This window comes from Thermoanaerobacter sp. YS13, assembly GCF_000806225.2.
Classification (GTDB): domain Bacteria; phylum Bacillota; class Thermoanaerobacteria; order Thermoanaerobacterales; family Thermoanaerobacteraceae; genus Thermoanaerobacter; species Thermoanaerobacter uzonensis.
In genome coordinates this window covers 230,686-288,356 of record NZ_JOOI01000002.1, presented here as the reverse complement: position 1 = coordinate 288,356, position 57,671 = coordinate 230,686, and the positions used below count along the sequence as shown (strand labels likewise).

Below are 57,671 nucleotides of genomic sequence, written 5' to 3'. Positions count from 1 at the left end.
CCCTTCTTGGGTTATAAAGAGGTTTGAAAGTACGGAAGTAGGTGTAAATGTCCTTGCTTCTTTAATGGGTGTTGGCTTTATTGTTGGTTTGGATGTGGCACTTTACATGTTGGCTGGTAGTGTTCTTGCTTGGTTGGGGTTAATACCTCTTATAAAATTCTTTGGTGCAGGACTTACTACCCCAGTATACCCTGCTGCGGACCTTATTAAAGATATGTCTGCAGGTGCAATATGGAGTAAATATGTTCGATATATAGGTGCAGGTGGCGTTTTAGCAGGAGGGTTTATAAGTTTAATAAAAGCTCTTCCTACTATTATAAAAGCTTTTAGAGAATCAATAGTAGGAATAGGGATGAAAGGTAAAGAGGTTAAAAGGACAGATATTGATGTTTCCTTAATGTGGGTAATATTTGGAGCAGCCTTTGTATTTTTTGTAGCGTGGTTAACACCTTCTCTTGGTGTTACTGCATTAGGAAGTTTGTTAGCAATATTGTTTGCCTTCTTCTTTGCAGTTGTATCAGCAAGAATTACAGGGCTGGTGGGAGTTTCTAACAATCCTGTATCTGGTATGACAATAGCTACATTACTCATTGTAACATCTGTTTTGAAGATTATTGGGGTTGTCGGAAACGAAGGGATGGTAATAGCTATTACCATTGGGGGTATAGTATGTGTTGCTTCTGCTATAGCTGGAGCAAATGCACAATCTCTGAAGACCACTTTTATTATAGGTGGAACTCCCAAATATATTGAAATATTTACCTATGTTGGTATAATAGCTGCATCAGTATTTGCTGGATTAGTTTTAATACTTTTAAATAATGCTTACGGCTTTGGCTCTAAAGATATTCCAGCACCTCAAGCTACTATTATGTCAATGGTTGTAAAAGGCATTATGACAGGTGACCTACCGTGGACCTTTATAATAGCGGGTGTTTTTATGGGAATAATGGCGGAGATGATGCACGTTCCCGTCCTTCCATTTGCACTGGGGCTTTATTTGCCTTTTGAATTAAGTGCCGCTATTGCAGTTGGTGGTATAATAAGATGGATAGTTGATCAACGTTACAGGAAAAATGAAAAATTACAAAAAGAAAAAGTGGAAAAAGGTATTCTCATTGCCTCAGGGCTTGTTGCTGGAGATGCCTTAATGGGACTTATTATTGCTGCTTTTGTGGCTTTAAAGATAAATATAGGTTTTGCTTCTGATTGGATTACAAATACCTCATCCTTTGCACCATGGTTTTCATTAATAATGTTCTTATTAGTTGGATTGTTCTTATATTTATACACTTGTAAGAATGATAAAGAAGAGGCTTAAAAAATCAACACTCCCATCTAAAGTTGGGAGTGTTGATTGTAAAGGGTGGAAGAGATGAAAAGCAAAAGTAAAAAGAACGACAATTTCTTGCTTTATGTACCTCATCGTAGTGATAAAGTAGAATGGGAAAATAGAAAAGGAAAAGTTGTGTTTATATTTCATCATGACAGATTGATTGAAAAAGCAGTGAGACTTTTTGTTAAAAGGCCAGAGACCAGTACTTTAGAGTTAGATGAAATAGGAAGTGCTGTATGGAATTTAATAGATGGTGAGAGGAATGTTTATGAAATAGGGCAAAAGCTAAAAGAAAAATTTGGAGATAAAGCTGAGCCTCTTTATGAAAGGTTGATAATGTTTGTAAGATATCTTAACAGAAGAGGGTGGATATATTTTTCAAAGAGGGGACATTCTAAATAAAAAGAGCATGTTGTTTACTTAAAAATTTTTATGATTTCTATTTTTTGTTGAAGGATTTTTAGTATTTTTGTAGAATTAATATATTGAAAAGGTTTTGGCAAAAGATTGATAAAGGGGAGATAGAATATGAAAATTGGTGTTCCCAAAGAGGTAAAAACTGCAGAGGCTCGTGTGGCTATTACTCCTGCGGGAGTAGAGGCATTTGTCAAAAATGGTCATGAAGTATACATTGAAAAAGATGCAGGAATAGGAAGTGGCATAACAGATGATGAATATGTAAAAGCTGGCGCTAAAATACTTTCTACTGCAAAAGAAGTATTTGATGTAGCAGATATGATAATGAAAGTAAAAGAACCACAGCCAAGCGAATACGACTATTTCAAAGAAGGACAGCTTCTTTTTACTTATCTTCATTTAGCACCTGATAAACAACAAACACAAGCCTTGTTAAAGAAAAAAGTAGTAGGAATTGCTTATGAAACAGTACAATTAGATAATGGAGCTCTTCCTCTTTTGACTCCCATGAGCGAAGTAGCTGGAAGGATGTCGGTGACAATAGGAGCTTATCTTCTCACCAACATAAATGAAGGAAGAGGAATTGTAATGGGAGGAGTCCCAGGAGTAGAGCCAGCAGAAGTAGTAATAATAGGTGGAGGAACAGTAGGTACAAATGCAGCAAAGGTAGCTATGGGGATGGGAGCAAGAGTTACAATATTGGATGTAAATCCAGCAAGACTTGCTTATCTTGATGATATATTTAGCGGACGAGTTACAACTTTGATGTCAAATAGTTTTAATATTGCTCAGAGTGTAAAAAAAGCTGACTTGTTGATAGGAGCAGTTTTGATACCTGGAGCAAAGGCACCAAAGCTTGTGACAGAGGAAATGGTAAAGACAATGAAAAAAGGGGCAGTAATAGTTGATGTTGCAATAGACCAAGGTGGTTGTATAGAGACCTGTGATAGAACAACTTCCCACAAAGATCCATACTTTATAAAACATGGAGTAGTACATTATTCCGTGCCAAACATTCCGGGGGCAGTGCCAAGGACTTCTACTTTTGCCTTAACTAATGTAACTTTGCCCTATGCCTTGGAGATAGCAAATAAAGGATATAAGAAAGCTTTACTTGAGAATAAAGCGCTGCTGAAAGGACTCAATGTCTACAAAGGAATGGTAACCTATAAACCTGTTGCAGAAGCGCAAGGTGTAGAGTATGTTGATCCTGTTGAAGCTTTAGATAAAGAGTAAAATTTTCTAAATGAAAATATCTACCTCTCACAAAGAAATTTGTGGGAGGTTTTTTGTTGTTTACTAAAAAATCTCATGTTATAATTTTTGTAAAGTTAAAATCTCAATAGGCGGTGGAAAAATGTCTGAAACTTTATTATATAAAAATTACAATCCGCGTTTAAGAAGAAAAAACGAAAACAGAATTTTTGGTAAAGAAAATATTGGAGGGAAAGCTTCAGGACTTTGTTTTGCAGAAGAAGTATTAGAAAAATATAACGATGTTTTTAAACAGAGTGTAAAAATACCTGAAAGTTTTTTTATAGCTACTGATTATTATCAAATGTTTTTAGATTATAATAATTTGAATGATATAACGGAAGATACTCCTTATGAGGAAGTAGAAATGAGATTTAGAGAAGCTAAATTTCCCCCAGAATATATAAAAGTACTGATAGAGATTTTAAATAAAATGTATTATCCTTTAGCTGTAAGGTCTTCCTCTTTACTAGAAGATAATGCAAAATATTCTTTCGCTGGTAAGTATTATACCACTTTTATTCCTAACAAAGGTACAGATAGAGAAAGGCTTAAACAATTAGAAAAAGCTATCAAAGAGATTTATGTAAGCGTATATGGCCCAGATGCCGTCGCATATAGGAGAAAACATGCTCCTGATCAAAAAGAATTAATGGGGGTAATTGTGCAACAACTAATAGGAGCCCAAAAGGGAGTATATTTTTATCCAGAGGTTTCTGGAGTAGGCTTCTCTCGAAACTACAGGCGGTGGACTGACAGAATTAAAATAGAAGATGGGGTTGTGAGATTAGTTTTTGGCTTAGGGACAAAGTGTACAGGTAGAGGATATGCGAGAATTTTTTCTCTTACTAATTTGAGACTAAGGCCCGAAGGAAATAATCCAAAAGAAATAGCCAAAAATTCCCAGGAAGCTTTTGATGTGCTAAATTTAATTACAGGGGAAGTTGAGACCTACAACATAAATGAAGCACCGCAATTTTTAACATATCACGATAAAATAGGTGATATTGCCCAAATATACTCAAAAAGAGAAAATGCTATTTTTGATATCAATGTACTGAATAACAGCAATGATGTTTTAAACAAATATATTTTTACTTTCGAAAACTTTCCGAGGAGACACAGAGGATTTTTTAACATAATCTCTAATTTGTTTAAATATTTTGAGGAAGAAATGGGAATGGCAGTTGACATTGAATTCACTTATGACTTAAAAAAAGGCGAATTTTATCTTCTCCAAACACGACCATTGAGCTCTTATGAGAGTTTCAGGAAGGTCCACATTCCTAAAGATATTGAAAAAAAATGTGTCTTGTTGAAAGGGGATAGAATGCTTACAAACGGCATCTTGAAAAACGTAAAATATATAGTATACGTAGACCATGAAGTTTATAGCCAATATAAAGATAAACACGAAATTGCAAGAATAATAGGAAGACTCAATAAAAGTATAGGAGATAGATACATTCTTGTAGGTCCGGGAAGATGGGGTTCCTCTAATCCCTATTTAGGGGTACCTGTTATATACAACGAAATATCTAATGCTGCTATGATTGTAGAAATTGGAATAAAAAATGGCGATTTTATGCCAGAGCTTTCTTATGGAACTCACTTTTTTGCTGATTTAGATATTGATAACATTTTATACATGCCGGTGTTTGATGGTTATGAAAATAATATTTTCAATGAAGAATGGTTTAAAAGGGGGACATATATTGACACGGCTGTCAAAATATTCGAAGGACGATTTGATGCTTATTTAGATGGAGACAAAATGATAGGGTATGTTATTTCTCATGAAAAATGAGTCGATTTATGTATAAAAATAACAAAAAATGAGACTTAAGTCCTATTTAAAGTACCAAAATAATGTAATATAATTTAAACTGTAAGAATGATTCCCCTTTTCCCCATAAAATTTAATATATTCTGCACCCCCAACCCAATGTAGGCTGCTTTAAAGCAGCTGTTTTTTTTGTTTTTGCTAAAGTTTAGCCTTTAAAATGCCGATAAATAAGATTGGAATAGTGTTTTGAGAATTGTTTCACATAGAACATTTTACCATTTATTCATAAATCTGAGAGGAGCATGTCGAATGAAGAGATTTTTGTCATTGGTTATTGCTGTAAGCATGATATTGTCACTTTTCCCGGGAAATATGTCGAAAGCATATGGAGCATATTCTCCAAATATAACATCGGTAGCTTCTTTGAGATTAGATGGGACAATGGCATCTCCTGCTAAAGGTCCTGTTGACCAATACACTGACATAAAAATTACAGGAAGCGGTTTTGTTACATACGACACAAATGGCAATGTAGTCTCTTCTGTCAGTGCAGTTTACATTGATTCACCCATAGATTCCAATAAGCTCACAATACTAAGTGCAAATGAAAATACAATTTATGCAAAAGTTCCCCCAGCGTCTAAAATTGGTCTTAGCCCAGATACTCCTTATACTATAATAGTTCAGCGAAGTGACGGACAGAGTGCAGCTATATTTAATGGCTTTACATATATAAATAACCCATATATTTCAAAAGTAGCTCTTGATAACTTTATTACACTTGTCAAAGATTCCAATGGCAATATTATAAGCAGAACTACAAAGTCATATATAAGAATGGAAGGAAGTTATTTAAATGACATAGGATTAGCTCAGATCAACGGAGAAACAGCTTCAGTTGTTTCGCAAAGCGGTTCTGTGCTTATTACGACTATTCCTCAAAACATTAACATAGACCCTACAACTTTATACACTGTAAATGTCACAAATATATACCGTGGGCGTTCTAATACAGTGCAAACGAATATTTATGCTGTAAATCAAGACATAACAGGATTATCTCAGTATACTGTCATTGTAGGAGATACAATTACTATATATGGTCATGGTTTTTCCACTCTTGGTAGCGGATTTAAAGTGTATGTAGGAGCGAATCTTGTAAATTCTTCAGATGTAAATATAGTAAGCGATACTGAAATGACTGTAAAGGTTCCTGCTCCTAAAGATACGACACTTGAGTATCAAAATATTGATATTGTCGCAGCTGACGGTTCTACTGCTACTTTAGTTGATGCTTTAAAAATAATACCTACACCTGCTGTAATTACCATAGATAATATTACTCCAAATGCAGGTTCTGTATCAGGAGGAACAAAAGTTATAATTGTAGGACAAAATTTGAGAGAAGATTTAATAGTAAAATTCGGTGGGGTTGTAGCAAAAAGTGTACAAAGCATCACTTTGCCTGGTCTTACAGCAAATCAGCGTGCTATACAAGTTACTACGCCTCCTTACAGTAAGTCCGGTCCTGTGGATGTGAGTTTAGTTGACCCTATTACAGGGTATACTGTAACCAAACAAAATGGATTTTTCTACCTTGCTGTTGAAGATACTATGGTAGTTGTTGATATGAATCCCGACCACGGATATGAAAACGGAAACACAGATGTAACACTATGGGGATTTAATTTTCAAAGAAGCGATGACCCGTCCATTTACACTGCTAATTCTGACAACACAGAGATAACTTATACCAATACAAATTACACTTACAAAGACCCTGCAACAGGAAATTTAGTGGTAGGTTCCAGAGAAAGAAAACTTTATGTCACTTTTGGCGGTAACAAAGCCCAGATAAAAAGCATATTCAATCCTGGAACAGGACAACAAACTTTGAATGTGTTGTCTCCTAGTGTGACACTTAATCCCCCTGGACAAGATATGCCAGTAGATGTGGTTGTTACAGTGGAAACGACTATAAAAGATGTTAATGGAAATGTAGTTATGCAGTACTCTGAACAGAGCTCTCCACCTACAAAATTTACTTACAATCCATTGCCTTCAAATCCCCAAATTTTAAGCATATCACCTGGTTCGGGAAGCCGTGCCGGTGGAGATACAGTGATTATTCAGGGATTTGATATAAGGCCTGGTGTACAAGTATACTTTGGGGATAAATTAGCCACTGTTAAAGATTTAACAACTGGTGGAGACAATAAGTCAGTGCTTACAGTTATTTCGCCACCATCTACTGCTTTGGGTTATGTAGACGTAAAAGTTGTAAATAAGGATGCGGATGCCAATAGAGGCTTTGCAATTTACCCAAAAGGCTATTATTACTATACTGCTCCTTCTATAAGCAATATTTTTACAAATTTTGGTTCAAAATATGGTGGTAACTTTATTACAATAACAGGTAGTGATTTTTATGTAGGGCAGACAGTCATAGATGGGGTGTATATGGCTAAATATCCTGATGTAAGAATTGGAAATATTCAATTAAAAGTAATTTCTGTTGAAGACAAAGATGGCAATATAATAGATGGAAAGAAACTTAACATAGGTATAAAGATTAAAGCTATAGTACCTGAAACACAAGTACCTTATACAGTTGGATGGCAAGACGTGACAATTCAAAATTACGATGGCATAAATGGTACTGTAGGCGGAAGTGTGACTTTGCAAAATGCTTTTGAGATAAAAGATACTCAAAAGAATCCGACTATTACCTCCGTTGACCCTAGTAAAGGTCCTACAAAAGGTGGCACACCTATCAAAATCATGGGAAGCAACTTTGAAAAGGGAAGCATAGTTACAATAGATGGAGTACAGGCAACCGTCACAAAAGTCTTAGGTGGCAATACTGAAATAGATGCGACTACGCCACCGGGGACATTGGGCAAAAAAATTGTTCAAGTTGTAAATCCTTCTGACGGCGGTACAGCGACATTAGTAGATGGATTTGAATATCTTTTGATTGAAACAAAGCCCCAGATAACTAAAGTTGTTCCTAATTACGGTGGCAAAGGGACACTTGTGTACATTTTTGGAAGCGACTTTTCACTGAAAGTTGGGGATAGCGAAGGAGCAAAAGCTTATATAGGAGATACTGTTCTTGAAGATGTGTATGTAATAAATGACACAACAATTACAGGAATAATACCCGACATGAAGTATTCTGGTCTTTACGATATAAAAGTTGTAAATCCTGATACTGCTCAAGCTGTGGCTCCCGAAAAGTTCCATTTCCTTGTACCAGAAAGTAATCCAATAATAACTTCTGTATACCCAAACTTTGGTACAGTAAAGGGTGGCACTTCTATCTTGATTGAAGGTAGCGATTTTAGAAGGGGGGCAGAGGTATTTATAGGAGGCAACAAAGCAACAAATGTAAGCGTAAGTCCTGATGGAAAGACGATAACCGCTACTACTCCTCCAGGAGCTCCAGGTAAAACTTATGTAACTGTTGTAAACTATGATGGCGGTAATTACACTTATGGACTTCATGAAGGGGAAAGCGGGTTTACATATGTTGTGCCCAACAGCCAGCCTGTTATTACAAAGATAGAACCTAATAGTGGCTCTACTTATGGAGGACAAGAAGTGACCATATATGGTCAAGACTTCAGAATTTCCAAAGACGAAAATGGAAATATACTAAAAGATGAAAACGGCAATCCAATAGGTCCTGAAGTATATTTTGGAAATGTCAAAGCGGAGAAGGTCACTTATATTGATTATGGAACTTTAAAAGTCATTACACCTCCTAACACCCCTGGAAAAGTGAGAGTAACTGTTGTAAACTATGATGCAGGGCTTGGGTACCTTGACAATGGATATACCTATATTCAATCAAAACCTCAGATTAAAGAAGTTATACCTCCAAAGTTTGATAAGGCTGGAGGGACTTATGGTATTATCATAGGAAGTGATTTTGCAGTTTCTGTCTATGATAACGGCAAATTGATAACAGTGGGTTCTTCTGTTTATATTGATGGAGCTTTAGTGCAGGATGTAAAAGTTATAGACAGTACAATGATAAAATTTACTGCTCCTCCAGTGGACAAAATAGGCATGAAGGAATTAAAGGTGGTAAATCCAGATGGAGGAACTGCTGTATTTAAAATAGAGTATGTATCTCCAAACTCACATCCTTTGATAACCTCTATAACTCCCAATAAAGGCAGTATTAATGGGGGCACTTATGTAACTATCAAAGGACAAGACTTTAGAGAAAAAGTTAAAGTGTATTTCGATGCCTATGAAGCGAAAGTAGTTGCGAATACCTCTGATACTATTACTGTAATCACTCCTGCTGCAGATCCGCAGAAAGACTTAGACCGTCTTGTGGATGTGATGGTGTTTAATGTTGATGACGGAGGAAGTTATACTTTAAAGGAAGCGTTTATGTATATTGCTACAGAGTCCAATCCGAAGATAACTTCTATTACTCCTAATACAGGGTCTACAAAAGGAGGAGAAACAGTAACCATAACAGGTGATGACTTTAGACAGGGTGCAAGAGTGTTTTTTGGAGATGCAGAAGCTTATAATGTAATTGTTAAAAATTACAGCACAATCGTTGTGACAACCCCAGGGCATGCAGAGGGAAAAGTAGATGTAATCGTAAGAAATCCCGATTATGCGAATGCTGTTTTACCTCAAGGTTTTACCTATGTGCAAACTGTACCGGATAGTCCGGTAGGCTTTTGGGCTGAATCAATAGCCGGTAACGACCATGCATTGTATTTACATTGGTCAGAGGCAAAAGGAGCAAAATACTATGAAATCTATGGTAAGACAGCTAATTCGGCAGATTACAAATTCATCGCTGCAACAGATAAATTGGAATATTACGTGACAAATCTTTCGCCAAATACTACTTACTCTTTTATTATGAGAGCTGTAAATGATTTGGGCCCCAGTGATTTTGTGTACACTTATGCTACTACTGATACTTCTTCTAACAGCAAATATGATGCTTCTGTGACAGGAGTAGAAAATGATACTACTTATGCGACAGCAAATGGTTCTCTGGTCATGACATTAGGAGATGATGTTTTAAATTCAGCTATTTACAAAATTAATTTGACAGGTTACCAATATAAAAATGTAAGCAAATGGGTTATAAATATACCGTCTAAATATAAAAGTAAAACTTCTACTATATGGATTATAATGCCTGGATTTAATATAAAATTTACCCTTAATAGTCTCTACCTCTCAGGAGATTATGACAGAATAACAATAAATAAGTTATCGGATAAAACTTATGACGAAATATCAAGAAATATGTCAAAAGGCTATAAGATATTATCTGACATTTATGACATAAGTTATGAAAAAATTGACGGCGATAGGACAAGTAGTTATCCATATTTTTACAATAAAGTAAGTGTAACGTTAAATGTTGACAAAAATAGACTTGGCAATAGAAATATAAATTTTTCAAAACTTTTATATATAACTTCATCGATCAGCACTAGTACAGATACTGGGTTTACAGTAGTAAGGACTGGTATATCAAACATGATAGTGGACAATGCATTGAATAATATATCAGGTGATATATCTTATCCAGGCAGGTTAGCTGTTATTTATTGAGGAGTGAGAAGGTTGAAAAAGATATTTACAATTTTACTTACAATAATTCTCTTTATTTCGAATAGTATTTATGTTTATGCTTCAGCTTCTTCTGTATATTATGGTACAGAGAATGCGCAAAGCATTTATTACAGTATGTCCTTCAAAGATATAAAAAATAGCTTTGCTAAAAATGATATAATGAAAATGGCAGCTCTTTCGGTTATTAGAGGTGGAGGAAATCAAAAATTTTATCCTAAAAGCTATTTAAAAAGAGAAGAGGCAATTGCATATCTTATAAGACTAATGGGACTGGAAGAGCAAGTACAGAAGATGCCTATATCCTCCTCTACTGCAGTAGGAGGGAGTAACCCTTCTACTGCTAATTCTAATCAGATTGGGCAAAATAATGCTTCTTCTCAATCAGGTCCCAAAGTAGATTCCTGGGCACAGGGAATAATTGATGTGGCGGTGAAAAATAATCTTTTAAGTAAACAGGATATGACTTTGGATTTTACAGCAAATGCTACAAGAGAAGAGGTTGCCTATTGGATAGCAAAAGGATTGAACCTCACCCCAATTTATGGGAAGGATTTACAAAAAGTTTATGCCTTTTCTGATGCTAAAAGTTTCAATGCCGATTATATGCCATATATTGAAGCAGTTTTAAAAAGTGGAATAATGACAGGTTACGATAATAATAAATTTGGACCTAAAAACAGCATAAGCCGAGAAGAGATAGCATCAGTTTTGAATAGAGCTTTTAACTTGGGATATAAACTAATGGGCTATTCAATACTAAATGCTACAGTGCAGGATATACTTTACGAAAAGGATCCTGGGGAAAATAGTGTAAAGAAAGCTTTTGTTCTTCTCAATAATAAAGGGCAAAATGAGTATATTGTGGTTCAAGGAACTTATTCCTCAAAAGGAATAGTTCATAATTCAGATTTTTTGACTATTAGCAGTGGTGTTCCTTCTTTTTCTGATTCTATTGAAAAAGGGGATAATGTGAATTTTTATCTAAGCGGTCAAAATGTGATATTTGCTGAAAAAGAACCTGTAATTCAGAGTACTTTGTACGGAGAGATAAAAGACATATCTGCTTCTAATATAACACTTACATCTGAATCAGGATTTGAGTATGTATTTTCTTACAACCCTAATACAAAAATCTATATAAATGATTATCCTGCTTCTATAAAAGATTTACGATATGGTCAAATAGCTACAGTATACCTTAATGGTAATACTGCCTATGTTATAAATGTTGAATATGAGGACTTAGGAGCTGGGAAAATCGATACAGGTTCGAGGCAAGTAACGGGAAGCATAATAGCTATAGAGAAACAAGATAATGGCATAAATATTAAATTAGACAATGGACAATTTTACTCTATTGCTTATGATGTACCTGTTATAAAAGATGGAAATATTGTGTCTTTGTCTTCAATAAAAGAGGGAGACTATGTAAATTTGTATTTTGATGACCCTTATACAAATGCACCCATCAAGGTGTTAGTAGAAAATGGATATCACAAAGTTTACTATATCATAAGAGGAAATCTCGGAAGTTTACTGGCTTCTAACAATTCTATTTCAATAAACAATGTGGAGAAGTATTATCAAGGTACGTGGCAAAGGGCAAATAATTTTGCTTATTATTCTTTAGATGGTACTAAAATATATTACAATGGCTTTGAAATTAGCAAAGAAGACCTTAAAAATTATAGAGGGAATCAAATTTATGCTGCAGTTGAGAATCACTTTGGGACAAATTCGATTACCTTTATATGCATAACTCCAAATTTTACAATGAATTACAGTGGCATTGCAAATTTTGACACTCAATCGATGATTCTTACATTAAATGATGGGAGAAAAGTAACTGTAAATGACAGCACAATTATTATAAAAAATGGAATGAAAGTGCCCTATTTATCACTTACGGGTCAAAAACAAGTTTATGTGTCTTTTTCTCAAAGTGATAGAGGTTTGTACGCTAATTTTATATCAATAATTGATAACATATATCCAGATTACTATTATGCAAAAGGTTTTATAAACGGTGCAACATCAAATTCTATCACTGTTGGCAATTACTTATATACAACTTGGTCATATCAAGCATATGGTTATTATACTATACAAAATAATCAATGGAGTATTGTAGGAGGCACAAAAACTTTCTATGTGGGAGATAAAACTTATATAGTTGACAATAGAGATAAAGATTCAAAAGTCATACTATATACAGACCTTTTAGATGTAAAATACGGGAAATCTAAATATGATTCTGCCCATGTATATGTAGTTTCTGACGGTGACAATGCTATTGCGATAAACATTATGAATTCCACGGGGCAAGAAAGAGTGTCTACTGCTGATGTTGCATTTATTGACGGTACCAAGTTGACTCTAAATAATGTAAATGACTGGAATGAATTAAATGGGGTTTGGAATTTGAATACCTCTCTTGACACAATAGATGTGTCAAAAGCAGTAATAGTTAAAAATGGACAGGCAGTAAATATAAGTTCTATAAATCCGGGAGATTCACTTTATATTATAAGGAATGGATCATTTGCTGTTATTGTAACGGTGAAGTAAGAAAAACATTGGGGGAATTGCAATGAAAAAAATTATAGGGTTATTTATAATATTCACTCTTTTGATTCCTTTTCCTATTCAGGTTTTTGCCAATGATGCAGGTTTTGAAGGTGGTATTGCCAATGAGCAAGAATACAAAGAAGTTGTATTTATAACGGGACAACCTATTATATTTAGTGGTGTTCTTAAAATTAATCAATCTGTAAGAGGTGATACTACTACAACAACCTATAGGTATGACCTTGCTGCCGATTCAGGAGACAAACTCACGCGTTCCCTTACTTTTGTTACCCAAGAAACAAAGAAACCTGAATACAACCAAGTGATTAGTCAGACTACTCTTAAAACATATACTGAAAACATAAAAATAGGGGGAAATACTTACACTTTAGATAGAAATAATGGATATATATACTCGGGTTCTGAAGTAAAAAGCATAAACCCTGGTGTAACTTACTATGCTGGTAACTATTCAGGCGTAAAATTATACAGGGTCAATGGTAATAAAGGGACTGTAAAAGTGACTATAGATGATAAAACAGTAGGATTTATTCATAAATACGGAAGTGCTGACACACATCAAATAAATTATTTAATCGAAAGCACAATGGGGTCAAATGGAGAAGTAAAAAAATGGGTTGGAGAGGCTCATGTAACTGTATCTTTTACTGATAAATCCAGTATTGAATATGAGGAAAATGACCCTCAATATATAAGTTTTAGGGGTGGATATCTTTTAAGGCGAAATAGCGGTGACATGATGGATTACTCTTATAACCTCCCAAAACTAGATGATAACGGCGATGAAATAGGAAGAAACATAGGAAGTGGAAGTTTGAAACTTGATGGCGTGCCATTCGAAGATAGATTGGTGGTTCCGCAGGTTAAAGACATAAACGGAACATGGGGAAAAGAGGATATTAAAAAATTGATGAGTATGGAAGTATTTCCCAATGACTCAGAATACTTTGGTCCTAAATTTCCCATATTGCGCTCAGACTTTACTGTTGCAGTATCAAAAGCAATTGGCTTAAAACCTTATGAACCGCCCAAAACTACACTTTATTCAGCAAGAAACAAAAATGTTATAGAAATTTCACCTTTTATTGATATATCTACTACTGATCCGAATTATGGATATATAAAAGCGGCTAGTGATACAGGGCTTATCTCAGGCACTGCTCCAAATCAATTTAGTCCTTCTAAATCTCTTACTCGTGCTCAAGCAGCAGTGATATTTATAAGAGCTTTGGGGCTTGAGAACCTTGCTCCTTTAGGGAATTTTAATACCGGTTTTTTAGATGACTACGCCATACCATTGTGGGCAAAAAGAAGTATTTATGTAGCACGAGAGATAGGACTTCTATCAGGTGATGAATACGGCCGGTTTAACCCTGATAGCTATGTAACTAGAGAAGAAGCTGCTTCAATGATATCGAGGATGATAAACTTTATGATGAACGACCTTACTTTTGATTATGTAATGAGGATATTAAATTATCATAATTAAGATAAGGGAGAAATCCCTTTTTTTGTAGACAGAGGTAGGAGTGACAAGAAGGCTTAATTAGATAGAATAAATGCGTATATAAAAACATATATTTTATTGAGTACGTTAAGTTTCGGAGGTAGAAGATGAAATATGCCTTTTATGGAATTTTCTTTATATTTTTTAGTTTAATAATTTTACCTTCTATAATAGTTTTTGGGTTTAATTCTCACAAAACTTCCTCAACATCTTTAAGTGAGGTCAAACTTATTGATGGAGGAAAGCTAGTAAAATTAGATAATTTAGGTAATACAAATTTGTACCATACAGTGAATGTCTTTATAACAAATCAAAACAAAATCAGGAAAATGGATTTAGAAGAGTATGTAAAAGGAGTAGTTGCTGCAGAAATGCCTGCAGAATTTGAAATGGAAGCTTTAAAGGCCCAAGCTGTTGCAGCGAGGACTTATGCGCTCTCAAAAGAAATAGCTTTGGGAGGTAGGGGTTGTGAATTGCATCCAGGGGCTGATGTGTGTACTGATTCGGAACATTGCCAAGCATGGCAATCTGAGGATGAGTTGAGGCAAAAGTGGGGAGGAAATTTTGATAAATACTATGCTAAAATATCTCAAGCAGTAGAAGATACAAAAGGGCTTGTATTAGTTTACGATGATGCTTTAATTGTGCCAGCTTATCATGCTATAAGTGGAGGAAAAACAGAAAATTCTGAGGAGGTATGGCATAGCAAAATTCCCTATTTAAGAAGTGTTGTTTCTCCTGGAGAAGAAGTAGCATCAAAATACAAAACTACTGTTGTGGTATCAAAAGAGGAATTTATAAATAAATTAAAACAAAAAGAGCCTTCTTTGAAGTTGAATAGTAGCAATATTTTAAATCAAGTAAAAGATGTAGAAAAAACACAAGCTGGGCACGTTAAAACGTTGAAAATAGGGAATATAACCTTTAGCGGAGAAGAAATAAGGGAGGTATTTAATCTAAACTCTACAAATTTTAGCTTTGAGGCACAAGGAAATAACATTGTAATAACTGTCATAGGCTATGGTCACGGAGTGGGAATGAGTCAATATGGAGCAAATGCATTGGCAAAACAGGGTAAAAAATTTGATGAAATATTGAAATACTATTATACAGGAGTAGAAATAGTAAAAATCGAAAATTTATTAAAAATACAGCACTGATAAAGTGCTGTATTTTTTGTATAAATAATTAAGTTAGTGGTTAAAATACCATTTGGAGGTGAAAAATGTGAGAATAAACAGGGAAAATTTAATAAGATTTTTTGATAGAAGGGGTTTTTACATAGTATTATTTTTATCTATAGTAGTGATAGCTGCTACATCAATATATGTTACTAATAATAATTTAAAAAAATTAGAAGAACTCAGAAAAGCACAGCAAGAAGAAATTAATTCGGCTATTGAAAGTGATTGGGGTTATAAAAGAGAACTAGCGCAAGCTCAGGGAAAAAAAGAACAGCAAAATAATTCTACAACTGTTATCAGTCAACAAGAAGAAAGTAACATATCTGACAAAAAAGAAAATCTTCAACCAGTAACAAAAAATAGTGACGAAGTTAAAAGTTCAGGGAAAAATGATAGTTTAACAAACAATAAAATAACAACTGCTATGGCAACTAATACGTCTACTATAAAAAAGGATAATAATTTATCTTCTGCGAAATTAGTTTTACTGAAACCTATAAATGGAGACATAATATTAGAATTTGCCAAAGATAAGCTTGTATTTTCAAAGACTCTTCAAGAATGGACAACTCATAAAGGTGTAGATATTGGATCAAACTTAGGAGAACCTGTATTGTCAGCTATGGATGGAATTGTGACAAAAGTATACAAAGATCCAAAATTAGGGAATACTGTTGTTATAAAAAATGGAAAATGGGAAACGCGGTATGCAAATTTAGACGATGAGATTTTAGTAAAGGAACAAGAAAAAATAGCAAGAGGACAGCAAATAGGGAAAATAGGAGCATCGGCAAAGTTTGAAGTTGGAGAAGGCCCCCACTTACATTTTGAACTTTTAGAAAATGGAGTACCTGTTGATCCAATAGCTTATTTTAAATAAAAATACCTGTTTAAGAAAGACTTGAATATTTCCCGCATTCAAGTCTTTTTTGTTTTTATAAATATTCTAATGGCTTTGTTTTGGCATATACATATTAATGAGATTTGAAAAATTTAAAGGGGGTTTTAGTTTTGAAAGATTACATAGAAGAAAGAACTTTGGAAATATCAAAATACATAATAGAACACAAAGCAACGGTAAGAGAAGCTGCAAAGGTTTTTGGAGTTAGCAAAAGCACAGTTCACAAAGATGTAACAGAAAGGCTTCCTGATATAAATTTTGAATTATATAAAGAAGTGAGAGAGATTCTGAGTAAAAATAAAGCAGAAAGGCATATAAGAGGAGGAAAAGCCACCAAAATAAAATATCAAAAAATGAACAATAAATTTTAAGAAAATAAAAGAGGATTTTGTAAATTTGTAGCGAATTAATAAATTGATAATAAATTAAACATTTCGGCATCGATGTCGATAATTTAAATAGATGCCATTTTTGTCGAAATACATAAGAAAGGTGTGTTTGGATGTTTGCGATCTCTAAGGATATCGGAATTGACCTTGGCACGGCATCTGTCCTGGTCTACATCAAAGGGGAAGGGATTGTTTTAAAAGAACCATCAGTTGTAGCAATTGATAGAACTACTAATAAAATTCTTGCAGTTGGCGAAGAAGCACAAAGAATGGTAGGCAGGACGCCAGGGAATATATTAGCTATAAAGCCTCTAAGGGCGGGAGTAATTTCTGACTATGAGATTACAGAGAAAATGCTTCGGTATTTTATAAACAAATCCTGCGGGGGAAGGTTTTTATTAAGACCGAAAATAATGATTTGTATTCCAAGTGGCGTAACACAGGTAGAAAAAAGAGCTGTCATTGATGCAGCATTACAAGCAGGAGCGCGAAAAGCTTATCTCATCGAAGAACCTATTGCAGCAGCCATAGGAGCAGGATTAGATATATCACAGCCAAGTGGAAATATGATTATAGACATTGGGGGAGGCACCACTGACATAGCTGTAATTTCTTTGGGGAGTTCAGTGGTGTCTAAAAATATTAAAGTAGCAGGTGATAATTTTGATGGGGCAATTATCCGTTACATGAGGAAAAAGTATCACATCATAATAGGAGAAAGAATGGCAGAAGAAATAAAAATAAATATAGGTACTGCCTATTTTGATGGCAAAGAAGAGAAAATGCTAGTAAAAGGGAGAAGCTTAATATCTGGTTTGCCTCAAAATGTAGAAGTGACTTCCAGTGAAATATGTGAAGCATTAAAAGAGCCTCTTGAAGAAATTGTTGAAGCTGTACACAGTGTATTAGAAAGAACACCTCCTGAATTAGCGGCGGACATAAGTGACAAAGGGATAGTACTCACGGGGGGCGGAGCGTTGCTAAAAGGAATGGACAGGCTTTTAAGGGAAAGGATGAATACACCTGTATATCTTGCAAATGACCCTATAAGTTGTGTGGCTTTAGGTACAGGGAAAGCATTGGATTCTCTTGAATTATTAGAAAAATCAGAAACTGTAATTGATGTATACAAAATCGATAAATAAGAAGGTGATTTTATGTTAAGAGGGCTTTACACTGCCTCTTCGGGGATGATTACCCAAACTAAGATAATGGATGTTTTGGCGAATAATCTTGCAAATGTTAATACAGTAGGATATAAAAGAGATGTGGTAGTTACTTCCTCTTTTCCAAATTTTGAAGTAACAAGACATGGGGGTGATAACATCCCTCCTAATGGGAAAATTGGAAGAATAGATTACGGAGTGTTAGTTGATACTTTTCATACAAATTTTGAAGAAGGGGCTTTTTCTCAAACCAATGGTAAGTTAGACTTTGCAATAGATGGCAATGGGTTTTTTGTGGTAAATACCCCTAATGGTCAAAGGTATACAAGGGATGGCTCTTTTACTTTATCCAAAGATGGGTATTTAGTTACACAAGAAGGATATATTGTAGAAGGGGAAAATGGGCCTATAAAGTTGTCACAAGGAGAAATTTCTGTTAATGAGATGGGTAATATAATAAACAATGGACAATTGGTGGACAGGCTTAGAATTGTGGATTTTGATAATTATGATGGTTTAAGAAAGGAGGGCAATAATTTATTTTTTATAGATAACAGTACCAATGTACAAGTTATTCCTGCAACAGGAAAAATAAAACAGGGATTTTTAGAACAATCAAATGTGAATTCTGTTAAAGAAATGGTAAATATAATAAGCGTGATGAGAAATTATGAATCGAATCAGAAGGTGGTAATTGCTTTTGATGAAACTCTTGGAAAAGCTGTTAACGAAGTTGGAAAAGTATAAGGAGGGTAAAAGCTTATGATGAGAGCTTTGTGGTCTGCCGCATCTGGCATGACGGCTCAACAACTTAATGTAGATGTCATTTCGAATAACCTTGCAAATGTGAATACTACCGCTTTTAAGAGAGATAGAGCAGAATTTAAGGATTTAATATACCAAACTTTGCAAAGAGAAAACGTATATGGTGGACAAGGTAAACCTGTCAATATGCAAGTAGGAGTAGGTGTAAGACCTTCGGCAATTGTAAAAGATTTTACTGAAGGAAGCCTCCAGCAGACAGAGAATCCTTTGGATTTGGCACTGGATGGAGAAGGCTTTTTTGCTGTGTTAGGACCAGATGACAAAGTTTATTACACGAGAGATGGGAGTTTTAAATTAAGTGCTGACGGTAACACTTTAATGCTTGTAACTGCCGACGGTTATCCTGTATTAGATAACAGTGGTAATCCCATAGTTTTTGACAGCACTGAAAAAGATATATCAGTATCACCAATGGGCGTGATAAGCGTAAAAAATCCTGACGGAACTACTCAAGAAGTAGCTACTTTAGGAATCTATAATTTTGTCAATCCTCAGGGACTTTTAAGTGTGGGTAGTAATCTCTATGAGCCAACAGAAGCGTCAGGACAGCCTGGTACGAGAGATGACTTTCAAGGAAGAATGGGCAAAGTCATGCAAGGATTTTTAGAAACTTCGAATGTCCAAGTTGTAAAGGAAATGGTGGACATGATTGCCGCACAAAGAGCTTATGAGATAAATTCAAAAGCTATACAAGCAGCTGATGAAATGTTGGGAATTGCAAATAATCTGAGAAGATAGTTTATTGAAAGGGATGACCTTGAATGGAAATAAATCCTGTAAATAACAGTGATATAAATAAATTTCAAATTGATTTGCAAAAAAATGGAAGTTATTTTGAACGAATAATACAACAGGCGATAAAAGACAAAGACAGTCAAAAGCTTAAAGAAGCATGTCAGCAATTAGAGGCAACTTTTATAGGGTTTATGTTAAATGAGATGAGAAAGACAATTCCAGAAGATCCATTGACAGGAGATAGTCTAGCAAATGATATTTTTACTTCTATGTTATATGATAAATATGCTGAAATGTTGGCTCAAAAAGGATCTTTTGGACTGGCTGACCAAATATATAATCAACTTTCTAAAAAAGTTTGAAAGGGCACTTGCCCTTTTTATTTTTCATTTTTTTGTGATATAATCAATGATAAGCTACTGCTTTGTCATATCTTCTAATTCCGCTAAAAAGAGGTGAAGAATAGAGTGGAAAATAAAGACATAAGAAAAATTCTTCCTCATAGATATCCTTTTTTATTAGTGGATAGAATAATAGAAATTGAAGAAGGTAAAAAAGCTGTTGGAATAAAAAATGTGACCGCTAATGAACCTTTTTTTCAGGGGCATTTTCCAGACAATCCTATAATGCCAGGAGTTCTTATTGTTGAGGCATTGGCACAAGTAGCCGGTATTGCTGTTATGAATATAGAAGAGTTTAAAGGTAAATTAGGACTTTTTACAGGTATTGATAAATGTCGCTTCAAAAAAGTGGTGAGGCCTGGTGACCAACTTGTTTTAGAAGTTTTAATAGATTCCATAAAGATGGGGCTTGTAAAAGCTAAAGGTGCTGCAAAAGTTGGAGATGAAGTTGTAGCTACTGCAGAGCTTATGTTTATAATGACTGAAGAAAATTAAGGAGTTGTATGTATGTCAACGGCTAAAAAAACTGTAAAAGTGGCTAGCCTAATAATGATAATAACTCTACTGAGTAAAGTATTTGGATTTTTGAGAGATATGGCTTTAGCTTCCCAATTTGGTACATCTGTTTCCATGGATGCATATAATATGGCGACTGTCATACCTATGATACTTTTTGCGGCGGTAACTGCTTCAATAGCTACTACTGTTGTGCCAATATTTACCAAATATTTACAAAAAGAGGGAAAGCAAAAGGCTTTTGATTTTATAAATAACCTTTTAGGTGTGGTATTAATTTCGACTGTAATTTTAACTTTCTTAGGTTTCATATTTGCACCTTATATAGTAAAATTTGTAGCGCCAGCTTTTACAGGGGAAAAATTTGAGTTGACAGTAAAACTTACCACTATATTATTACCTACAATGGTGCTCATTGCTGCATCTAATATTTTCACTGGTGCTCTTCAGTCAATGGAACATTTCACTGTTCCTTCTATGATTGGTATACCTTACAATATTATTGTAATAACAGTAGCAATTTTATATGGGGGCAAATTTGGAATTACGATAGTAGCTTATTCTATAATTATTGGTACTTTTATACAAGCATTAATGCAGTTACCTGTTTTATACAAATTAGGTTACAGAATCAAGTTTAGAGTGGATTTTAAAGATGAGGGAGTAAAAAGAGTTATTTTATTGGCAATGCCTGTACTTATGGGGACAGGGATACAGACTATAAATGTTTATGTGGATAGAGTAATAGCTTCTTTTTTGCCTGATGGGAGTATTGCAGCATTGAATTATGCCAATAGGCTTAACATGTTTGCATTGGGCATTTTTTCAACAGCAATTGCAACTGTTATATACCCTGTTTTATCGAAACATTCAGTAGCTGACGACAAAGAAGGCTTTCTAAAGAGTTTAAATTTTGCGGTAAGTGGTATTTTATACGTGTTAATACCTGTATCAGTTGGTGCAATGGTACTCCGAGTGCCTATAATAAAAGTATTATTTGAAAGAGGAGCTTTTGATGAGAGGTCGACATATCTTACCTCAATCGCCCTTTTTTATTTTGCCATAGGAATGACTGCGTATGGCCTTAGAGATGTCTTAAGCAGAAGTTTTTACTCTATGAAAGATACAAAAACTCCTATGATAAATGGTGCCATGGCTGTATTACTAAATATTGCACTTAATTTAATTTTGGTTAGATATTTAAAATTAGGTGGACTTGCACTTTCTACTTCTATTGCAGCCATATTTGCTACTTTTCTTTTATTTACTTCTTTAAAAAGAAAACTTGGGAAAATAGGCGGAAAATACATGTTTATGAGTTTTATAAGAGCAATGTTGGCAGCAATTGTAATGGGGGTGATAGTGCATTTTATGTATAATAATTTAATTGTTAAGATGCCGTCAGATAAAAGAATTTATGAGGTTATAATCATGTTTATAACTATATTAGTGGGAGTTATAATTTACTCCACTATTGTATTGGTTACTGATAAGTCTGCTTTTTCTTATTTCAAAAAAGGCATAAAATTTCTAAATTCTAAACTTGTAAGAAATTAATTTTATAAATGAGGTGGTATTGTATGAAATCAAAAGTATATTTTTACAATCTGAGAGCAAACAAAGCTAGTAGCAGTTTATCCTCCAAGGTAGAAAGAATTTTTGATGTAGCGGGTTTTAAAAATATTATTAATAAAAATGAATTAGTTGCTATAAAAATTCACTTTGGAGAAAAGGGAAACAACGCCTACATAAACCCTATATATGTAAGAAAAGTGGTTGACAAAATTAAAAGTTATGGGGGGAAGCCTTTTTTAACAGATACAAATACTCTTTACAAAGGCAGTCGTTCAAATGCAGTTGACCATTTGGTGACAGCGATTGAAAATGGTTTTGCATATGCTGTTGTGAACGCACCAATAATAATTGCTGACGGTATTTTAAGTAAAGACTCTGTAGAAGTAAAAATTGATAAAAAGCATTTTGACACTGTAAAAATTGCTTCCAATATTTTCTTTGCAAACTCAATGATTGTGATGTCACATTTTAAAGGTCATGAATTGGCTGGCTTTGGAGGAGCTATCAAAAACTTAGCTATGGGGTGTGCACCTGCAGCAGGAAAACAACAGCAGCATTCAACAGTTCAGCCTGTTGTAGGAAAGGGATGCACAGCATGTCAAATGTGCATCAGGAATTGCCCTGTAAATGCGATATCTTTGGTCAATGGTTCAGCTTATATTGACCCTTCTATATGTATAGGGTGTGGAGAATGCGTCTCTATTTGTCAATATGGAGTCATAAAACCTCAATGGGGAACTGATATGGATGCTTTTGTAGAGAGAATGACGGAATATGCTTATGGCGCTTATTCTACAAAAAAAGGCAAAATTGCATTTATAAATTTTGTTATGAATGTTACACCACTTTGCGATTGTACGCCTTGGAGTGATGCGCCGATTGTCCCTGACATAGGAATATTGGCTTCCTTTGACCCTGTTGCCATAGATCAGGCAAGCTATGACCTTGTAAATCAGCAATTTGGTCACAAAGGCACAGCTTTAGAAGAAGCGGGATATGGCATGAATCCTGGAGAAGACAAATTTAAAGCTTTGCACCCTGAAACAAAAGGAGAAATACAATTAAAATATGGCGAAGAAATTGGCTTGGGTACAAGAGATTATGAACTTGTTGAACTAAAATAGCAGGTTAATCCTGCTATTTTTTTTAAAATTTTTAATGATTTTTGGTAACGTTTGTAGTAATATAATAATTAGGAGAAATTAACGGGAGATAAAGGAGAGAAATTTAATGGAAAAGTATTTTGTTATAATCCCCATAATTGCTGTGATAACAGTGGTATTGCTTTTTTTAGTGCAAATAGCTTTTATCAGATGGACAGACAAAATTTTTGGAATCAAAGATGATAAAAAAAATAACAAAGATAAAAGAGAAAAAAATAATTAACATGGTATAAAAGGGAGCTGATATTTTGGAAGTAGGTTTTAAAAGAAATGAAGTAAAAGGAGTAGTTTTTTATACAATACCATCTTTTGAAAAGACAGGACTTGTCAAACACCTTTTTACTACTAAAATTGGCGGTGTAAGCAAAGGCAAATACGCTTCCTTAAATTTAAGCTTAAAAAGATATGACACTAAAAAGGAAGTCTATGAAAATTTTAAAATAATATGTGATATTGGCGGCTTTTCATATGAAGATATGGTCTTTTCAGACCAAGTTCATGGTGATGTTGTAAAAAAGGTGACTTACGAAGATAAAGGCAAAAACTTTGGTGGAAGTGATATCTCTGGTGTAGATGCCCTTATGACTAATGAAAGAGGCATTCCTCTTGTTACATTTTATGCCGACTGTGTGCCTTTGTTTTTCTTAGACCCTGTCAAAAAAGTTATTGCCCTTGCACACGCAGGATGGAGAGGCACATTAGCCTACATTGGGCCTAAAACGGTTAATGCCATGAAAGAAGAATACGGTTCAAATCCCAAAGATATACTTGTAGGGATAGGTCCTTCTATATACAAATGCTGCTATGAAGTAGGTGATGATGTTGCGAATAAAATTAAAGGTGTTATTGATGAGTGGGAAAAAGTTCTTGTGAAAAAGGCGGAGGGCAAATGGATGCTGGATTTACAGTTTACCAACTACATTGAACTTATAAATACTGGCATACCAGATGAAAACATTACAGTAAGCCAAATGTGCACACATTGCAATAGTGAATTTTATTCCTATAGAAGGGACAAAGGCATGACAGGCAGTATGGCAGCTTTTATGGAACTTAAGTAGTTTTTCTTTTATGATATTTGTTCTAATATATAAGTTAAAGAAATGGTTATTTATGTTTTTTGCATATTGACTATTTCTATATTGGATAATATAATCAAATTAGATAACATGTAGAATAGGCATAGTAAAAGAGGTGATAAAAATGAGAGTAAGCGCTACAGAATTCAAAACAAGAGTCGGTAAATATTTAGAATTAGTTGATAAAGAAGAAATTATTATAACGAAAAATGGCCGTGAAGTTGCGAAACTTATTCCAGCAAAAAAAGAAGGTACACCAAATGCAGATTTTTTGTATGGAATTTTATCTAACTATCCTGACAAAAATATAACGGCTGAGCAAATACGGGAAGAAAGAATAAGAAATAAATACAATTAAAGGGGAGGTAAGATTACCCGTTAAATAACAATATGGGTATAATAAGTTAAATGATGAAAGTGTTAATTGATACTAACGTTATTCTTGATGTTTTATTGAAAAGAACTCCCTTTGATGTAGATGCTTATAACATATTAAAATTAGCGGAAGAAAAAAAGATAAATGCTTATTTAGCTGCTTTTTCAATTACAGATATATATTATTTCATAAATAAAAACCTTTCTCACAATGAAAGTATAAAAGCATTAGAAGCTTTGTTAAGTATAGTAGAAGTAGTGAGTATAACAAAACATGATATAAAGAAAGCAATGAATTTTAAGGAGTTTAGAGATTTAAAAGATGCTTTACAAATGCAATGTTTGAAAAAGTTAAAGGGTGATTTGATTATTACAAGAGATGAGTAATTCCAAAAAATAACTAATAAAGCAATATCACCAAAAGATTTTTTATCCAATGAGGGCTTAAATTAAAAACTAATACAAATGCTACCATACTTTTTATGTCATAAGACCTATTAAGGTCTTTTTTATTTTATCTAAAAACTTTTGTTCACAACTTATGCAATTTACTAAATATTCCGCTACAATTCCTGCCATATTTATGGTATATTTTTTGCATAATATACATTGAAGGGAGGCTTGTGACCATGATTGATAGAATTTTTGAAATTATACAAAAAGAGGATAAAAAGAATCCTTTAACAGATGACCAAATAGCCGCAATTCTCAATATTAAAAGAGAAGATGTGACACAATTTAGACTGAAAAATAATATTCCCGACTCAAGAGAAAGAAGAAAACCCTATCTTTTAGAAGCTGCAAAAAAAATAATTTCAAAGGACCCAAATATTTCAGATAGAAATTTGACAAAACAATTAAATAATTTAGGATATAATATTTCTCGTTTTGTAGCTACACAAATAAAAAAGGAAATTTTAAAAGATAAAATTGCAGATAATTTAGTGCAACAAAGTACTATTAAAAACGATAATGTAAATTTTGAAACTCCTAAAACAGCTAAAAGCTTACTCTCATTTAAAGAGATTATTGGAAGCGAAGGAAGCCTTAAAGTGCAGATAAGCCTAGCAAAAGCTGCAGTACTTTATCCTCCTCATGGACTTCATACTTTAATAGTAGGGCCATCAGGATCTGGGAAAAGCCAGTTGGCTGAAGCAATGTACAACTATGCCATAGAGTCTGGAAGATTTAATGAAAATGCGCCTTTTGTAGTTTTTAACTGTGCTGATTATGCGGATAATCCACAACTACTCATGGCGCAACTTTTTGGTTTTGTAAAAGGTGCTTTCACAGGAGCTGATACTGCAAAAGCGGGATTGGTAGAAAAAGCTGATGGTGGAATTTTGTTTTTGGACGAAGTCCACAGGCTTCCAAGTGAAGGACAAGAGATACTCTTTTATTTGTTGGACAAAGGAAAATTCAGACGATTAGGGGAAACAGAAAGTACTAGAGAGGCACAAATTATGCTTATTGCTGCTACTACTGAAAATCCTGAATCTTCGCTATTACTTACTTTTAGGAGAAGAATTCCTATGGTAATAGAACTTCCTTCTCTTTCAGAAAGACCTCCCCAAGAAAGATATGAAATTATACATCACTTTTTCTCAAAAGAATCTTTTAGAATTAATAAATCAATTATTGTGAAAAAAGAGGCAGTAAGAGCTCTTATGCTTTATGACTGTCCGGGGAATATAGGGCAGCTAAGGAGCGATATTCAAGTTGCTTGTGCGAGGAGCTTTTTAAATTCATTAGGAAGTAAGAGTTCTTCATTGACAATAGACCTTTCAGATTTACCTAACCACGTAAAAATGGGGATAATCAGAGTAAACAAAAGAGATCCTGAAATAGAAAGGTATTCAAAAGAAGACATTGTGGTGTACCCTGACAAGGAAATTAAGTTATATCCGAAAGAAGATAGATATATGCTGCCTGATGAAATATATCAATTTATAGAAGAAAGGTTTATTGACTTAAAAAGGCAAGGACTTGCAAGAGAGGAGATAGATAAAATTCTCGGGAAAGAGATAGAAGCGGAGTTGAAGAAATTTGCTGTAAATGTAAGATCTAGTGTAACAATTTCAAAAAAAGAATTGACAAACATAGTAGGAGAAAAAATTATAAATGCTGTTGAAAAAGCATACGAGATTGCTAAAAAAAGTTTTAAAAACTTAGAGGATAATCTCTTTTATTCCCTTGCTATACACTTAAGTGCTGCTTATGAAAGAATATTAAGCGGCAAACCAATAATTAATCCTCAACTTGAAAACATAGTGAAAGAATATCCTGTTGAGTATTCTATTGCTAAAATTATGGCAAAACAAATTAACAAAGAATTAAAAATACAGCTGCCTGATGAAGAAGTGGGCTTTATTGCTATGTATCTAAGGACATTCTCAGGGGACAAAGAAATAACTAAAGGCAGAGTGGGCGTAGTTGTGCTTACGCACGGCCATGTTGCAAGTGGCATGGCAGAGGTGGCAAATAAACTCTTAGGGGTAAATCATGCAGTCGGTATAGATATGGCCCTTGATGAAAGTCCAGAATCTGTTCTTGAGAGGACAATTGAAGTAGTAAAAAGAATAGACGAAGGCAAAGGCTGCATTATTTTGGTTGACATGGGTTCATTAATTACTTTTGGTGAAATTATAACCAAAAGGACAGGGATACCTACAAGAGTGGTAGGAAGAGTAGATACTGTTATGGTATTGGAAGCTGTCAGAAGAGCTATTATACCGGATACTAATTTAGATGAGATAGCAGATGCGTTAGATGTAGATAAAACATATATAGGAAGAGTTGAAGGTATAAAGAGTAAAGATAAGCTTCCAAAAGCAATTGTAACTGTATGTATTACAGGAGAGGGAACAGCGTTAAAAATAAAGAAATATATTGAAGATGTCTTACCACAACTAAAAGATGATTACAAAATAATACCTGTTGGAATGCTTAGGCAGGAAGATATTGAAAAAGAAATTTCGAAAATAAGAGAAGAAAATGAAGTGGTAGCTTTTGTTGGTACAATAAATCCCGGCATAAAAAGTATACCTTTTATATCTGTTGAAGATATTTTACATGGCACAGGGATTGAAAAGCTTAAAAAAATTGTCAATTTAGAAAAAGAAAATCCTTTAGAGGAAATAATACATGAAGACCTTATTTTGTATGATTCAGAGTTTTTATTAAAAACAGATGTTATTGATAAGTTAGTGGAGATATTGCAAGAAAAAGGCTATGTAGATGAAAGATTTTTACTAAGTGTATACAAAAGGGAATCTATGGGGGCGACTTTTTTAAAAGGAGGGATTGCTATACCTCATGGTTACCCAGAACATGTCATAAAACCTGCCATTGCAATTGCTAAATTAAAGACACCAATTTATTGGGAGGAAGAATTTGAAGTCGATTTAGTTTTTATGATAGCGTTGAAAGAAGATTCGAAAGAATATATGTCTTATTTATATAAATTTATAGCAAATGATAAGATTATAGAAAACTTAAAAACAGCTAAAAGTTCCACAGAAATTAAAAATATAATTTTGAAAAGTACAATTTCAACCAAATAATTGGCATGGTACTTGCAAAAGAAAGCAATAGAAAAGGTTTATCAAGGACCTTATTTTCGGTTCTTTGATAATAAAAAAATTACAGAAGGGGGGTATTGGAAAAACAAAAGAGCATTATAATTTTCAAAGTAAAGGGAAACTATTTTTTAGGGAGGAGGTTAAAAGGTAAAGATGGAAGGGTTAAAAGGTATAGTCCAACAAATTTTAAATTATGGTCCTGCGATGATGATGCCCATAATTTTGTTTGTGCTTGCACTTATTTTTAGACAATCTGTAGGTAAAAGTGCAAGAGCAGCTTTGGTAGTAGGTGTTGCATTTATAGGTATTAATGCTGTTTTGGGAGCAGTGTTTGGAGCTGTGGGACCAACTGTTGGTGCTATTGCTAAAGGTTTTGGACTTAGTTTAAAAGGGCTTGATGTTGGCTGGCCATTAACAGCAGCAATCACATGGGGTGTTGCAATATCTGCCGCGATAATTCCAATTGCTTTTGTAGTAAATATCATTTTGTTACTATTGAACTGGACAAAAACATTTGATGCGGATGTATGGAACTATTGGCATTGGGCTTTTTCTGCGGTGATGGTGTATATGTGGACAAAGAACATTTGGCTTGCCTATCTTGTAGCTATTATTGTAGAAATAATTATATTAAAATTGGCAGATTGGACAGCTCCTTTGGCTCAGCGTTACTTCAACATTCCAGGAACTTCACTTCCTCATACAGAAACTGTTAACTGGGCTCCTGTTAATTTGGCATTAGAAAAATTGATTTTTTCTCGTATACGTTCTTTAGAAAACATAAAGGCAGATCCAGAAGGATTGGTGAAAAAATTTGGTGTCTTTGGTGAACCCATAATGCTTGGTTTCTATGTGGGTGTGTTGCTTGGTATTTTAGGAAGACAATCAGCGGTAGATGTTTTTAAGACAGGGATTTATTTATCGGCATTGATGCTTTTACAAGGGCGAATGATTGGAATTTTAATGGAAGGGCTCTTACCTATTGCAAATGGAATATCTGAATATTTTGCCCGCTCTACCCGATTCCAAAATCGAGAGATTTATATAGGTATAGATGCAGGTCCTATTGGATTAGCTAATCCTACCTCCATTTTTGTAGGTTATTTAATGTTACCTTTAGTAATTTTGTTTGCCTTCATACCAGGTAATAAGATTCTGCCATTAGCAGATCTAGCGATTATTCCAATTTTTGTAATGTGGGCAGCGGCTGCTTCACGAGGTAATGTAATAAAAACTTTTTTAAATGGCCTTGTGAGTGTGATTTTAGTAATGTATATTACTAATGCTTTTGCTGTACCTTTAACAGATGCTGCTAAAGCAATAAATTATGCTATCCCTGCTGGGGTAGTGTTAGTATCTTCTTTGGATGCGGGCGGACATATCTTACCATTTATAATTATACTGCCTATTGTAGCTTTTGCTTCAGGGCAACCGGCTATGGCAACAGTACCTATAATTATTGGGGTCTTGTATTTCCTAGCATGGTATTATGCTAAAGATCAACCTGCTAAAATTGTTCAAAAGATGGAATCAGATGCAGAAGCAGATGTAAGAGCTAATTAATGATGAAGTTAAGGCACTGGAAATAGAAAATATTTAAGAGAGACCCGAGAATAATCCCTCGGGTCTCTCGCAAAAGAAAGGTTGAGGAAAATGGAAGTGAAAGAAAGGCAACTAAGGGAACAACTTTGTGAGATTATGAATCGACTTTATATGAGAGGTTTGGTATCTAGTGTAGGAGGAAATAGCAGTGTTATTTGTCGTGAAGAATCTTATGTTCTTATAACACCTTCTGGATTAGATAAAATGAATATAACTCCTGAAGATATAGTAAAAGTCAATCTAGAAGGTAAAGTTTTAGATAAGGGAATACCTTCTAGTGAAACTATAAATCACTTAAATGTTTATAAAGCTCGCGAAGATATTAATGCATTAGTTCATGCGCATCCGCCAACTGCAGTGGGTATGATTTCTGCAGGTTTTTTACCTGAGGGTGTAACTCCAGAATATGTCGTTATGATTGGTAAATTAGCAGTAGTAGATTTTGCGACTCCAGGTGTTGATTCCATTGAAAAATTAGTAGAAGGTTTGAAACATAGCAATATCGTTTTGTTGAAAAATCATGGAGTATTTAGTGTGGGGCAAAATTTGTTTGAAGCATTTGCGCGTATTGAAGTATTGGAAGAAGCTGCAAAGATGGTTTTTGCCGGTAAATTATTTGGAGGTATGCCTGAACTCACTGAACTTCAAAGACAAGATGTAATAGAAAAATATGTAAGGGAAAAATAAGGAGGGATATGAGAATGAGTAAAAAATACCTTATATATGTAGCTTGTGGTTCTGCGGCAGCTTCTGCAAATTTGGTAAAAGATAGATTGACAGATCTTTTAAAGAAAAAAGGCATAGAAGCTGAACTTAAGACTATGAGAGTGTCAGAGGTGCCAAACACCGTGAAAGTAAAAAAACCTGATTTGGTAGTTATTACAGCAGGTAATTTCTCAAAAGGTGCTTTACCTCCAGATTTACCAGTTTTAAGTGGATTACCTTTAATGACGATGATAGGGGTAGATAAATTTATGCAGGAGGTCGAACAAGCTCTTAGTAAGGTAGGTGACTAATATGGATGTTTTAATATTTACAGAAGAAGTTGAAGGTAATAGGGAAGAAGTATTGTCGCACATAGCAGAAATATTATTAGAAAAAGGATTTGTAAAAAAAGGCTATAAAGAATCTTTATTAGAGCGCGAAAAGTATTTTCCTACAGGATTGTATGTTGATGAGGAATTAAAAGTGGCTATTCCTCATACGGAGGTAAATTTCGCTAATAAAAATGTGTTAGTAGTGGTCAAACCTTTAAATTCTGTTCATTTTTACAGAATGGATAAACCCGATGTAGAGATAGAAGTAGATATTATATTTGCCCTTGTGATAAAAGATTCGCATGAATATCTGAAATTTTTAAGCAAACTTACAGAAAATTTAACTAATGAAGAATTTGTAAAATTAATAAAGACAGGGAATTTAGAAAACATATCGGCTTATATCAAAAATTTTATTTCAGTGTAACCTTACTTAAGCTTTAAAGAAAATTAACAAATTTTATTTGGAGAGTGGTATTGTGGGCCGGTACTTTGTAGTTGTTTTCTATTCTCCCTGGTTTCGTAATGAGGGTTTAAAAGGGGTTAGGAGGGTTTTTTCAGAAAAATTAGGTTACCGTTTTTTAAATGATACAGAAAAAGGATGTTGGTGGGAAAAAGGAAGTAAAATGGCTACATTTATTGGATTAGTAAATTGGAAATTTCTTTATAGGCGTGTTTTTGTGGAACAAATAGCTCAAGATAAAGTTAAATTTACTTATTATTTTTCTTGGCTTACAAATGTAGGAGTTTTAATGTCAGCAGCTCGTGAAGAATTAGGATATTTGCAAAGAGTCTTTCAAGCAGAAAAGATGGAAGTTGAAAGACTACGTTAACTGAAAGAAGGATAGACAAAGAATTAAAAACTGTATGAAATTAGCAGATATTCAACAAAGGATATCTGCTACAATTTTAAAAATAGGGGAGTTTTGTATGATTTTTATTGGTATAGATATTGGTACACAAGGGATAAAGACGATAGCTGTGACAGAAAAGGGAGAAAAAATTTCTTTTATTAATAAAAAGCTAACAGAGATTTCAAATTTAAAAGAAGGGTGGAAAGAACAAAACCCTCTAGAATGGGAAGAAACATTGAAAATATCTTTGAAAGAGATATCAAAAGATATAATAAGACAAGGATATAAATTGTCAGAGATTAGGGCTATTTCTGTAGATGGTACCTCTGGAACAATATTAGCTATTGATAGAGAAAATACTCCTCTCATGAATGCCATAATGTACAATGATTCAAGAGCAACAGGAGAAGCAGAAAAAATTAAAGAAATTGCTATGAAATTTTCTAAAAAAGTTGGATATACTTTTAATTCTTCTTTCACTTTGCCTAAGATATTATGGATAAAAAATAATTTACCAGACATTTATTCTAAAACAACAAAATTTGTTCACCAGACGGATTTTATTATCGGAATTTTAACAGGTATTTATAATATAACTGATCATTCTAACGCTTTGAAAACAGGATTTGATTTAGTAGATTATAAATGGCCTGAGTTCATATATAAAGATTTACAGATCGATATAAAGAAACTTCCTGATGTTGTTAAACCAGGAAGTAAAATTTCAACTTTATCAAAAGAAATTGCTGAAGAAACTGGTCTTTTAAAAAATACTATAGTAGTAGCTGGTATGACAGATGGATGTGCTGGACAAATAGCTTCTGGTGCTGTAAAAGAAGGGGAATGGAATTCTATCCTAGGTACTACTTTAGTTATTAAAGGAATTACCAAAGATTTAATTATAGATCCGAAAGGTAGAGTTTATTCACACCTTCATCCAGAGGGTTTATGGATGCCAGGAGGGGCTAGTAATACTGGTGGGGAATGTTTAGAAAAGGTATTTCCAAGTATTGATTTTCAAAGATGGAATCAAGAAGCGGAAAAATACTTGCCTAGTAGTTTGGTTATATATCCATTGGTTAGAAAAGGAGAAAGATTTCCTTTTATTGATTCTGATGCTGAAGGTTTTATTCGAGGTTACTATCAAAACGAGTATGAACTTTATCTTGGTTATTTGGAAGGTGTAGGATTAATTGAAAGGTTATGTTATAACGTAGTGGGAAGTTTAGGAGCGTCAATTAATGAGAAAATTTTTGTCACTGGAGGAGCAGCAAAAAGTGAACTATGGCTAAAAATAAGAGCTAGTATTTTGAATAAAAAATTAGTTGTACCGGAAATTAGTGAACCTTCTATGGGAAGTGCTATAATAGCAGCTTCTAAGACTTTTTATAATGATATTTTTGATGCAGCATCAAATATGGTTAGATTAAAAAAGATAGTAGAACCAGAAAGTAAATTGGTAAAAGTGTACGATGAAAAATATCATGAATTTATTCGCTTAATGAAAGAAAAGGGTTATATTTTAGAGGAGTGAATTTTTATGAGTATTTTTAAAGCTTGCGATATCAGAGGTATTTATAAAGAAGACCTTGATGAAGAAAAAACTTTTGAAATTGGTAGGGCTTTTGGCACAATGATTGAGGGAAAAGACGTAGTTGTAGGGGGAGACGTAAGGTTAAGTACTCCTTCTTTAAAGAAAAAGATAATAGAAGGTTTAATTTTAAGTGGAAGTAAAGTAATTGATATAGGGACACTACCTACTCCTGCTTTTTACTTTGCAAAGCGGCATTTAAATACCTATGGAGGAGTAATGGTGACAGCTTCTCATAATCCTTCAAAATATAATGGATTTAAAATAATTTTTGGGGATTTACCTGTGCGGGAAGAAGATATAGAGGATCTTGAAAAATTGACAAAAATAAAGAAATATAGAGATGGTAAAGGAGAATTAATAACTAAACCGATGCTTGAAGAATATGAAAAGTATATATTAAGATTTTTTCATCCTATTACAAAGAGATTAAAAGTTGTCATTGATGCAGGAAATGGAGTTTGTGGACCTACAGCAATTAAACTTTTTACAAATTTAGGATACGATGTAGAGCCTCTTTTTTGTGAGATGGATGGTAATTTTCCTCATCGGGAACCTAATCCTGCAATAGAAGAAAATCTAAAATATCTAAAGAAAAAAGTTGTTGAGTCAAATGCAGATTTTGGTGTTGCTTTTGATGGAGATGGAGATAGAGTAGCGTTTGTAGATGAAGAAGGGAGAGTTTTATCTAGTGAAAAAGGGATTATAATTTTTGCAAAGTATTTATTTAAAAAAGATGGGGCAGGTAAAATTGTTTACGATCATAAATGTTCAACTGTTGTAGAAAAAGAAATAACAAAATTAGGAGGAACAGCTATAAGAGAAAAATCTGGGCATGCTTTTATAAAGCGAAATTTTCTTATTCAAAATGCTATAATGGCAGGAGAAATTAGTGGTCACTACTTTTTTAGAGAATTAGGAGGAGATGATGGAATTTATGCAGCCTTGTTAATGGGTGAGATTATTGATAAAAAAAACAAAAAGTTATCAGAGTTAGCAAACCAAATTCCTGATTACTATATAACTCCTGATATTAGAATTCCTTATCCTTATGAAGATAAAGAAGAACTTTTAAATAGCGTAAAAGAAAAGTTTAAAGAATACCCTATTGATACATTAGATGGAGTAAGAGTGATATTTCCTAATGGATGGGGATTAATTAGGATATCTGTTACAGAGCCAGTAATTACCATGAGATTTGAGGGAGACACGAATGAGGATTTAAGAAAAATAAAAGATATATTTTCTGATGCTATACCTGAATTAAAAGATTGGATCAGGTAAAATCAAAAATAGGTAAAAAAGAGCTTTAATTTTCCCTCCTCTGCTTTGAAGGGCAAATAAAACAGGGGAGGATATTTTATATTAGCTTAACTTTCCTATAAAAATTTTTACTTTTCTGTGGTATACTTTTTATAAATACAGTATGGAGGTGTGCGATAGTTTACTAATTCGCCTTAAAGGGGAGACCATCCTTGACAAACAAAGAGAGGGTTTTTAATTTAATAAAGGATTTGTCAAAAGATATAAATATTAAAGAAAAGAAGGGATTGACTGCTCAAGAAATTGCCAAAAAATTGAATTTAAAGAGAAACGTCGCAAGCCATTTATTAAATGAACTTTATAAAGAAGGCAAAATAATAAAAATAAACACAAGGCCAGTCTATTTTTTAGACAAAGAAGTTTATGAAAAGAAAGCAAAAGAATTCAAAGAAACGACTAAAACCTTGGATTCAACTGTAAAGGTTTCAAACGATGACCCTTTTACAAAGCTTATAGGATATAACGGCAGTCTTAAAACACAAGTGAAATTATGTAAATCAGCGGCTTCTTATCCTCCCAATGGACTACCTATTTTGCTAATTGGAAATACAGGAGTAGGTAAAAGCTATATTGCGCAGCTTATTTACGAATATGCTAAATCTATTGGTGCTATAGATGAAAATGCTCCTTATGTAATATTTAATTGTGCTGAATATGCCAATAATCCTGAACTACTTTCCGCAAACCTTTTTGGCTATGTGAAAGGAGCATTTACAGGGGCGGATAGAGATAAGCCGGGCCTTTTAGAGGAAGCAGACGGCGGGTATTTATTTTTAGATGAAGTTCACAGACTGCCGCCAGAAGGGCAGGAAAAACTGTTTCTATTTTTGGACAAAGGCATATTTAGAAGACTTGGTGAGACAGGCAATTGGAGGACAGCAAAAGTAAGGTTTATCTTTGCCACAACTGAAGACCCTGAGCAAACTCTTACAAAGACTTTTTTAAGAAGGATACCATTAGTTGTAAACATTCCATCTCTCTATGATAGGCCTTTACATGAAAGGTTACAACTTATCTATAACTTTTACAAAAATGAGGCCAAAAATCTGGGAATGGATATTTTAATAAGCAAACAAGTCCTTAATGTACTTCTTAAAACCAAAATTTCTGGCAACATTGGCAAACTTATAAATGTCATAAAATACAGCTGTGCTCAAGCCTATAACCATGTCATAAGAGAGAAAACAAATATATTGCGAATCCATCTATATGACCTACCAAGAGAAATGCAGGCCGATTTAGATATAATAAAAAGTAATTTTCATTTTAACGGAATGTTAATTTCTCATAATAGAAAAGATGAAGATTTGATATGGGACAAAGAAGACAATAAAGATGTATATGAAGTAGTAAGCAAAATATTTGTGCTATTTGAGAAATATAGTAGTAGGGAAATAAATGCTGACAGTTTTAAAAAAGATGCTTTGATTTATTTAAATGAGTTTACAGATAAAATAATTTTTAAAAACGACAATACCTATATAGATTCAATAGTTTTCAATGCTATTAAAAATGTAATAGAAAATGTGTTAAATATAATACAAAATATGTACGGAATTAAATATTATGGTAATTCAGTTTTAGTGTTGACTCATTTTATTAATTATTTATTAAGCGATGTAACTTACGAGAAGTATTCTGAAAATATAACAATGGTATTAAGAGTGTTAAAAAATGTTTTCCCAAAAGAATTTATAGTAGCTAACAAAATGGTAGAACTTATTGAAGTTAACCTGGACGTCAAGCTCAACCAAATAGCTGTAATTTATTTTACACTTTATATTAAAAGCTTAAATAAAAGTGACAATACAAATCTCATAAATTCTATAATAATAGCCCATGGTTATTCAACTGCCAGTAGCATAGCTAGTGTCGCCAATAGGCTTTTGGGACAGTTTGTTTTTGAAGCTTTTGATATGCCAATTGAGATGTCGACACAAGAGATTATGCTAAAAGTTCAAGATTATTTAAAAAATATAGATACCTCCAAAGGGATTATTATATTAGTAGACATGGGTTCTTTAGAGGAGATATACAAGTCTTTAACTGACATTGTAGATGGAGACATAGCAATTATTAATAATATTACTACTCAATTGGCTTTAGACGTTGGGAATAGAATATTGCAAAATCAACCTTTAGAGCAAATTGTAACAGAGGCCATACAGAAAAATAGCAGCAGTTATAGATTCATCAAATTTCAAAAAAATAGAGAAAATGCCATTCTAACAACTTGCGTAACAGGAATCGGTACAGCAGTGAAAATAAAAGACCTTTTAAAAGAATGTTTTACAAATGAAGATATTGAGATTATTCCATATGACTACAGTAGGCTAAAAGGGAATGGAATAAAAGATGAGATATTCAAAAATTTTAATGTTAAACTAATCATTGGAACAGCAGACCCTGGAATAAAAGAGATACCCTATTTGTCTTTAGAAGATTTAATTGCTGGCAAAGGAGATGTCTTGTTAAGTAAAATATTAAGAGGTATTGTCGACGATGAAACTATACAGCAAATCAATCAAACGATAGTCCGACTTTTTTCTTTACAAAATGTATTACATCACTTGACTATATTAAACCCTGATAAAATAATTGATCAAGTGGAAAAAGCTATTTTGGACTTAGAAAGATTTATTGGAGTTAGATTTTCCAATGATTTGAAAATTAGTTTGTATATACATGTCAGTGTAATGATTGAAAGGCTAGTGATGAAAGAACCAATAACCTCTTACAGTAATTTAGAAGAATTTGAACAGTGTCATAGACAGTTCATAGATTTTGTTAAATCATCTTTTAGTGTCATAGAGGAAACTTATAAAGTGGATATACCGACGACGGAAATAGGGTTTATATATGACTTGATAAAGGACAGAATAGAAGGATTAAATATTTAAATAATGGTAAATAATAAAAGCATGCTAAATAGTTAGTACACTATTTGGCATGCTTTTTGCGTTATATTCATAGTAAACAACTAAAATTTTAAGTAACATAGTATAAATAAAAAAATTTTATAAAAGTTGCATAAAATTATTTCAAAGAAGGTGTATATTGGTGAAAGAAAAATTCGTATTAATTATTACGCATGGGAGTTTTGGAAAAGGGTTGTTAGATGGAATAGAAGTTATTATGGGAAAACAAGAAAATATTCAGGTGTTAGGACTTAATTTAGGAGATAATATTGAAATTTTGAAGAGTGAAGTTGAAAAAATTGTTAGGGAAAAGCAAAAAGAAAATAAAGAAGTGATAATTGCTGTAGATTTATTTGGGGGAAGTCCATTCAATATCGCGCTTTATGTTATGAAAAACTATGATGTAAAAGTTATAACAGGAATTAATATGCCTATGCTGATAGAATTATTATCATCTATTAATATGTATGATATTGATGAATTATTAAAAAATATTCACAAGTCAGCTGTTGATGGAATTAAAGTAATAGAAAAAAGTTCACTTAAGTTTTAGAGAAGAAAGGAAGGAAGAGCATGTGGAAAGTAGTATTTGCAAGAGTCGATGACCGATTGATTCATGGTCAAATAATGACAAGATGGATGAAAGGATTTCCAGGAGCTTCCATTGTGATTGTAGATGATAGTTTAGCTGTTGACAATTTTATGAAAAACATTTATACGATGGCTGCACCGCCAGGTGTAAAAGTAAAAGTGGTAAGTGTTGATACCGCATTAAAGGAATGGAATCAAAAAGCTAACATTGATGAAAAGGTATTCTTACTTTTTAAGGACATTCAAACGATAGAAAGAACGATAAAAGAAGGAATTCCTATTAAAACTCTCAATATTGGTGGTGTTGCAAAGATGCCAGACAAAAAAGCTATAACACAAAGTGTAAATTTAAATTCTCAAGAAGCAGAGATTTTATGGAATTTACACCGGAATTTTGGCATAGAGATATATTTACAAATGGTGCCAGATAGTGAAAAGCTAAGTATAAATACTGTTATAGAAAAGTATTTTCCGCAGTTGAAATAAAATTTTGATTCACTATAACAATGTATATGCTCTATTAAAAAAGAATAGCTTCAATATTATTCAAGTTTTTAAATTGTTATAGTGGATCGTTTTAAATAAAAAATTTCTAAAAGGAGGGTAATAGTTTATGGGTCAAATAACCGTTTTGCAAGCTGCGTTAATAGCTGCATGGGTAGCTGTAGTAGAGTCAAGAATTATTGGTTATACTTTATCTGGTTTTCTTCGTTTTACGGCTGTAGGAACTGGATTTGTAGTTGGACTTATTATGGGTAATGTACCTCAAGCAATGGTTATAGCAGCAACAATACAATTGGTTTATATGGGTATTATTGCACCTGGAGGTACAACACCAAGTGAAACAGTTGTTGCAACTGCTGTAGCAGTTCCTGTGGCATTGGCATCAGGAATGACACCAGAGCAGTCTATTGCTGTGGCAGTGCCAGTAGGTCTTTTAGCAGCATACTTAGTAAGTTTTAGGTTTTTTATTAACTCTCTTATAACTCACTGGGTTGATAGATTAGCTGAGGAATTAAATGATAGAGGTATTACCTTTGCATCTGTAGTTCTAACTACTATTATAACAATGGTTTTATTTTTCCCTTCAGTGTTTGTTGCAGTTTACTATGGAGCACCTTTAATAGATTCATTTTTAAAAACAATACCTCAAAGTGTGTTACATGCTTTAACTGTTGTTGGAGGAAGTTTACCTGCTCTAGGTATTGCGTTAACATTAGCAGTAATTGGGCGTAGAGAATTAATGGTATTTTATCTTCTTGCATATTTTGCCTCTTTAATATTGAAACCTCTTAATGTAAATGCGCTTATCTACGCTATCTTTGGAGGAATTGCAGCATATATATATGTGATTCTATATTATAAAAATGTTTTTGAAAATAATACAAATGCAGATTATGAGACAAAAAATAGCGAAGATAATGATACCCGCAGAAAAATGGATACCACAATCTCCAACAGCGATATAAAAGTTACAGAAAAAGACTTGAAATCTACCTGGTTTAGATGGTGGCTTACCACAGAAGTTCCACATTCTTTTGAAAGATTGCAAGCTTTAGCGTTCCAATGGAGTATAATGCCTGTTCTAAGAAAATTATATAAGAACAATTTAAATGAATTAAAAGAGGCTTATAAGAGACATCTTGTATTTTTCAACACTCAGGGAACGTGGGGTGGAGCACCAATTTTAGGAATTACTCTTTCACTTGAAGAACAAAGAGCAAGAGCTATTGCCGAAGGGAAAGAAGCTCCTGATCCCAATATCATTAATGCTACAAAAGTTGGTTTAATGGGACCGTTAGCAGGTATTGGTGATTCTGTAGAATGGTCTACGATTATGTATTTATTAATAGCAATTGCGCTTCCTTGGGCAAAGTCAGGTAGTGCGATGGGAGCATTATTCCCGTTAATTCTCTTCCCAGTAATTACTTATACTTATGGTTATTATTTCTTAAGACTTGGGTATAGACTAGGTAGGGAGTCAGTAAACGTGTTACTTGGAGGAGAAAAATTAAAAGCCCTTATTACAGGTCTTTCAACCTTAGGACTTTTTATGATGGGTGTATTAACAAGCTCATATGTATCAATTTCTACTCCTCTTAAATGGACAATTTCTGGAAAAGCATTTGAATTGCAAGCAATATTAGATAAAATACTCCCAGGTATGTTGCCGCTTCTTACCGTATTGCTGGTATATTGGTATTTTACCAAGAAAGGATTAAAGGTTCTAAAAGTTCTTGGATGGATGGTAGTTATATTCTTCATTTTAGGTTGGATAGGAATCCTATAATTCTTATCAAACGATTCCACCCAAAATAAGGGTGGAATCGATGTTTAAAAACTTGACTAGTTGGAGGGAGTAAAAATGAAGAATGATGTAGGTCTAATAGGACTTGCGGTAATGGGGCAAAACTTTGTTTTGAACATGGCCAGAAATGGTTATAGTGTTTCAGTGTACAACAGGACAGAAGAGAAAACGAAGAAATTTATTGAGGGAAAAGTAAAAGATGAAAAAATTTATCCTTTTTATGCTTTAAAAAATTTTGTAGAAAGCTTGGAAAGACCGAGAAAAATTATATTAATGATAAAAGCCGGGGAACCGGTAGATAATATGATTAATGAACTTTTGACGTATTTAGAACCTGGAGACCTTGTGGTAGATAGTGGTAATTCTAATTTTAGAGATACTTCTAGAAGATTAAAGTATTTGTCAGAGAAGGGAATTTTATTTTTAGGGATGGGGATTTCAGGTGGAGAATATGGAGCATTACATGGTCCATCTTTAATGCCAGGAGGGACAAAAGAAGCATATGATATAATAAAAGATGTACTTTTAAAAGTATCTGCAAAAACTGAAAATGGAGCATGTTGCACATATGTAGGAAACGATTCTGCAGGTCATTTTGTGAAAATGGTTCATAATGGTATTGAATATGCTATTATGCAGTTAATTGCTGAAGTATATGATTTTATGAAAAAGGTATTGAATATAACTAATGAACAAATAGGCGATGTCTTTGAAAAATGGAATAAGGAAGAACTTAATTCCTATTTAATGGAAATTTCTTATAAGATTATGAGATATAAAGACAAGGAGACAGGAGGGTTTTTGATAGACTACATTTTGGATAAAGCAGAACAAAAGGGTACTGGGAAGTGGACTGCTCAAACTTCTTTGGATTTAGGGATTCCTACGCCAACATTGAATTTGGCGGTAGAAGCCAGAATTATTTCTCACTATAAAGAAGAGAGAAAGATTTTATCAAAATTATATTCGAAAGAAAAGAATACAATCTCTGTGAATAAAGAAGAAATAATAGAGCATTTAAAGAAAGCGCTGCTTTTTGGAGTATTCATGTCTTTTTCACAGGGATTATGGCTCATTTATGAAGCTTCAAAAAAATATAATTATGGAGTAGAACTTAGCGAAATATTAAGAATTTGGAAAGGAGGCTGTATTATAAGGGCCGAAATTCTAGATTTTTTAAGGGATATCATTAGAGAAAATGAGGAATATGCAAATCTTTTGCATAGTGATAAGTCTATAGACTTTATTAAAGATAAATTAAATTCCGTCTATAAAGTTGCAGAAATTGGGAAAAATTACAGAATACCTCTCATGACAATAAATTCTGCACTTGATTATTATTTTGCTTTAACAGAAGAGAATCTCCCGGCAAATATTATTCAAGCTCAACGGGACTTTTTTGGAGCTCATACTTACGAAAGGGTCGATAAAGAAGGAATATTCCACACAGAGTGGGAGCAATAAAATTTTATTAAAGCCATGGAGTAACTTCTCCATGGCTCAGACTGTAGACAAACTTTCGTAAAGGAGATATTTTGCATAAGGAGCGACTTGTTACAAAGCGACCTGGCACTCAAGTAAGAAAGTTTATAAAACAAAAATAGAAAAAACAAGCATACTTACTTGAGTGCCGGGAAACTTAGTAAGACCGAGGGTGGAGGCAGGGCCGAAGCCATGGATGGCGAAGGCGGGCACCTTAAGGCATGGATGCCGATTGTGCCCGGTACCCTGCCGGAACCTGAAGGTCGAGCTTTAGTTTTGTCGCTTTGGAACATCGGAGCGACGATGCAAAATATCTCCTTTGAATATTTTTTAACTTTGTCAACAAACTGGCCATCGAGTAACTTCTCCATGGCTTTATAACTGAAAGGAATACTAAATGAAAAGAAGTAGACTGATTGACTCGATGATAGTAATTTGTTATAATTTAAACGTTAAATCTTTTTGCTTTAAACATTTTATCAGTAAAACCCGATAAAGGCCTTAAAAGGCCTTTTCTCCATAGGAAGGTGATTTTTTATAATAAAAATAAAGCTGACACCTACTCAAGTACTTGCTTTAGGATTTGCAGCTATTATATTAATTGGAACTTTATTGCTGATGTTACCTGTGGCAACTAAAAGTGGAGAAGGCGCAGATTTTCTAACTGCACTTTTTACATCTACATCAGCCACATGTGTTACAGGCCTTACAGTTGTTGACACGAAAACTTATTGGTCTACTTTTGGGCAGATAGTGATAATGCTGCTGATACAAGTTGGCGGTTTAGGTATTATGACCATGTCAACGCTTTTCGCGTTGATCCTTGGTAGGAGAATTACCTTTAAAGAGAGATTGGTGATGCAAGAAGCTTTCAATACAAATAGTCTTGGGGGCATTGTGAAATTTTCTAGGTATATATTAATGTTTTCTTTTTTATTTGAAAGTATTGGGGCAGTTATATTGACTCTGAGATTTTTACCACAGATGGGATTAAAAAAAGCAGTGTATTATGGCTTTTTCCATTCTATTTCTGCATTTAATAATGCAGGCTTTGATCTTATGGGTAACTTTAAGAGTCTAACGGGTTATGTATCTGACTGGGTGGTAAACCTGGTCATAATGGGTTTGATAATATTTGGTGGATTAGGATTTTACGTTTTGCTTGATATATACGAACATAGACATTTTAATAAATTTACATTGCATTCAAAAATTGTTATAACTATTACATTGTTTTTGATTGCTGCTGGAACACTATTTATATTTTTATTTGAGTACAATAATTCCAAAACATTAAAACCGCTGGACTTTCCTACTAAGATACTTGCCTCATTATTTCAAGCTGTGACACCCAGAACAGCAGGTTTTAATACGCTATCGCTTTCTGACATGACTATAGCGTCTAAATTTTTGACAATAATACTAATGTTTATTGGAGCTTCCCCTGCTGGAACAGGTGGAGGTATCAAGACAACTACTTTTGGAGTTATACTATATACTGTATTATCAGTTATAAAGGGCGAAGAAGAGACAGCACTTTATAAGCGTACTATTAGCAGAAACACAGTCTATAGAGCTGTAGCTATATTTTTCATAAGTATTTTTATTGTTTTTTCTGCTACTATGGTTTTATCTATTAGTGAAACATACGACTTTTTGACCTTGTTATACGAGACAACCTCAGCTTTTGGCACTGTAGGATTATCACTTGGACTTACACCTCAATTGACTACAGTGGGCAGAATTATTATAATATTTACAATGTATACTGGCAGAGTTGGTCCTTTAACATTGGCGTGAGCATTGGCACAAAGACAGAAAAAACCTAAACCTATTATGAAGTACGCTGAAGAAAAAATTATGGTAGGCTAAAACAGAGGTGAGAATGTGAAACAGTTTATTGTTATCGGATTGGGGAGTTTTGGTATAAGTCTGGCTAAGACTTTATATGAAATGGGCAATGATGTACTGGTTATAGATGAGAATGAAGAGCTAGTACAATCGATGACTGGCTTGGTAACTCATGCAGTACAGGCCAATGCTACTGATGAGAATGTACTTAAGTCACTTGGTGTTAAAAACTTTGATGTGGCTGTAATAGCTATAGGGAGTAATATGGAATCAAGTATTATGGTAACAATGTTGGTCAAAGAGATGGGTGTAAAATATGTAGTAGCAAAAGCTCACAATGAATTACACGCAAGAGTTCTTTATAAGGTTGGAGCAGATAGAGTTGTAATGCCTGAAAAAGATATGGGTATAAGGGTTGCCAGAAATATTTTTTCAAGCAATTTATTAGAACTTATTGAGTTTTCTAAGGAATACAGCATAGCAGAAATTCTTCCAATTGAAGAGTGGTTTCATAAAACATTAAGGGATATAAACATGAGAGAAAAATATGGATTAAATGTCATAGCGGCAAAAAAGTTGAATGATGAGATTATACTATCACCAGGACCGGACTATGTGGTTGATGAAGGTGATGTATTGGCTGTTTGCGGCAAAAATACAGACATTAAGAAATTCGAGATAAAAATGTAGATTCTAAGAAAGTGAGATGAATAAAGCCATTGGAGATTTATATAACACTCCATGGCTTTATTTTTTACAATAGCTCAATAAATTACCAATTATTTTTTAAAATTTTTTGGTCAAAAAAGAAGGATTTTTTGAATCAGTGTAGAATATATATAATATAAGTTTGTTGAGCCAATAAACTATAGGAGTGGTTATATAAATGAAAAGAAAATTAAAAAAACAGTGTTGGAATATGGGCATTTGGCCCTGCTGCTACAAGATTCGTTCCTGCAGGATACCACACGGAGCTTTCAAATGAGACAATGGAGGAAAGAACAGAAAGAGTTTTTAAAGGATTAGGTGATTTTATTGATGGCTATGAATACCATTACCCAAATGAGATAAATGAAAATAATGTGCACAATATAAAAGGGATATTATCTAGTGAAGGAAAGGACATATATTGCATAGCGTTTGGAGCAGAATTTTAAATAGAATTTAAGAGGGAGGAGAAAATAAGATGGAATTTTTCAAAAATGTACCAAAGATTCAATATGAAGGACCAAAATCTAATAATCCATATGCATTCAAATTTTACAATCCTGATGAAATAATAGATGGGAAACCTTTAAAAGAACACTTGCGTTTTTCAGTAGCGTACTGGCATACATTTACAGCCAATGGGACAGATCCATTTGGAGCACCTACAATGCAAAGACCATGGAATCATCTAAGTGATCCTATGGATATTGCTAAGGCGAGGGTAGAGGCAGCTTTTGAATTTTTTGAAAAGCTTGACGTACCGTTTTTCTGTTTTCATGACAGAGATATAGCTCCAGAAGGGGAAAATTTAAGAGAGACGAACAAAAATTTAGATACAATAGTTGCAATGATTAAAGATTATTTAAAGACGAGCAAAACAAAAGTATTATGGGGTACAGCAAATCTTTTTTCAAATCCGAGATTTGTACATGGAGCAGCAACTTCCTGTAATGCAGACGTATTTGCATATGCAGCAGCCCAAGTAAAAAAAGCACTTGAAATAACAAAAGAACTTGGAGGACAGAACTATGTATTTTGGGGCGGAAGAGAAGGATATGAAACACTACTCAATACAGATATGGAATTGGAACTTGATAACCTCGCAAGATTTTTGCACATGGCAGTAGAATATGCAAAAGAGATAGGATTTGAAGGGCAGCTTTTAATTGAGCCAAAACCAAAGGAACCGACAAAACACCAATACGATTTTGACGCAGCGAACGTATATGCATTTTTGAAGAAACATGACCTTGATAAATACTTCAAATTAAACATAGAAGCAAACCATGCCACACTTGCAGGACATGACTTTCAACATGAATTAAGATATGCAAGAATTAACAATATGTTAGGCTCTATAGATGCAAATATGGGAGATATGCTTTTAGGATGGGATACAGACCAATTTCCAACAGATATACGAATGACAACCCTTGCAATGTATGAAGTCATTAAGATGGGTGGTTTTGACAAAGGAGGACTTAACTTTGATGCAAAAGTAAGACGTGCTTCATTTGAACCAGAAGACCTATTTTTAGGACATATTGCAGGAATGGATGCTTTTGCAAAAGGATTTAAAGTAGCCTATAAGCTTGTTAAAGATGGTGTATTTGATAGATTTATAGAAGAAAGATACAAAAGTTATCGAGAAGGCATAGGAGCAGAGATAGTAAGTGGAAAAGCGAACTTTAAAACTCTTGAAGAATATGCATTAAACAATCCAAAGATTGAGAACAAATCAGGCAAGCAAGAGTTGTTAGAGGCAGTATTAAATCAGTATTTATTTAGTGAATGACGGAGGGCTAAAATATGTATTTTCTTGGGATAGATTTGGGTACATCAGCTGTAAAGATAATTTTAATAGAGGAAAAGGGAAATGTAATAGGAAGCACATCAAAAGAATATCCAGTATATTACCCTCAGCCAGGCTGGTCAGAACAAAATCCTGAAGACTGGTGGAATGCCACAAAAGATGGGATACGCGAGTTAATAATCAAAACTGGTGTAAAAAATGATGATATAAAAGGCATAGGTTTAAGTGGACAAATGCATGGGCTTGTACTTTTAGATGAGAACAACAATGTACTAATGCCTGCTATACTTTGGAATGACCAAAGGACGCAAGAGGAATGTGATTATATTACCCAAATATTAGGCAAAGAAAGATTGACAAAATATACAGGGAACAAAGCATTAACAGGATTTACAGCACCTAAAATATTGTGGGTAAGAAAACACCGTCATGACATATATAAAAAAATTCATCATATACTTTTGCCTAAAGATTACATCAGATTCAAATTGACAGGTGAATATGCAACAGACGTATCAGACGCATCAGGTACCTTATTGTTTGATGTAGAAAACAGAAAATGGTCAAAAGAGATGTTAGATATATTGGACATACCTTATAATTGGATGCCAAAATGTTATGAATCTACGGAGGTAACTGGATATGTCACAAAAGATGCAGCGGATATAACAGGACTAAAAGAAGGGACAATAGTTGTAGGCGGAGGAGGAGATCAAGCAAGTGGAGCAGTAGGGACAGGAACAGTAAAAAGTGGCATAGTATCAGTTGCACTTGGAACTTCAGGAGTTGTATTTGCAAGTCAAGATAAATATGTGGTAGATGGAGAAAATAGGTTACACTCTTTCTGTCACGCTAATGGCAAATGGCATGTAATGGGAGTAATGCTCTCAGCAGCCGCTTGTTTAAAATGGTGGATAGATAACATAATCAACTTTAATGGTTCTTCTATAACGTATGAAAAGCTTTTAGAAGAAGCAGAAAAAGTGACACCGGGCAGTGGTGGATTAATATTTCTGCCTTATCTCATGGGTGAGAGGACTCCACATAGTGACCCTTATGCAAGAGGAAGTTTTATAGGATTAAACATGACTCACAAGAGAGAACACATGACAAGAGCAATACTTGAAGGTGTAGCATTTGGGCTCAGAGACTCACTTGAGATAATAAAAGAACTCAATATACCGGTAAATGAAGTCAGAGTAAGCGGTGGCGGTGCAAAAAGTGTGTTGTGGAGACAAATACTTGCAGACATTTTTGGTGTCAGAGTAGACATGGTAAATGCTACTGAAGGACCAGCTTTTGGCGCAGCAATAATGGCAGCAGTGGGATATGGAATATTTAAAGATGTTGAGGAGGCATGTAGTACACTCATCAAAGTGACTGATAGTGTTTACCCAATAGGAGAAAATGTAAGTAAATATGATGAAATATATGCTATCTACAAGGACTTGTATTACTTACTAAAAAATACATTTAAAAGAATCTCAAAAAATGGTTAAAAGGGGGTGTCCAAAAATATCACAAGACAAAAACCTTTTACAGCAAAAATATTAATATTATAAAAATATATTATTTTGAGGAGGGGAATAAGTATGTCATGGAAATTTTCTAGAAAAATTGTTTTGATGTTTGTGGCTATGTTTGTTTTAGGAATTGTTCTTTCTGGGTGTGCTACTACACAGAATAATCAACCAAATAGTTCTTCTACAACTCCATCTTCTAACGAATCGACAAAAGCCCCAGAAAAAATAAAAATAGGATTTAGCATGGACAATTTGGCGTTAGAAAGATGGCAAAAAGATAGAGATTTATTTGTGAAAAAAGCACAAGAATTAGGGGCAGAAGTATTAGTTCAGTCTGCCAATAGTGATTCACAATTGCAATATTCACAATGCCAAAATTTAATTGCTCAAGGGATAAAAGTTTTAGTTATACTTCCGACTGATGGTAGTGCTATTGCGCCTATAGTGGAAGAAGCACATAAAGCAGGTGTAAAGGTTTTAGCTTATGATAGATTAATAATGAATTCTGATCTTGATTATTATGTTTCTTTTGATAATGTTAAAGTTGGAGAATTACAAGCTGAAGCGATTACTAAATTAGTACCTAAGGGTAGGTATTTCTTGCTTGAAGGTTCTCCGACAGATAATAATGCAAAACTATTTTATGAAGGGCAGATGAAAGTATTAAAGCCATTAGTTGACAAGGGGGATATTAAAATTGTAGGAGAACAATGGGCTAAAAATTGGGATACTAATGAGGCTTATAAAATTATGCAGAATGCTTTAGTTGCTAATAATAATAAGATTGATGCAGTAGTTGATGCGAACGATAGTACTGCATTAGGGGCAATTAGGGCTTTAGAAGAGCAAGGATTAGCTGGCAAAATTCCAATTTCTGGGCAAGACGCCGACTTAGCTAATTGCCAATTGATTGTAGAAGGAAAACAGACAATGACTGTATACAAACCAATTGTATTGGAAGCTACAAAAGCAGCTGAAATGGCAGTTGCTATGGCGAAAGGAGAAAAAGTAGAAACTAATGGTACAGTGAATAATGGGAAAATAGATGTACCTTCCATGTTGTTAACTCCTATTGCAGTAGATAAGAGTAATATGGTAGATACAGTTATAAAAGACGGATTCCAGAAATTAGAAGATGTTTACAAAAATGTTCCCAAAGATCAATGGCCAAAACAGTAAATAAATTAAGTAGGGGAAGAATCTCTTCCCCTACTTATTCCAAGATTTAAAGGAAAACTGCAATTGGAGGGTTTTTATGAGTGAATATATATTGGAAATGTACAATATTACAAAAGAATTTCCAGGAATTAGAGCATTGGATAATGTTTCTTTCAAGGTAAAAAGAGGTGAAATCCATGCTCTTTGTGGAGAAAACGGTGCTGGTAAATCTACATTGATGAAAATATTGAGTGGTGTATACCCTTATGGTACTTATTCTGGCGAAATATTTTATAATGGTGAAAAATTGATTTTACACTCAATTAGAGATGCTGAAAGAAAAGGTATAGCTATTATATATCAAGAATTAGCTTTAATTAAGGAGCTTTCAGTAAAAGAGAATATTTTTATGGGCAATGAGCCGAATAAAAATGGAATAGTAGATTTTGACCAAATGTACATTAATGCTAAAAAAATCTTACAACAATTTAATTTAGATATTGATCCTAACACGTTAGTGAAAAATTTGGGAGTTGGGCAACAACAATTAGTGGAAATTGCGAAAGCATTATCTAAGAGTGCAAGCTTATTGATCTTGGATGAACCTACATCTTCTCTAACAGAAGCAGATGTTGAAATTCTACTAAAAATATTAAAGAAATTAAAAGAAAATGGAGTTACATGTATCTATATTTCCCATAAATTAGATGAAGTAATGGAAATTGCGGATACTGTAACTGTGATTAGGGATGGTAAAACTATAGGGACTGATTCTGCAAAAAATTTAACAAAAGAAAAGATTATAAGTATGATGGTAGGGCGAGAATTATCTCAACTTTATCCAAGAGAAAAACACTTTATAGGAGAGGTATTTTTTAAAGTAAAAGATTTCAATGTTTATGACACAAAAATTCAAAACAGAAGAATAGTAAAAAATGTGAGTTTTAAACTTAGGAAAGGAGAAATTTTAGGAATTGCAGGTTTGATTGGTGCAGGACGTACAGAGCTTGTTTCGAGTATTTTTGGTTCTTATCCTGGAAAATGGACAGGAGATGTATATTTGGAAGGGAAGAAGATTATTATCAGAAATCCAAGTGATGCATTAAAATATGGTATTGCGATGGTACCGGAAGACAGGAAAAAAGAGGGGCTTATTAGTTTGATGTCAGTAAAAGAAAATATGACTATATCAAATTTAGAAAATTATAAAAAAAATCTGATAGGTACAATAAATGAGAACAAGGAACTATTAGATGTAAAAGATTATATTAAGAAGATAAATATAAAAACATCGCATTTTAGTACACAAGTAAAAAACTTAAGCGGTGGCAATCAACAAAAAGTGGTATTGGCAAAAAACCTATTAAGTAAACCTAAAATATTAATTTTAGATGAGCCTACAAGAGGTATTGATGTTGGAGCAAAATATGAGATTTATAAATTGATGTTTTCGCTTGCTAAAGAAGGTATTTCAATAATAATGATTTCTTCAGAATTGCCGGAAATACTAGGTATAAGCGACAGAATAATTGTAATGCATGAGGGGGAAAAGAAGGGAGAATTTGAAAACAAAAATGTAACTCAAGAAATGATAATGCAATGTGCAATAGGAGGTAGAAGTAATAATGATTAAAAGCGACAAAACAGAAAAAGATATCATAAAGAGATTTAGTGGTTTAAATTTAAATATAAAATTGTATACAATGGTATTAGCTTTAGTAGCGATATGGATTATATTTTCTGTTGCTACCGATGGGAATTTTATTACACCCAGAAACATATCTAATCTTTTGAGACAAACAACTGTTACTGGTATATTAGCGATTGGAATGGTTTTTGTAATTATCGCAGGACAAATCGATTTGTCGGTTGGTTCTTTGTTGGGATTGACAGGTGGAATAGCTGCTATACTAAATGTATGGTATAACTTGAATGGGTTAGTATCTATTTTTGTAGCTTTGATAATAGGAATATTATTAGGCTTATGGAATGGATGGTGGGTAGCATATAGAAATGTTCCGGCTTTTATTGTTACCCTTGCAGGCTTGCTTGTTTTCAGGGGAATTTTAATTGGTATAAGTAAAGGGTATACTATTGCTCCTTTAAGTACAGATTTTCAATTTATTGGACAAGCTTATTTAACACCTAGCAGTGGATATATATTAGGAGTTGTAGCAGTTTTTTTGGTAATTTATTTGGTATTAAATAGTAGAAAAACAAAAGCTAAGTATAATTTGGAATTACCTTCTTTGTGGATTGATATGCTTAAGATAGCGATTTTAATATTTTTTATAGGTTTATTCATCTTCATTTTAAACTTATATATAGGGGTGCCACTATCTGTACTAATTCTATTGATATTAATGTTAGTTTTTTCATATATTTCATCAAAAACGGTATTTGGGAGAAGAGTGTATGCTATTGGTGGCAATGTAGAGGCTGCTAAATTATCAGGAATTGATGTTAAGAAAATTACATTGATTTTATTTGCTTTGAATGGCTTACTTGCTGCATTTGCTGGGGTACTATTGACATCAACCTTGAATGCTGCATCTGTGTCAGCAGGGCAAAATGCAGAGTTAGATGCTATCGCTGCAAGTGTTATTGGAGGTGCTAGTTTAAGTGGAGGTGTAGGAACTGTATTTGGAGCAGTAATAGGTGCACTGGTTATGGCTAGTATAGATAATGGAATGAGCATGCTTAACTCACCGCCATTTTGGCAATTTGTAGTAAAAGGAATGATTTTACTTATAGCTGTATGGGTAGATGTAATCTCTAAAAACAAATAACAGTTTAAATAAATTTTGGACCCATACAAAATTTAGAGGAGAGATTATATGATTTTTAAAATAAAAAATTATAAAAAATTATTTTAATTTTTTCTCGAGAGTTTAATATGGTATAATTTACACTAGAAAATAATAATGGCAATAGAAGGGTGAAGAAATGATAACAGCGGATCAATTATTAGTTAAGCAAATAAATAAATCAATAGTACTAAATACTATTCGCAAAAAAGGCAATATTTCGAGGGCAGAAATTGCAGGTATAACAGGTTTAAACAAGTCAACTGTATCTTTCCTTGTTGATGAACTTATAAACGAAGGGTTTGTGAAAGAAGAGGGGCCAGGAGAATCAAAAGGTGGCAGGAAGCCAATCATATTAAGCATAAATAACAAAGCTGGGTGCATAATAGGCATTGATTTAGATGTAAATTATATACTAATTGTCTTAACTGATTTGATGGCAAATGTTATTTGGGAAAAGAAAATAGATGTAAAAATTGGCGAAACCCAGCAAACGATTATTGAACGTTTGATAGAATTGATTGATGAAGCAATCTCAAATGCTCCTGAAACAATAAGAGGAATTTTAGGAATTGGGATTGGTGTTCCTGGCATTGTGGATTACAAGAAAGGCAGTATATTATTAGCGCCAAATTTAAAATGGGAAAATGTACCTCTTAAACAAATTATAGAAGATAAATTCAAAATTAAGGTACACATAGATAATGAGGCAAATGTAGGAGCTATAGGAGAAAAGTGGTTTGGGGTAGGTGCCAAATATAACAATCTTGTTTATGTGAGTGCTGGAATTGGTATTGGTACAGGAATAATAATTAATGGAGAGTTATACAGAGGCACAGTAGGTCTTGCTGGAGAAATGGGACATATGACAATTGATATTTATGACCATCAATGCAGGTGTGGCAATACAGGATGTTGGGAAAATTATGCTTCAGAAAAAGCATTGCTTGAATACATAAATACACAATTGCTAATGGGAAAGTCTGATGAGTATATAAACAAAAATAACTTTTATACACTGAGTGCTATTGATATTATCGATTATGCGCGAAAAGGGAACAAAATGGCGTTAGAAGCCTTGAAAGAAATAGGAAGAAAATTAGGAGTAGGTGTAGTAAATATTATAAATACTTTTAATCCTGAACTTATAATTATTGGAAATACCTTGTCTTTAGCTGATGACTTAATTTTAAATGAAGTTTTAAAAGAAGTAGAGGAAAAAAGTCTTGTTTATAGATATTATAAAGTAAAAATAAAAACTTCCAAACTTCAATTCCATGCGGGGGCAATTGGAGCAGTATCTCTTGTTATTTCTGAATTGTTTGCATATCCTGGACTTTAATTATAATGAGGTGTTGACATGGGAAAATTAAAAGCAATTATTATAGGGCCAGGGAATATTTTTAATAAAGCCTATTTGCCTTTCATATTTAATTTAGATGAACTAAATATATTAGGTATTGTTGGAAGAAACAAAGAAAAGCTCCAAAAATATAAAGAAAGATATGGTTGTGATGTTTACACAGAAATAGACGTTGTGATAAAACAAAAGCCAGATTGTGCTTTTGTACATGCGTCTACAGATAGCCATTATGAAATAGTAAAAGAACTACTAAAAAGCGGTATTCACGTATATGTTGATAAGCCTATAACTGAAGAGATAGACAAGACAAAAGAACTTATAGATTTGGCTATGGACAAATCTATAATTTTGAAGGTAGGTTTTAACAGAAGATATGCGCCTATGTATCAAAAAGCCTTAGCTTTGTTTGAAGGCTTAAAACCTGAATTGTGCATTATGGTGAAAAATAGGAATAATGACATCAAAAATAGTGTTAAGTTTACACTTTATGACGATTTCATTCATATAATAGACACTTTATGCTATATAGTTAAAGATGTTGATGACATAGATGTAAATATTTCAAAAGAAAGAGATTCATTAAAATCCATAGAAGTAGTATTAAAATCTAATAGTTCTACAGCGATAGGAGTCATGCATAGAAATGGTGGAAAAGATTATGAAAGGTTAGAGATACACGGGCATGGCAAAAGTGCAGTTGTGGAAGATATGGAAAGTATAAGAATAATGGAAAATGGCAAAATATATGTGCATAATTTTGAAAGCTGGGATACTATATCTTATAGAAGAGGTTTTGAGACTGCTGTAAAAAGCTTTTTAAAGAACGTATTAGAAGGGAATTATGCAAATGACGAATTAAAATGTACTTTAAAATCTCACGAGATTATAGAGGAAATATTAAAAAAGACAGTATAAAATCAGGGCACAAAAAGCCCTGATTTTATAAATAATTAAATCATGTGAAAAGTTATAAAAAATTTTTATTTTTATTATTGACAAAATGTCATTTTTATTTTATTATATAGTTAAGCGTTTTACTAAAACGTTAAACTAAAAATAATATTAGGTGATGAATTTATGGCTGTAACAATAAAAGATATTGCAAAACTAGCGAATGTATCAATTACAACAGTATCAAGAGTCATAAACAATAAAAGTGAAGGGGTTAGTGAAGAAACTAGGAATAAGATTCTGCAATTAGTAAAAGAATTGGGTTATCAACCTAATGCAATAGCACGAGGCTTAGTCACTAAAAAAACTAAAACTATCGGCCTTATAATTCCTGATATTTCCAACCCATTCTTTCCTGATATTGCCCGTGGTGTAGAGGATAGTGCTCACATTTACGGTTACAATGTCTTCTTGTGCAATACAGATGACAATTTGGAGAAAGAAAGCGAGTATATAAATGCACTAAAAGAAAAATATGTCGATGGTATAATATTTACCAGCAGTTCTATTCCTAAACATGAACATATTACAGACCTTATAAAAAGTGGTATTCCAGTTGTCATAATGGATAGGCGCATTGATTCTGAAGATATTTATGGTGTGTTTCTTGATAACTACGAAGGTGGTTACATTGCGACAAAACATCTCATAGATTTAGGGCATAAAAAAATTGGTTGTATAACAGGACCGCTTTATACAAAAAGTGCCAAGGAAAGACTAGAAGGGTATAAAAAAGCATTATTAGAAAATGGTATGGATGTGGATGAGACGCTGATATTTGAAGGAGATTATAAGATAAACAGTGGAATAATTGGAACTGAAAAGTTGTTAGGTAATAATAAAAATGTTACAGCTATTTTTGCATGCAATGATTTAATGGCATATGGAGCGTACAAAACAATACGTTCATATGGGTACAAGATACCAGATGATATTTCAATAGTAGGGTTTGATGATATACAACTTTCACAAATATTAGAGCCCCAATTAACTACTATACGGCAGCCTGCATATGACATGGGACTTACTGCTACTCGAATGTTAATAAAACTCATAGAAGGGAAAAAGTTAAAGAAAAAAATTATTAATTTTAGACCCCAGTTGATAATACGCCAAAGCACAAAAAATATTGGCTAAAGGTGGTAAAAAGATGGAGAAGATAGTTGTTGTTGGAAGTATTAATATGGACGTTGTGATACGAGTTCCGCATATTCCTGTAGTTGGTGAGACAGTTATTGCTTATGATTTGAAAAATTACGGCGGTGGTAAAGGCGCAAATCAAGCGGTATCAATTGCAAGGTTGGGTGGAACGGTCTTTATGATCGGCAGAGTTGGAAATGATGAATATGGTAAGAAATTATATGAGGGTTTAAAAATTGATAGCATAGATGTTAAAGGGATAGAATTTGATTACGAAATACCGACGGGTACAGCTTATATTAATGTGAGTGGAAGAGGAGAAAACAACATAGTTGTGTATCAGGGAGCAAATAAAAGGCTTAATATAGAGCAAATAGAAAAACACGAAGATATTTTTGATGGTGCAAAAATGTGTGTAATTCAGTTAGAAATACCAGTTGAGACAGTAGAGTTTGTAGTGGATTTATGTTACCGGAAAGGTATAAAAGTCATATTAAATCCTGCACCAGCATGTGAATTGCCTGATACACTCTTAGAAAAGGTTTATATTTTAACTCCAAATGAAACAGAATTAGCTCTTTTATCCAGAAGTAAAATAGAAACAATTGCAGATATAAAAAAGGCCTCAAAATATTTGTTGGACAAAGGGGTTCAAAACGTTATAACAACTATTGGAGAAAAAGGAAGCTTTTTTATCAATAAGGATACAGAAAAACTATTTGATGCGATCAAAGTTACTGCTGTTGATACAACAGCAGCAGGTGATTCATTTACAGGAGCATTAGCAGTGGCATTAAGTGAAGGGAAGAACATTGAAAGTGCAATAGAATTTGCTACATACGTAGCAGCATTAACGGTTACTAAAGAAGGTGCTCAGTCATCCTTGCCTTATAGAGATGAAGTAGAAAAATTTATTAAAGAAAGGGGTTATAACAAATGAAAAAGACAGATTTGTTAAATAGTGAAATTTCAGAAGTTGTTGCAAGATTAGGGCATACAGATTTGTTGGTAATTGCTGATAGTGGATTACCTATACCAGATGGTGTTAAAAGAATTGATATTGCTTTAACAAAAGGGATACCGAGTTTTAAAGATACATTAAATACGGTACTTACTGAGTTGGGAGTAGAAAAAGCATATATTGCGAAAGAAATGATAGATAAAAATAACGATTTATACCTATACCTTCTCGAGCTATTTGGAGAAAAGCTAATACTTATTAGCCATGAAGATTTAAAGGCAATGTCAAAAAACGCTAAAGCTATTATTAGGACTGGTGAATATAAGCCATATGCAAATATTATTTTAGAGTCAGGTGTGGAATTTTAACAATCCAAAGGGGGAATAATTTTTGGAACCCGTTTTAGAGATGAGGAATATAACAAAAAAGTTTGGCAATGTTAAAGTTCTGGATAATGTAAGCTTAACCCTTCATAAAGGTCATGTCTTAGCTTTATTAGGTGAAAATGGGGCAGGAAAGTCAACTTTGATGAAAATTCTCTGCGGTATTTATGAGAAAGATGAAGGAAGTATTTATATAAAAGGGGAAGAAGTAAATATAAGAAATGTCAAAGATGCTGAAAAATATGGCATTGTTATGATTCATCAAGAGCTCAATCTTATACCATCACTTAGTGTTGCTGAAAATATTTTTTTAGGGAGGGAATATCTAAAATCATTTAACGCTATAGATTGGAAAAAAATAAAGCAAGAAGCTGCTAAAAAGCTTAGCGAATTGGGTATGAATATAAACGTTAATAGACTGGTAAAGTACTTGAGTGTTGGAGAACAACAAATGGTTGAAATAGCAAGAAGTTTATTGATGGATGCTGAGATATTAGTAATGGATGAACCAACTGCTGCTTTGACAGAGGCAGAGACAAAGAAATTATTTGAGGTCATAAGATCGCTTAAATCAGAAGGCCGAACTATTATTTATATATCTCACAGAATGAATGAAATTTTTGAAATCTGTGATGACTATATTGTTTTAAGAGATGGACGCTTCATTTCTCAAGGCAAAATTAACGAAGTTACACGTGATGAGTTAGTTACAATGATGGTTGGAAGAGAACTAAAAGAACAATATCCTCGTGAATCTGTTCCGCTGGGAGAGGAAATATTGCGAGTAGAAAATCTTAGTGTGAAGGGTTTATTTGAAAATATTAATTTCACAGTCAGGAAAGGTGAAGTAGTAGGTTTTGCCGGTTTGATAGGTGCAGGAAGAACCGAAGTGGCCAAAACAAT

The 57,671-nt window shown here is 33.5% G+C and carries 47 protein-coding genes and 2 pseudogenes (2 of these 49 only partly in view); all 49 read left to right on the top strand.

Annotation, left to right across the window (positions count from 1 at the left end):
* On the top strand, nt 1-1,321 hold the 3' portion of the coding sequence (locus THYS13_RS09190) for an OPT family oligopeptide transporter (protein ID WP_042834255.1). The gene continues 629 nt to the left of window position 1, outside the view; the window shows 1,321 of its 1,950 coding nt (coding positions 630-1,950); its start codon lies beyond the left edge, outside the window; it ends in the stop codon at nt 1,319-1,321.
* Between the two features lie 54 nt (nt 1,322-1,375).
* Complete coding sequence (locus tag THYS13_RS09185) at nt 1,376-1,738, top strand: PqqD family protein (protein WP_042834254.1); 363 nt, start codon at nt 1,376-1,378, stop codon at nt 1,736-1,738.
* A 126-nt stretch (nt 1,739-1,864) separates the two neighbouring features.
* A complete protein-coding gene (ald, locus tag THYS13_RS09180) occupies nt 1,865-2,989 on the top strand; it encodes an alanine dehydrogenase (protein ID WP_042834253.1) in 1,125 nt (374 codons plus the stop codon).
* A 121-nt stretch (nt 2,990-3,110) separates the two neighbouring features.
* Nucleotides 3,111-4,814 (top strand): PEP/pyruvate-binding domain-containing protein, encoded by a 1,704-nt coding sequence (locus tag THYS13_RS09175; protein WP_042834252.1) that lies wholly within the window; start codon nt 3,111-3,113, stop codon nt 4,812-4,814.
* 288 nt (nt 4,815-5,102) lie between these two features.
* The gene (locus THYS13_RS09170) at nt 5,103-10,397 is read left to right on the top strand and encodes an IPT/TIG domain-containing protein (protein ID WP_042834251.1); all 5,295 of its coding nucleotides are present in this window, start codon (nt 5,103-5,105) and stop codon (nt 10,395-10,397) included.
* Nucleotides 10,398-10,409: 12 nt separating this feature from the next.
* Nucleotides 10,410-12,986 (top strand): S-layer homology domain-containing protein, encoded by a 2,577-nt coding sequence (locus THYS13_RS09165; RefSeq protein ID WP_042834250.1) that lies wholly within the window; start codon nt 10,410-10,412, stop codon nt 12,984-12,986.
* A gap of 22 nt (nt 12,987-13,008) precedes the next feature.
* Entirely contained in the window at nt 13,009-14,496 is a 1,488-nt protein-coding gene (locus tag THYS13_RS09160) for an S-layer homology domain-containing protein (RefSeq protein WP_042834249.1), read from the top strand.
* 125 nt (nt 14,497-14,621) lie between these two features.
* Nucleotides 14,622-15,674 carry a stage II sporulation protein D gene (spoIID, locus tag THYS13_RS09155; protein WP_042834248.1) on the top strand — a complete coding sequence of 351 codons (1,053 nt, stop codon included), beginning with the start codon at nt 14,622-14,624 and terminating at the stop codon, nt 15,672-15,674.
* A gap of 67 nt (nt 15,675-15,741) precedes the next feature.
* The gene (locus THYS13_RS09150) at nt 15,742-16,578 is read left to right on the top strand and encodes a M23 family metallopeptidase (RefSeq protein WP_042834247.1); all 837 of its coding nucleotides are present in this window, start codon (nt 15,742-15,744) and stop codon (nt 16,576-16,578) included.
* A gap of 131 nt (nt 16,579-16,709) precedes the next feature.
* On the top strand, nt 16,710-16,970 hold the full coding sequence (gene spoIIID, locus THYS13_RS09145; RefSeq protein ID WP_009051979.1) for a sporulation transcriptional regulator SpoIIID: 261 nt from the start codon (nt 16,710-16,712) through the stop codon (nt 16,968-16,970).
* Nucleotides 16,971-17,101: 131 nt separating this feature from the next.
* Nucleotides 17,102-18,133 carry a rod shape-determining protein gene (locus THYS13_RS09140; RefSeq protein ID WP_042834246.1) on the top strand — a complete coding sequence of 344 codons (1,032 nt, stop codon included), beginning with the start codon at nt 17,102-17,104 and terminating at the stop codon, nt 18,131-18,133.
* Nucleotides 18,134-18,145: 12 nt separating this feature from the next.
* Nucleotides 18,146-18,901: a flagellar basal-body rod protein FlgF gene (gene flgF / locus THYS13_RS09135; protein WP_042834245.1), complete on the top strand. Its 756-nt coding sequence runs from the start codon at nt 18,146-18,148 to the stop codon at nt 18,899-18,901.
* Nucleotides 18,902-18,916: 15 nt separating this feature from the next.
* Nucleotides 18,917-19,717, top strand: coding sequence for a flagellar basal-body rod protein FlgG (gene flgG / locus THYS13_RS09130; protein WP_042834244.1), 801 nt, complete (start codon nt 18,917-18,919; stop codon nt 19,715-19,717).
* Nucleotides 19,718-19,740: 23 nt separating this feature from the next.
* Nucleotides 19,741-20,076 (top strand): rod-binding protein, encoded by a 336-nt coding sequence (locus tag THYS13_RS09125; RefSeq protein WP_042834243.1) that lies wholly within the window; start codon nt 19,741-19,743, stop codon nt 20,074-20,076.
* A gap of 105 nt (nt 20,077-20,181) precedes the next feature.
* A complete protein-coding gene (gene fabZ, locus THYS13_RS09120; RefSeq protein WP_003868981.1) occupies nt 20,182-20,610 on the top strand; it encodes a 3-hydroxyacyl-ACP dehydratase FabZ in 429 nt (142 codons plus the stop codon).
* Between the two features lie 12 nt (nt 20,611-20,622).
* A complete protein-coding gene (gene murJ, locus THYS13_RS09115; RefSeq protein ID WP_042834242.1) occupies nt 20,623-22,188 on the top strand; it encodes a murein biosynthesis integral membrane protein MurJ in 1,566 nt (521 codons plus the stop codon).
* Between the two features lie 23 nt (nt 22,189-22,211).
* Nucleotides 22,212-23,330, top strand: a complete 1,119-nt coding sequence (locus THYS13_RS09110) for a DUF362 domain-containing protein (RefSeq protein WP_042834241.1) — start codon at nt 22,212-22,214, stop codon at nt 23,328-23,330.
* Nucleotides 23,331-23,436: 106 nt separating this feature from the next.
* Nucleotides 23,437-23,592: a hypothetical protein gene (locus tag THYS13_RS14415; RefSeq protein ID WP_201035677.1), complete on the top strand. Its 156-nt coding sequence runs from the start codon at nt 23,437-23,439 to the stop codon at nt 23,590-23,592.
* Between the two features lie 25 nt (nt 23,593-23,617).
* Complete coding sequence (gene pgeF, locus THYS13_RS09105) at nt 23,618-24,430, top strand: peptidoglycan editing factor PgeF (protein WP_042834240.1); 813 nt, start codon at nt 23,618-23,620, stop codon at nt 24,428-24,430.
* Nucleotides 24,431-24,572: 142 nt separating this feature from the next.
* Nucleotides 24,573-24,806: a type II toxin-antitoxin system Phd/YefM family antitoxin gene (locus THYS13_RS09100; RefSeq protein ID WP_042834239.1), complete on the top strand. Its 234-nt coding sequence runs from the start codon at nt 24,573-24,575 to the stop codon at nt 24,804-24,806.
* Nucleotides 24,807-24,859: 53 nt separating this feature from the next.
* Nucleotides 24,860-25,276: pseudogene (locus THYS13_RS09095) on the top strand (type II toxin-antitoxin system VapC family toxin).
* 176 nt (nt 25,277-25,452) lie between these two features.
* A complete protein-coding gene (locus tag THYS13_RS09090) occupies nt 25,453-28,386 on the top strand; it encodes a sigma 54-interacting transcriptional regulator (RefSeq protein WP_042834238.1) in 2,934 nt (977 codons plus the stop codon).
* A gap of 171 nt (nt 28,387-28,557) precedes the next feature.
* Nucleotides 28,558-29,967, top strand: coding sequence for a PTS galactitol transporter subunit IIC (locus THYS13_RS09085; RefSeq protein WP_042834237.1), 1,410 nt, complete (start codon nt 28,558-28,560; stop codon nt 29,965-29,967).
* 96 nt (nt 29,968-30,063) lie between these two features.
* The gene (locus tag THYS13_RS09080) at nt 30,064-30,693 is read left to right on the top strand and encodes a class II aldolase/adducin family protein (protein WP_161485937.1); all 630 of its coding nucleotides are present in this window, start codon (nt 30,064-30,066) and stop codon (nt 30,691-30,693) included.
* A 14-nt stretch (nt 30,694-30,707) separates the two neighbouring features.
* Complete coding sequence (locus THYS13_RS09075) at nt 30,708-31,022, top strand: hypothetical protein (RefSeq protein ID WP_052210513.1); 315 nt, start codon at nt 30,708-30,710, stop codon at nt 31,020-31,022.
* 1 nt (nt 31,023) lies between these two features.
* Nucleotides 31,024-31,470: a PTS sugar transporter subunit IIA gene (locus THYS13_RS09070; RefSeq protein WP_052210512.1), complete on the top strand. Its 447-nt coding sequence runs from the start codon at nt 31,024-31,026 to the stop codon at nt 31,468-31,470.
* Nucleotides 31,471-31,522: 52 nt separating this feature from the next.
* Nucleotides 31,523-31,876 carry a hypothetical protein gene (locus tag THYS13_RS09065; protein WP_042834235.1) on the top strand — a complete coding sequence of 118 codons (354 nt, stop codon included), beginning with the start codon at nt 31,523-31,525 and terminating at the stop codon, nt 31,874-31,876.
* A 97-nt stretch (nt 31,877-31,973) separates the two neighbouring features.
* Nucleotides 31,974-33,431, top strand: a complete 1,458-nt coding sequence (locus THYS13_RS09060) for an FGGY-family carbohydrate kinase (protein WP_042834234.1) — start codon at nt 31,974-31,976, stop codon at nt 33,429-33,431.
* 6 nt (nt 33,432-33,437) lie between these two features.
* A complete protein-coding gene (locus tag THYS13_RS09055; protein WP_042834233.1) occupies nt 33,438-34,772 on the top strand; it encodes a phosphomannomutase/phosphoglucomutase in 1,335 nt (444 codons plus the stop codon).
* Nucleotides 34,773-34,963: 191 nt separating this feature from the next.
* Entirely contained in the window at nt 34,964-37,711 is a 2,748-nt protein-coding gene (locus tag THYS13_RS09050; RefSeq protein WP_042834231.1) for a sigma 54-interacting transcriptional regulator, read from the top strand.
* A gap of 160 nt (nt 37,712-37,871) precedes the next feature.
* Nucleotides 37,872-38,282, top strand: a complete 411-nt coding sequence (locus THYS13_RS09045) for a PTS sugar transporter subunit IIA (protein ID WP_042834230.1) — start codon at nt 37,872-37,874, stop codon at nt 38,280-38,282.
* A gap of 20 nt (nt 38,283-38,302) precedes the next feature.
* Complete coding sequence (locus THYS13_RS09040; RefSeq protein WP_042834229.1) at nt 38,303-38,806, top strand: PTS sugar transporter subunit IIB; 504 nt, start codon at nt 38,303-38,305, stop codon at nt 38,804-38,806.
* Nucleotides 38,807-38,933: 127 nt separating this feature from the next.
* Nucleotides 38,934-40,610 carry a PTS system mannose/fructose/sorbose family transporter subunit IID gene (locus THYS13_RS13905; protein WP_082990405.1) on the top strand — a complete coding sequence of 559 codons (1,677 nt, stop codon included), beginning with the start codon at nt 38,934-38,936 and terminating at the stop codon, nt 40,608-40,610.
* Nucleotides 40,611-40,685: 75 nt separating this feature from the next.
* On the top strand, nt 40,686-42,092 hold the full coding sequence (gene gndA / locus THYS13_RS09030) for an NADP-dependent phosphogluconate dehydrogenase (protein ID WP_042834228.1): 1,407 nt from the start codon (nt 40,686-40,688) through the stop codon (nt 42,090-42,092).
* Between the two features lie 210 nt (nt 42,093-42,302).
* Nucleotides 42,303-42,491 (top strand): hypothetical protein, encoded by a 189-nt coding sequence (locus THYS13_RS09025; protein WP_042834227.1) that lies wholly within the window; start codon nt 42,303-42,305, stop codon nt 42,489-42,491.
* Between the two features lie 156 nt (nt 42,492-42,647).
* Nucleotides 42,648-43,982, top strand: a pseudogene (locus THYS13_RS09020) (TrkH family potassium uptake protein).
* A 15-nt stretch (nt 43,983-43,997) separates the two neighbouring features.
* The gene (locus tag THYS13_RS09015) at nt 43,998-44,651 is read left to right on the top strand and encodes a TrkA family potassium uptake protein (RefSeq protein WP_042834226.1); all 654 of its coding nucleotides are present in this window, start codon (nt 43,998-44,000) and stop codon (nt 44,649-44,651) included.
* Between the two features lie 299 nt (nt 44,652-44,950).
* Nucleotides 44,951-45,118 (top strand): hypothetical protein, encoded by a 168-nt coding sequence (locus THYS13_RS14310; protein WP_161485936.1) that lies wholly within the window; start codon nt 44,951-44,953, stop codon nt 45,116-45,118.
* A 29-nt stretch (nt 45,119-45,147) separates the two neighbouring features.
* A complete protein-coding gene (gene xylA / locus THYS13_RS09010; protein ID WP_042834224.1) occupies nt 45,148-46,464 on the top strand; it encodes a xylose isomerase in 1,317 nt (438 codons plus the stop codon).
* Nucleotides 46,465-46,478: 14 nt separating this feature from the next.
* Nucleotides 46,479-47,981, top strand: a complete 1,503-nt coding sequence (gene xylB, locus THYS13_RS09005) for a xylulokinase (RefSeq protein ID WP_042834223.1) — start codon at nt 46,479-46,481, stop codon at nt 47,979-47,981.
* 93 nt (nt 47,982-48,074) lie between these two features.
* A complete protein-coding gene (xylF, locus tag THYS13_RS09000; protein WP_042834222.1) occupies nt 48,075-49,184 on the top strand; it encodes a D-xylose ABC transporter substrate-binding protein in 1,110 nt (369 codons plus the stop codon).
* 76 nt (nt 49,185-49,260) lie between these two features.
* Entirely contained in the window at nt 49,261-50,796 is a 1,536-nt protein-coding gene (locus THYS13_RS08995; RefSeq protein ID WP_042834221.1) for a xylose ABC transporter ATP-binding protein, read from the top strand.
* On the top strand, nt 50,789-51,952 hold the full coding sequence (locus THYS13_RS08990; protein WP_042834220.1) for a sugar ABC transporter permease: 1,164 nt from the start codon (nt 50,789-50,791) through the stop codon (nt 51,950-51,952). Before THYS13_RS08995 ends, THYS13_RS08990 begins: the two co-directional genes overlap by 8 nt.
* 157 nt (nt 51,953-52,109) lie before the next feature.
* Nucleotides 52,110-53,312 carry an ROK family transcriptional regulator gene (locus THYS13_RS08985; protein ID WP_042834219.1) on the top strand — a complete coding sequence of 401 codons (1,203 nt, stop codon included), beginning with the start codon at nt 52,110-52,112 and terminating at the stop codon, nt 53,310-53,312.
* An 18-nt stretch (nt 53,313-53,330) separates the two neighbouring features.
* Nucleotides 53,331-54,248 (top strand): Gfo/Idh/MocA family protein, encoded by a 918-nt coding sequence (locus tag THYS13_RS08980; RefSeq protein WP_042834218.1) that lies wholly within the window; start codon nt 53,331-53,333, stop codon nt 54,246-54,248.
* Between the two features lie 162 nt (nt 54,249-54,410).
* Nucleotides 54,411-55,421, top strand: a complete 1,011-nt coding sequence (locus THYS13_RS08975; protein WP_042834217.1) for a LacI family DNA-binding transcriptional regulator — start codon at nt 54,411-54,413, stop codon at nt 55,419-55,421.
* A 13-nt stretch (nt 55,422-55,434) separates the two neighbouring features.
* Nucleotides 55,435-56,364, top strand: coding sequence for a ribokinase (rbsK, locus tag THYS13_RS08970; protein WP_042834216.1), 930 nt, complete (start codon nt 55,435-55,437; stop codon nt 56,362-56,364).
* Entirely contained in the window at nt 56,361-56,753 is a 393-nt protein-coding gene (gene rbsD / locus THYS13_RS08965) for a D-ribose pyranase (protein WP_042834215.1), read from the top strand. The genes rbsK and rbsD overlap by 4 nt, the downstream gene beginning before the upstream one ends.
* Before the next feature lie 22 nt (nt 56,754-56,775).
* Nucleotides 56,776-57,671, top strand: the 5' portion of a protein-coding gene (locus THYS13_RS08960; RefSeq protein WP_042834214.1) for a sugar ABC transporter ATP-binding protein. Its footprint extends 595 nt past the window's final position; the window shows 896 of its 1,491 coding nt (coding positions 1-896); the start codon lies at nt 56,776-56,778; the stop codon falls past the right edge of the window.

Coding starts and splice junctions, on each gene's coding strand:
- xylA (WP_042834224.1), top strand. CDS start 45,148: ATGGAATTTTTCAAAAATGTACCAAAGATTCAATATGAAGGACCAAAA.
- THYS13_RS09085 (WP_042834237.1), top strand. CDS start 28,558: ATGGAAGGGTTAAAAGGTATAGTCCAACAAATTTTAAATTATGGTCCT.
- THYS13_RS09110 (WP_042834241.1), top strand. CDS start 22,212: ATGAAATCAAAAGTATATTTTTACAATCTGAGAGCAAACAAAGCTAGT.
- THYS13_RS08985 (WP_042834219.1), top strand. CDS start 52,110: ATGATAACAGCGGATCAATTATTAGTTAAGCAAATAAATAAATCAATA.
- flgF (WP_042834245.1), top strand. CDS start 18,146: ATGTTAAGAGGGCTTTACACTGCCTCTTCGGGGATGATTACCCAAACT.
- THYS13_RS09060 (WP_042834234.1), top strand. CDS start 31,974: ATGATTTTTATTGGTATAGATATTGGTACACAAGGGATAAAGACGATA.
- THYS13_RS09175 (WP_042834252.1), top strand. CDS start 3,111: ATGTCTGAAACTTTATTATATAAAAATTACAATCCGCGTTTAAGAAGA.
- rbsK (WP_042834216.1), top strand. CDS start 55,435: ATGGAGAAGATAGTTGTTGTTGGAAGTATTAATATGGACGTTGTGATA.
- THYS13_RS09090 (WP_042834238.1), top strand. CDS start 25,453: ATGATTGATAGAATTTTTGAAATTATACAAAAAGAGGATAAAAAGAAT.
- THYS13_RS09185 (WP_042834254.1), top strand. CDS start 1,376: ATGAAAAGCAAAAGTAAAAAGAACGACAATTTCTTGCTTTATGTACCT.
- spoIID (WP_042834248.1), top strand. CDS start 14,622: ATGAAATATGCCTTTTATGGAATTTTCTTTATATTTTTTAGTTTAATA.
- THYS13_RS13905 (WP_082990405.1), top strand. CDS start 38,934: ATGGGTCAAATAACCGTTTTGCAAGCTGCGTTAATAGCTGCATGGGTA.
- THYS13_RS09140 (WP_042834246.1), top strand. CDS start 17,102: ATGTTTGCGATCTCTAAGGATATCGGAATTGACCTTGGCACGGCATCT.
- murJ (WP_042834242.1), top strand. CDS start 20,623: ATGTCAACGGCTAAAAAAACTGTAAAAGTGGCTAGCCTAATAATGATA.
- THYS13_RS09040 (WP_042834229.1), top strand. CDS start 38,303: ATGTGGAAAGTAGTATTTGCAAGAGTCGATGACCGATTGATTCATGGT.
- THYS13_RS08980 (WP_042834218.1), top strand. CDS start 53,331: ATGGGAAAATTAAAAGCAATTATTATAGGGCCAGGGAATATTTTTAAT.
- THYS13_RS09075 (WP_052210513.1), top strand. CDS start 30,708: ATGAGTAAAAAATACCTTATATATGTAGCTTGTGGTTCTGCGGCAGCT.
- THYS13_RS08975 (WP_042834217.1), top strand. CDS start 54,411: ATGGCTGTAACAATAAAAGATATTGCAAAACTAGCGAATGTATCAATT.
- THYS13_RS09070 (WP_052210512.1), top strand. CDS start 31,024: ATGGATGTTTTAATATTTACAGAAGAAGTTGAAGGTAATAGGGAAGAA.
- gndA (WP_042834228.1), top strand. CDS start 40,686: ATGAAGAATGATGTAGGTCTAATAGGACTTGCGGTAATGGGGCAAAAC.
- xylB (WP_042834223.1), top strand. CDS start 46,479: ATGTATTTTCTTGGGATAGATTTGGGTACATCAGCTGTAAAGATAATT.
- ald (WP_042834253.1), top strand. CDS start 1,865: ATGAAAATTGGTGTTCCCAAAGAGGTAAAAACTGCAGAGGCTCGTGTG.
- THYS13_RS08990 (WP_042834220.1), top strand. CDS start 50,789: ATGATTAAAAGCGACAAAACAGAAAAAGATATCATAAAGAGATTTAGT.
- THYS13_RS08995 (WP_042834221.1), top strand. CDS start 49,261: ATGAGTGAATATATATTGGAAATGTACAATATTACAAAAGAATTTCCA.
- THYS13_RS14415 (WP_201035677.1), top strand. CDS start 23,437: ATGGAAAAGTATTTTGTTATAATCCCCATAATTGCTGTGATAACAGTG.
- THYS13_RS09025 (WP_042834227.1), top strand. CDS start 42,303: ATGGATGGCGAAGGCGGGCACCTTAAGGCATGGATGCCGATTGTGCCC.
- flgG (WP_042834244.1), top strand. CDS start 18,917: ATGATGAGAGCTTTGTGGTCTGCCGCATCTGGCATGACGGCTCAACAA.
- xylF (WP_042834222.1), top strand. CDS start 48,075: ATGTCATGGAAATTTTCTAGAAAAATTGTTTTGATGTTTGTGGCTATG.
- THYS13_RS14310 (WP_161485936.1), top strand. CDS start 44,951: ATGGAGGAAAGAACAGAAAGAGTTTTTAAAGGATTAGGTGATTTTATT.
- THYS13_RS09160 (WP_042834249.1), top strand. CDS start 13,009: ATGAAAAAAATTATAGGGTTATTTATAATATTCACTCTTTTGATTCCT.
- THYS13_RS09170 (WP_042834251.1), top strand. CDS start 5,103: ATGAAGAGATTTTTGTCATTGGTTATTGCTGTAAGCATGATATTGTCA.
- THYS13_RS09125 (WP_042834243.1), top strand. CDS start 19,741: ATGGAAATAAATCCTGTAAATAACAGTGATATAAATAAATTTCAAATT.
- rbsD (WP_042834215.1), top strand. CDS start 56,361: ATGAAAAAGACAGATTTGTTAAATAGTGAAATTTCAGAAGTTGTTGCA.
- THYS13_RS09055 (WP_042834233.1), top strand. CDS start 33,438: ATGAGTATTTTTAAAGCTTGCGATATCAGAGGTATTTATAAAGAAGAC.
- THYS13_RS09100 (WP_042834239.1), top strand. CDS start 24,573: ATGAGAGTAAGCGCTACAGAATTCAAAACAAGAGTCGGTAAATATTTA.